Raw genomic sequence first — 57,671 nt, 5'->3', positions numbered from 1 at the left:
AAGCTGCCACTCAAAGGGCGGAGTTGAGCCCGGACACTCTCCTTTCGTAGGAATTACGGCTAGATTTCCTCAATATAACTCAAGAGCCGATCAGGTCGTAACTCTTCAAGACCGCATAAACGGCTGCTTCCAACGCTCAATGTCGGGCAAGCCGATCCCTGCAAACTCAAAAGAGATGCGCGCGATGGTAACTTACATGCACTGGCTATCGACAGGATATGAAGTGGGCGCAAAGGTTAAAGGTCAAGGACTCGTTAAGGCCGAGTATATAGACCGCGCGGCAGATCCTAAAAAAGGTAAAGAAATTTATGCCGCCAAATGCGCATCATGCCACGGCGAAAACGGCGAAGGCATGGTAAATCCCGACTTTGCAAACGGCGGAGATTACTATGTATTCCCGGCTCTTTGGGGCAATGATAGCTACAACACAGGTGCCGGCATGTACCGCCTCATAAAAGGCGCTCAATACGTCAAATCAACAATGCCTCAAGGCGATGCGACCTTAACTTGGGAAGAGGCTTACGACGTGACAGCCTATATGAACTCGCACGAAAGACCGATCAAACAAGGCCGCGAGAAAGACTTCCCTGATCTTGACGTTAAGCCTATGGATATGGACGTGGGGCCTTACAACGACGGATTTGACGAGAATGCTCATAGATTTGGACCTTACAAACCTATGCTTAAAAAATAAATTTTTCTTTGAATAGCAGTATTAATACTAATTTTGTCTTTAAATTTAGTATTAATACGCTAAAATCCCCCTCAAATTTAAATAATTAGGCTAAATTTTATGGATTTTGAGTTTATCAAAGAATTTTCGCCGATGTTCGTAAAAGCAGCGTTTTTAACGCTAAATTTGGCTTTTTGGGGGATTTTACTCTCCATCATCATTGGCATCATCTGCATGGCTATAAAATTTTACAAGATCAAGCTCTTAATCCCTATCGTAAACGGCTATATCGAGCTTTCGCGCAACACTCCGCTTCTTATACAGCTATTTTTCTTGTATTACGGTTTGCCAAAGCTGGGCATAAATATAAGCTCGTTTTCATGCGCGGTGATAGGGCTAGCGTTTCTTGGAGGAAGCTACATGGCTGAAAGCTTTAGGCTTGGGCACGAGTCGGTAAAAACCTCTCAGATCGAAGCGGGTCTTAGCATAGGACTAAGTCAAAATCAACTTCTTGCCTATGTAATCACTCCGCAAGCCTTTAGCGTGGCACTTCCTAGCATAAGCGCAAACATAATCTTTCTACTTAAAGAGACATCAATAGTTAGCATAGTAGCACTTGCTGACCTTGTATATGTAGCAAAAGATATCATAGGACTATACTATATGACTGATGAGGCGCTATTTATGCTAGTTATTAGCTATCTTATAATTATTTTGCCAACTTCACTTCTTTTAACTTGGCTTGAAAAAAGGATGAAACGTGCAAGGAGCTAGCATCTTATTTGATGTCCAAAATTTAATGCGCCTTGGCGAAGGACTTATAGTAAGCCTTGAAATCTCTATAATATCGATAGTTATTTCGGTATTTGGCGGTTTATTTATGGGCGTTTTAATGAGCTCAAAAAATAAATTTATATATTGGATTTGCAAATTTTGCCTTGAAATAGTCCGTATCATGCCTACTATAGTATGGTTATTTATATTTTACTTCGGAGTAAGCAGAGCTTTAGGGCTTCATATCAGTGCGTTTGCGGCTTCGCTTTTAGTATTTAGCGTTTGGGGCATATTTGAGATGATGGATATAGTAAGAGGAGCTATTGCTTCAATACCTAAACACCAATTTGAAAGCGCATCATCATTAGGACTAAATAAGGCTCAAATTTACATATATGTCATCATCCCTCTTGCCATGCGCCGTTTGGTTCCGGGTGCCGTAAATTTACTAAGCAGGATGATAAAAACAACCTCAATAGTCGTATTAATAGGAGTGGTTGAAGTCGTCAAAGTCGGTCAGCAAATAATAGAAAACCACGTCTTTACAAACAACATGGCGCCGTTTTGGATATACGGCTTTATATTTTTTCTATATTTTATCATCTGCTATCCGATCTCAAAGCTCTCAAAGAAGCTTGAAGATAGATGGAATTAGGAGAATTCGTGAATAAATACATACTTCAACTTAAAAATTTACAAAAATACTATGGCGATACGCACGCTCTTAAAAATATAAATTTAAACGTAAAAAGTGGCGAAGTTGTCGTTATATTAGGACCTTCAGGTTGTGGTAAAAGCACTACACTTAGATGTATAAACGGTTTAGAGCATATTGCAAGTGGCGAGATAATAATCCACGATCAAGTTATCACAAAGGATTTTAAAGAGTGGATCAAAATCCGCCAATATGTAGGAATGGTCTTTCAAAGCTATGAACTTTTTGATCATATGAACGTAATAGATAATATCCTATTAGGGCCTGTAAAAGCGCAAAAAAGAGATAAAAAAGAGGTAGAAAAAGAAGCTGACATCTGGCTAGCAAAAGTTGGTTTAAGCGGTAAAAAATACTCATATCCAAAAGAGTTAAGCGGTGGTCAGAAACAAAGAATAGCAATAGTAAGAGCACTTTGTATGAATCCAGACCTAATGCTATTTGACGAGGTTACGGCAGCCCTTGATCCTGAAATTGTGCGAGAAGTGCTTGATGTGATAATAAATTTAGCCAAAGATGGCATGACAATGCTAATTGTAACGCATGAAATGGAATTTGCTCGTGCGGTTGCAGACCGCATAATATTTATGGATGCCGGTGAAATAGTAGAAGAAAATACACCTAACGAATTTTTTACAAGTCCGAAAACGGAACGCGCAAAGAAATTTCTAAATCTATTTTCATTTTAATTAAGTATTTGTTAGTCAAATTTATTGCATAATTTACCTTATTTCAATCAAAGGAAAAAGAATGAGAAATTTTATGCTTTCATTTTTGGCAATCTTCGCCACTGTATTTTTAACAGCTCAGGTAGCTGAAGCAAACGACGCTTTGGCCAAAATAAAAGAGCGTGGATATGTGCGCATAGGAGTTTTTAGCGATAAACCCCCATTTGGATACGTCGATAAAAACGGCAAAAATCAAGGATATGATATTTACTTTGCAAAACGAATAGCAAAAGATCTGCTTGGCGACGAAAGTAAGATAAAATTTGAGCTTGTAGAGGCCGCTAGCAGGGTTGAATTTTTAGTTGCTGACAAAGTTGATATTATTCTAGCCAATTTTACACATACAAAAGAGCGCACTAGAGTCGTTGATTTCGCGCTTCCTTATATGAAAGTATCGCTTGGCATAGTTAGCCCTGAAGGCAAAGTAATAAAAAATATAAACGAGCTAAAAGGCAAAAAATTAATCGTAAATAAAGGCACTACAGCTGATGCATACTTCACAAAAAAACATCCCGATATTGAACTTTTAAAATATGATCAAAACACAGAGACATTTGGCGCACTGTTAGATAAAAGAGGTGCGGCTCTAGCTCATGATAATGCCCTACTTTTCGCATGGGCTAAAGAAAATCCTGGCTTTATAGTAGGTATAGAGTCGCTTGGTGATGTAGATGCAATAGCACCTGCAGTCAAAAAAGGCAACAAAGCTCTACTTGAGTGGATAAATAATGAAATAATCGAACTTGGTAAGGAAAAATTCTTTCACAAAGCATACGATGCTACACTTAAACCAATATATGGCGACAGTGTAAATCCGGAATCTCTTGTAGTAGAGGGTGGAAAATTATAGATTTTTAAGAAAAGAATACATAAATTGATTCCCCTTTGTTTGTTTACAAAGAGGAATTTTATTACTGGCAGCCTACATCATTCCACCCATGCCACCCATTCCGCCCATATCAGGCATTGCCGGCATTGCAGGTTTATCCTCTTTTAACTCGCTTATAGTAGCCTCAGTTGTAAGAAGAAGGCTTGAAACGCTAACCGCATTTTGAAGTGCTACACGCTCGACCTTAACAGGGTCGATAATGCCCGCTTCAAACATATTTACATACTCGCCAGTAGCTGCATTAAACCCGAAATTTGCATCTTTGCTTGCGCTGACCGCATTTGCAACCACGCCAGCATCAAAGCCTGCGTTTTCAGCTATTTGGCGAAGTGGTGCAGTTAAAGCGCGTCTTACGATAGCAGCACCTATCGCCTCATCACCGCTTAGATCAAGCTTCACTCTAGAGCTTGCTTGTATAAACGCAGCGCCACCGCCGATTACTATACCCTCTTCAACAGCGGCTTTTGTAGCGCTTAGTGCGTCATCTACGCGGTCTTTTTTCTCTTTCATCTCAGTTTCGGTTGCGGCACCCACTTTGATAACAGCCACGCCGCCACTTAGTTTTGCAAGGCGCTCTTGAAGTTTTTCTTTATCATAATCACTTGTAGTTTCTGCTATTTGAGCTTTGATCTGAGTGATTCTAGCATCGATTCCAGCCTTGTCACCTGCACCGTTTACGATCGTAGTATTGTCTTTATCTATAACAACAGTTGAAGCCTGTCCTAGGTCGTTAAGCGTAGCTCCGTCAAGAGTTCTACCAAGCTCTTCGCTTATCACTTCACCGCCTGTTAAGATAGCGATATCTTCAAGCATCGCCTTTCTTCTATCTCCAAATCCCGGAGCCTTAACGGCAGAGATATTTAGCACGCCTCTAAGTTTATTTACAACCAAAGTCGCAAGAGCCTCTCCCTCGATATCTTCAGCTATGATTAAAAGCGGCTTGCCGGTCTTTTGAATTTGCTCTAAAATAGGCAATAAATCTTTTAAATTTGTAATCTTCTTATCAAATAACAATATATAAGGATTGCTTAGCTCTACTTGCATTTTTTCAGCGTTTGTGATGAAGTATGGGCTTAGATATCCACGGTCAAACTGCATACCCTCAACCACATTTAGCTCATCATGGATTGATTTTGCTTCTTCAACGGTTATAACGCCGTCTTTGCCTACTTTTTCCATCGCATCGGCTATCAATTCACCTATCGTAGCGTCTGAATTTGCCGATATTGTAGCGACTTGAGCTATCTCTTTTTTATCCGTTACTTTTCTAGACATAGCTTTTAGCTCGGCTATGATAGCAGCCGCCTCTTTATCCATTCCGCGTTTTACTTCGATTGGATTTGCGCCCGCAGTGATGTTTCTAAGACCCTCTTTAAATATAGCGTTAGCTAAAACCGTAGCAGTTGTAGTTCCATCACCAGCTTCATCAGCTGTTTTACTTGCTACTTCTCTTACAAGCCCTGCGCCCATATTTTCAAGTGCGTCTTTTAGCTCAACCTCTTTAGCTACGCTAACGCCGTCTTTTGTGATGGCAGGAGCGCCGAAACTCTTTTGGATAAGTACGTTTCTACCGCGTGGTCCCATAGTTACTTTTACGGCGTCGTTAAGTTTTCTAACACCTTCGTATAGTCTATTTCTAGCTTCATCTGAAAAAAATATCTCTTTTGCCATTTTCTTTTCCTTAAGTATTAATTTTTAAAATCAAATTTTATTTAATAACGCCCAAAACGTCATCTAAATTTAACACAAGATAAGTTTTACCTTCAAGTGTTATCTCCGTTCCGGCATATTTGCCAAACACCACGTCATCGCCTGTTTTTACGTTTTCTATTTCGCTTGATACCGCTAAAACTTTACCGCTTAAAGGTTTTTCTTTTGCATTATCGGGTATAATAATACCTGTTGCTGTTGTCTTAACGTCTTCAAGGCGTTCAACTAAGATACGCTTGCCTAATGGTTGAAAATTCATAATTCATCCTTTGGTATAATATTAATTTTTAGCACTCTTGTTTTTTGAGTGATGAAATTATATGATAGTTTTTTAAATTTGTCAATGATTTCAGCTAAATTTATAATAAACTCTTAGTTAGTTAAACTCAACTTATGTGAATTTATAAATTAAATTTAAAGGATAGTTATGAAAAAATTTTTAGTAGTTTTGCTCGGGCTAATAGTCATTTTGATTATCGGCGCCTATACTGTTTTATTTACTGACTTTGGAAACGGTATAGTAAAGCCTTATGTTGAAAATATTATTAAAGAAAAAAGCGGATTTAACGTCAAATTTGATAAATTTCAGATAAGACCTACAACTATTGATATAGCAACAAATATAAATAGCGAAATAAACGCTAAAGTAGAGGGGGAATTATCCTTATTTAGCCAATCTCTTGATCTTAAGTATAGCGTAGTGGTGGACAACTTAGTCTCTCTTGGCGTTGAACTTAAAGAAAAAATGCTATTTTCTGGAACAGTTAAAGGTAAATTTAGCGATTTTAACGCAAATGGAGCTGGAAATTTACTAGGTTCCAATCTTAAATTTGCAGCAAACTTAAAGGATTATAAACCGCTTGCACTTATTTTAGATGCAAAAAACATAGAGCTTGATAAGGCTCTGGCTTTAGCAAATCAGCCGATATACGCTAACGGAAAAATAGATATCACAGCAAATATAGCGAATGAGAGCGGCAAGCCAAACGGAACGGCAAACATCGATATTTTAAACATTAAAACAAATAATGCTTTAATCGCAAAAGACTTTAATGTCACGCTGCCTTCAAATTTTGGTGTAAACGGAGCGATAAAAGCAAATATAAAAGATTGGCTAGTAAATGCTAAAACAGCCTTTGTTGCGCCTATAGCTGTGGCGGGAAGTGAAAATACCATATATGATATCAACTCACAAACACTAAGCAGTGATTTTAGAGTAATGATAGATGATTTGACCAAATTTGAACCTATAATCAAACAAAAAGTCGCAGGCGCATTAAATATCAAAGGCAATACAATCGTTACTAAAAACCAGCTAAAAAATTTTGAAGCCGATATAAACGGCTTTGGAGGCAGTGTCAAAGCCGTATTAAATAACGATAAGCTAACAGCTAAAATAAACTCTTTAAAGCTTGAAGAGCTTATCAAAGTAGCTGCGATGCCGGCCTTTGCAAGCGCGGTTATAAGTGGCGATGCTATACTAAACGATATAAAAAATACAAAAAATATCTCGGGCGGTATTAAACTGACAGCCAGCAACGGCAAATTAAATCCAAGCGAGTTTAAAAAGCTTACAAATTTAGATATTGCTAGCGGGGTAAATTTCAACCTTAATGCAAATGCAGATGTTAAAAACGGAGAAGCGAAATTTGACGCAAACTTTCTTTCTAATTTGCTCAATTTAAAAGACCTAAAAGGCACCTATGATATTGATAAAAAAGCCCTTGCAAGCAAATTTAGTCTAAACGTAGAAGACCTTGCAAAACTTGAGAGCATAGTTGGGCAAAAGCTATCCGGAAAAGTCGATATAAACGGTGATGTAAGCACGATTAACAATCAATTAAAAAGCCTAAATATTGACGGAAACGCGCTTGGCGGAAATATTAAGGCGAATTTAAAAGATGAAAAACTAACCGCAAATCTAAATTCGCTTTTACTTAAAGATATCTTTATCTTGATAGGCTCTAAGCCTTTAGCAAATGCTACAATAAATGCGGATGTGAATCTAAATGGGTTTGATATGAAAAATCTAAACGGAACAGCAAAAGTAAATATTAAAGATGGCCTGATATACGAAGCTGAAATGAGCAAAATGCTAGAAAAAAAGCTTCCGGCAGGGCTTAAATTTAGCGCCAACACAGATGTAAATATCCAAAAAAGCATAGCAAATTTTGACGTGACAGCAAATTTATTGGCAAATGACAGCAAAAATCTTCTTGAAGTAAAAAATACAAAAGGAAGCTTTGATATTAACCAAAATAGACTCAAAAGCATATTTGAGCTTGATATACCAGAACTTAAAAATATAAGCTTTTTAACAGATCGCGTTCTATACGGACCGATAAATTTAAAAGGAGATGCTCAAAAACAGGGCGAAAACATAACGGCAAACGTGACATCAAAGCTATTTAACGGCGATCTTAAAGGAAATCTACAAGATAATAAACTTGTAATAAATTTAACTAAATTTACAGCCAAAGGGCTAACAGATATGTTAGGTTTTGCCAATATATATGATGGGGTTGGCGATATGACTGCTGATTATAACCTTGCCACACAAAGCGGTAAATTTAATGTTTTAGTAGATGAGGGAAGGCTTGTCAAAAATAATTTTACTCAGACTATAGCGACATTTACCGGCAGGGATATTACAGGCGAAATTTATAGAAACAGCAAAATTTATGGAACTATAGAGAAAAACTTGATAGATTTTAATGCCGATATGAACGCTACTAGAAGTCAAATTAATGTCACAAACGGCAAATTTGATACAGCAACCAAGGCTGTAAATATTCCGGTAAAGATGAATTACGAAAAGACAGATATAGCTATTAATGTAACAGGAACAAGTGATAATCCTAAATACAATGTTAGCTCGGATTACATAAAAGGCAAGGCATTAAAAGAGCTGGATAGATTTTTAGATAAAAAGCTTGGCGGGTCAAAGAGTGATAGTAACGAAACAAACTCTACCGGTGGCGCAAACAAAAACGATGTGATAAAAGGACTTATAAAAGGTCTATTTTAATAAATTAGAAATTCGAGTGAATTGAACTCACTCGAATTTTGATTTGTATGTTATTTTAGTGTATTAACTGTATTGCAAGCCTGCTCATTACCGTATTTGCAGCCTTTTGATAAAAGATCCTTGGCTTTTTGCAAATCTTTGGCTACCTTATCTACACCTTTGCTATAGATAAGACCACCTTTTAAGCAAGATACATCATCTCCATGCTCACAACCCTTCTCATAAGCCTCAACCGCTATTTTCACATCTTTTTTGATAGACTTAGTGCCGTTTTCATAGATTCTACCTACGGCGCCACATCCAAAGCCTAGCTTGTTTTCACAGCTCTTTTTATAAATTTGTAGAGCTTTTTTCTCATCCTTTAGCACCCCTCTGCCATTTTCATAGAAGTTAGCTAGATTATAACAGTTAAACATATGTCCTTTTTCGCAAGATTGCTCAAAAGCTTTGGCTGATTTTTCATACTCTCCGGACAAAACAGCCTCATCCAATACAGGCCCCACATGACTATCAGAACCCATAGAAAAGGCAAACGAACAGGCTGCCGCCAAACAAAATATAGTTTTTTTCATCTACTCTCCTTGTAATTTATTAAATCTTATTCTAAATCTATATTTTAATCATACAGGCTTGATTTTAGCAGAGATTTGATAAATTTAAAAGCAAATTTATAAGTTTTGTCTAGAAATATTAATTACATTAATGATTTAAGATTAATGCCTATCTTTTAAATCTGTCAAAAAACCACATAAAGGCAAAGAGTAGTCCGGCAGCTTTGACTCTATTTTGATCATACATAAAATCTCTAGCCTTATTTACATCTATATAGACAAGCTCGATATTTTCGCCATCTATGCCACCACCTTCACCTATTCTCATACTATCATTTATGGTTGCATAAAACATGGTTTGAGAATTTCCGCCAAATCCAAGGGCTCCATGGGTTACAACTATCTTTTCGGCATCCTCTATCTTAAACCCAACCTCTTCCATAACCTCTTCTATTATTGTCTCTTTTTCGCTAAGCCCTTTATCCATAAGTCCTGCGCAAAGCTCGTATGTATAGCCCATTTCATCATAGCTCTTGCTATCTTTATGTAAGTTGTACCACACAGCCGGACGAAACTGCTTAACTAACAAAAACGCATCCTTTTCCTCGTGATACAGCAATATAGACACACTATTATGAACCTTTACACAATCCCAGTATTTTCGAGTTCCGTTTACGGAGTATCCTAAGCGATAAGGCTTTATGAAGTTGGATTCTTCTAAATTTAAAATTTCAATATCTTTTATAACAGTATCCATTTAGCAAGTCCTAAAAAGCTGAAAAATCCTACAACGTCGGTGACAGTAGTAAGCAAAACGCTTGAGCCAACGGCTGGATCTATATTAAATCTCTTTAAAGTTAAAGGTATGACAGTTCCAAAAAAGCCGGCAAAAAAGAAATTCATAAGCATGGCAGCACCTATAACCACGCCAAGCATCGGTCTATCAAACCAAAACGAAGCCACAATACCTATCAAAACAGCAAATATTACACCATTTGTAAAGGCTATGCCAAGCTCGCGCTTTAAAGCATTCTTGGCATTTTTAAACTCAATTTCGCCAAGAGTTAAACGCCTAACAGTAACAGTAAGTGCTTGAGTACCTGTATTTCCACCCATTGATGCAACTATAGGCATCAAAATGGCTAGTGCAACATAGCTTGCAATAGTGTCATCAAAAAGACCTATTATACTGGATGAAACAATGGCTGTAACTAGATTTATAAGTAGCCAAATACCTCGAGATCTGGTAGCTTTTAATAGGCTATCATCTTCTTCTTCATCAGCATCACCAACGTTTGCAAGATTATAAATTTGCTCCGTTGCGCTATCTTCTATAAAGTCGTGCACGTCATCTGTCGTAATACGTCCTAAAAGCACACCCTTGCTATCAACGACAGGTATAGAGTTTAAGTCGTAGTTTTGTACTCTGTCTACGACATCTTCTATAGGCTCACTATCCATAGCTACGTGTGGCTTATACTTATCCTCTTTGTTTTTTTGAATGATCTCTTCAAGAGTTTTGTTAAAGTCAAAAAGGATCAAGTCTTCAAGAGGAATGGCAAATTTTAAAACCTGATCATCGTCTATTATAAAAAGCTGAGAAACATTTTCTAATTCACCGTTTTCTTTCTGTTCTCTTAGTCTATTAACGGCTGTTTGCAGCTTCTCATTTAAATTTGCGCTAAAAAGCTCGGTCTGCATATATGCACCGGCTTCATTTTCATCATAGCTTCTAATCCTTAAAATTTCCTCTTGATCATCCCTGTCAAGACTGTCAAAAACCTCTTTCGCCTTTTTCTCGTCAATATCTTCTATGTATTCTAAAAGCTCGGCAGCATCGTCACTCTCTAATTCTTCTATAGCCTCTATAATCTTATCCGTAGGCAGAGTCTCGATAACATCTTTAAGCATATGATCAGGAAGCTCTATGGCCACATCACCTAAAATTTCAGGTTCAAGCTTCTCTATATACTCGGCAAAAAGTTCCTCGTCATGCTGCCTTACAATCTTTAGATGCTGGGCTATATCAGCGGGACTCAGCTCCTCTTCGATAGTATCGTTTAAATGCGAATCTATGAGCTCTTTGGCTTCGGCTAATCGATCATTTTCATTCATTTCAATCCTTAAAATTCCACAAAGTTATCAAACGACTCTTCTTTTTCCGATACTACTTCTTTATCTAAATATTTTTTTATTTTAGAGTCATTTTCAGCCATAATCTTTTTAAATTCAGCGCTTACAGAGCTCTCTACACTACTCTTTTTTACTTTTAGCATATTTTCCGGATTTATGGCCTTTTGATTTTTATACAATCCAAAATGCAGATGTGGTCCGGTACTCATTCCGGTATTTCCTACGTAGGCTACAAGTTGATTTTGCTTGACTTTTACACCTGATTTTATGCCCTTGGCAAAGCCGTTTAGATGCGCATAAAGAGTTTCATATCCACCGCTATGTCTTATTATAAGGACTTTTCCGTAGCCGCCTTTTCTACCTACAAATTTTACAGTCCCGTCACCGGCGGATTTTATAGGAGTTCCCTTGGGTGCGCCATAATCAACTCCAAGGTGGGCTTTATATCTTTTTAATACCGGATGATACCTCTTAAGTGTAAAAGGCGATGTTATGCGAGCATTTGCAATAGGTCTGATAAGAAAAAATTTATCATTTTGCCTGCCGCTTTTATCATAAAATTTATTCTCAACTCTATATACGTCATACTTTTTTTTATTCACCTCAATCATTGAAGAGTGAATTTCAGGCACACCAAAAACTCTACCAAGCCTTCTTTTTTGAGTGTAAACGATGATAAGCCTATCGCCTTTTTTAATCTTTCTAAAATCCACCTGACCGCTCATAGCAACGCTAAAAGCATTTGCAAGTGCTACATTACCGGTATGATCTAAAATATCTTGATATGGAGAAATATTTATCTTGATGCTTAAAACTAGATCTTCTATCTGATATGATATTGGAGTTAACTGCACTTTAAATTTATCATTCACATCTTTATATATTTGAATTTGAAGCTCTTCGTTTATAGGGATTAAAACCTGTCTAATGCCGCCCTCGTCATCCCTTAAAATTTGATATTTTACGCCTGCCATTATCTCGCTTACAGCTTCTTTATCCTCTCTATCCAAATTGTAATAGATAGATAAAGGTATAAAGTTGCTTTCAAGGAAGGTTAAAAATGTAGCGCCATTTGGCCATATAAGCTCTTCTACACTAGGTTTTGCGGCAAACAGCTGTAAAAAAAATGTCATAAATAATATTATTTTTTTTACCATAAGCTCCCTTGGATAAAGAATGGATTTAATTATACTTTGAACTTACTTATATTTTGCAAAACTAAAGCGGTTTTAGGCTATAATCCTTTAAAATCTTAAAAATTTAGGAGAAAATTTGAAAAATATAGTAGCCTTTTTAGTTATTTTTATATCATCTTGTTTTGCGGCACAATTTAGCATGAATGAGTATAATACTCCGCTAATAGAAGCAAAAGACGGATACGGCACAATAATAGACAGCCCTGATATAGTTGTCGGCTCAAGTGGTATAGTAATGCATAATTTTGGTCCGTCAAAAAGATCAATAATAGCTCGTGCGAGCGTAACAGAAAAAAGTGGTGGGTTTGCCAAAGTTCGCTTTGAAGTATTTGACTCTTTGGAGCAAAAGGCTATGCCAATACCCGGAATTCTTCCTGCAAGAGGTGATACTATCATACTAAACTACTTATATAACCGTTCTTTAATAGTAGTTCCAAATAAGGAAATTTATGATGAAGTAGTAAACTCTTTTAAAAGCATGGAGTTTATACATCCTGATATTGTAGGCTCATATTTAAGCTACGAATATAAGCCAAATCCTAGTCGCAACGACTTTCGCAAAATGTGCTCTCAAAGTGCGGCCGGACTAATATTTATAGCGATGAACAACGAAGCCTTGTTTGCAGATTGTCAAAGCTTTGAAGTTTTAAAGAGATTTAAAAGCGGTTCGGTAAGCTACTATCAACTACCGTTTTATACTCGCGTTAAAGACATAGATACCGTATTTTGGAAATTTGGCTCAAGTAAAATAAGCGACTTTGATCGCCACTACAAATCACTTTTGAAAGAGAAATAATGGAAAAAAGACATATAGATTTTTTTACTAGACTACTAAATCAAGACAATGCATATTTTGATAAGGCGCACCTGCTTGCTTACAGCTATGACGCAACAAGAAAGCGCCATCTACCGGACGGAGTGCTTTTCCCAAGGGATGAGAGCGATGTGAGTGCTATTTTAAAATATTGTAACGAAAATAAAATTCCTATAATCGCACGCGGAGCTGGAAGTGGCTTTACTGGAGGCTCTTTGGCTATAGAAGGCGGTATAATTTTAGCCTTTGAAAAGCATATGAATAAAATTCTTGAAATAGATATGCAAAATATGGTTGCAGTAGTGCAGCCAGGCTGTATAAATATGGATTTGCAGCGAGCTGTAGAGGCTAAAGGGCTTTTTTATCCACCAGATCCTGCCAGTCAAGACTACTCTACCATAGGTGGAAACGTAAGCGAAAACGCTGGAGGTATGAGAGCCGCGAAATACGGAATTACCAAGGATTACGTAATGGCACTTAGAGCAGTGCTTCCAAACGGAGAGGTCGTAAGAGCTGGTAAGCGTACTATAAAAGATGTCGCAGGATACAATATAGCTGGCATTTTAATAGCTTCAGAGGGCACTCTTGCCGTCATAACCGAAATCACTCTAAAGCTAATCGCTAAGCCTAAATTTAGAAAAACCGCTATGGGTGTATTTGATAGTGTAAATTCAGCAATGAACGCCGTATATAAGACCATGGCTGCTGGAGTAACACCTGTGGCGATGGAGTTTTTGGACAACTTAAGCATACGCGCGGTCGAGGAGAAATTTAATAAAGGCTTGCCTACAAATGCTGGCGCGATTTTAATAAGCGATGTTGACGGCGATATCGAGGCCGGCTTAGTGCAAGATCTAGAGATAATACAAAAAGTATTTAAGGAAAACGGGGCTAGCGATTTTAAAATTGCACGAGATGAGGCCGAGAGAAATGATATATGGTTTGCGCGCAGAAACTGCTCTCAAGCGATAAACATATATGGAACCTTGAAGCTAAACGAAGATATTACAGTGCCTAGATCAAAGCTTCCTGAACTGTTGGAAAAAATTAGCGAAGTAGCTGCCAATTACGGAGTGCAAGTACCTTGCTTTGGGCATACCGGAGACGGAAACGTACATACAAACGTAATGGTGGTAGACAAAACCGATCCTGCGCAGGTAGAAAACGGACACAAGGCGATAGAGGAAATTTTTAAAATCACCGTTGATCTTGGAGGCACACTTAGCGGCGAACATGGCATAGGTATAAGCAAGGCCGAATTTATGCCGCTTGCATTTACAGATGTGGAGATGGCTCTATTTAAAGAGATAAAAAAAGCCTTCGATCCGAATAATATTTTAAATCCGAATAAGATGGGGCTATAGGAAAATTGAAATTTACGAAAGACGACTTAAAAGCATATATTAAAATCGCATTTAGCATCAAAGACAAGCAGCTGCTTCACTACGCTTCAAGCCTTAGCTTTCATACTATGCTTTCGATTATCCCTGTGCTTTTAATCTCGTTTTCGATATTTACTCAAATGCCCAGCTTTAGCGTATATTACGGCAAGATAAAAGAATTTATATTTTCATCTTTACTACCTTCAAATCAAGAAATGATAACAGAACATATAGAGACCTTTTTACAAAACAGCTCGGCCTTAGGAGTGCTTGGTCTTGGCGCTATTATCTTTACTTCGATAATGTTTTTTATGGATTACGAATATGTGATAAATAAAATCATGAAGAGCGAAGGAAGAAATTTTTGGAGCTCTCTAAGTGTATATTGGACGCTTATTACACTAGCTCCCATAGGGCTTGGGCTTAGTTTTTATCTATCAAATATGCTTCAAAACCTACTAAACTCAAACTCATACACGAATTGGATAAATTTTTTAAGCATATTTCCATATCTAATAATTTGGGCGATTTTTTGCATCACATATCTCATCTCAGTAAGCCGTCCAATAGCTATAAGAAACGCTCTTTCTAGTTCATTTGTAGCCTCACTTATCTGGTATTTTGGCAAAAATATATTTGTATTTTACGCAGTTAATAACAAAACCTATCTTAGCATCTACGGCTCTTTTTCTGTCGTTCTTTTGTTCTTTTTGTGGGTTTATGTCTCTTGGATAATATTTTTATACGGAGTCAAGCTTTGTAGCTTTTTAGAGCAAAGAGATAAAGCAAAAGAGATTGGAAAAAACGAGCAAGAGGGCTAAATTTCTATTTTTTATACTAATTAGGCTTAAAATATTATAGATTAAAAAGAGATATAAACTTATATCTAAATTCGCACTATCCATTCTTAGCTCTAAGAACCAAATTAAATTTTCATCAAAAATCCCACCTAAATTTAAAAGATGAAGCACTAAACTAAGAGGGTAAAATATCAAAAAAATTAAACTCAGAGGCAGCACGGCAAATTGCTGAAAGCTAATCAGAGGGAAAAAGTATAAAACAGGGATCATCATAGCTAAATACACCCATAAATTTAACACAATAAGATGAGTGAAGTTTGAAAATTTATCCCCAAAATGATGCAAATAAAGATAGATATAAAATACGCCTGCACAAGAGAGATAAAAGCCCACGCTAAAAAGTAACGATGGCATAAAACTAACCGCAAGGGCTATCAAGATAAAAAGGGCTTCAAAGCTTATAATCCGCAAATTTCTACTAAGCATATAAAAAATAAGCAAGCTCATTAAAAATGCGCGCAAAAAAGATGGCACGAAGCCAATCAATATAAGATAGCCAAATAAAAATATAAAAATAACTACACTTAGATCAAATTTCTCGCTTCTAAAAGGAAAAAATCTGGCTTGAAAATAGCGGTAAATCGGACGAAATACAAAATATAAAAATCCAAAAATAATCCCCAAATGATAGCCACTTATGGCTATTAGGTGAGCTATCGCGAAGTGATTTACATCGCTTCTTAGCTCCTTGGATATAGTAGTGGCCAAAAAAAGCGCGGTATATAGCTCTTTTGCCTTTGATATTTCGTGTTGATTGGATATAAAATCATAAATTTTATCTCTAAATTTATCCAAATACCCGCCATTTTCATTATATCTTATCTCTAAAACTCCAAAATTTGGCAGATAAAAACTACGGCTTAAATATTTAGTGAAATCAAGTTTATTTTTGATAGGACTAAGCAAGATATAAGAATTTATCTCGGGCTCAAAATCCACTTTGGCGGTCGTATACAGCGTAAAATTTCTTGTTTTTAGCCTTAAAACTCGGTAGGTTTTACTTCTATCATTTGTCTTTAGATAGCTTTGAAGCACCTTGGCTTGCAAAATTTCATACCTGTCTGCCTTAAAGCCTTTAAATTCATAAAATTTGATAGCTAAATTAAAGGCTAAAACAAAAAGACAAAAAAGGCAAAACAGCCCTATTTCACGCTTGCTTTCAAAAACTTTATTACTATACATAAAGTGTTAAATTGCAAATTTAGCAAACGACCAAAACCCCATCAGCCGGTAAATTCCGCCATATGAATTGCACCAAAACTCTTATCCACAAAGCGGGTAAATTCCTTCTGAAATATTACATCAACCGTGCCTACGGGTCCGTTTCTATTCTTACCGATTATTATCTCTGCATCCTCTTCGATCTTGTTTGGTATAAATTTAGGCACATACTCTTTACCTTCGGCCTTGGCTCGCTTCTCGCGCTCCTTCTCCTCCTGCTCCAAATAGACCTCGTCACGATACACAAAAAGTATCATATCGGCATCTTGCTCTATGGCTCCAGACTCCCTTAGATCGCTTAGCATAGGACGCTTATTTGCACGCGCTTCAAGGCTACGATTAAGCTGAGATAGCGCTATAATAGGCATATCAAGCTCACGTGCAAGAAGCTTTAAACCACGTGAAATTTCAGCGATTTGTAAATGCCTATCTGAGTAATTTGAAGTGGCCATCATAAGCCCTATATAATCGATCACACAAAGCGAAATTTCAGGATGACTCGTCTTTAGCTTGCGCATCTGGGTTCTGATCTGATGGATATTGACATATCCGCTATCATAAACGAAAAACTTCTTATGAGACATATCTTCGCAGGCATCGCTTAGCCTACTCCACTCCTCGTCATCCATCTTGGCGGTCATGATATTTTGAAGAGGTATGGAAGTCTTAGCGCTTAACATTCTTAGCATAATCTGCTCGGCAGGCATCTCAAGAGAGAAAAACACTACCCCGTTGCCACCCTGCAAAACATTACTCATTAAATTTAAGCATATTGTAGTCTTTCCCATACCCGGACGAGCGGCGATTATTATAAGATCGCCATTTTTAAAACCCTTTGTCATCTCGTTTAGCTGCTTAAAGCCTGTATCAATACCAACTATATCCTTATCTTCAAGAGTCTTTTGCTTCTCAAGATGAGCCAAAACATCAGATATAATCTCCTCGCTATCTTTTATCACGCCGGATCCAGAACCCTCAACAAGCGAATAAAAGCTCTGACTTAGCTCATCTACCATATCGCGACTAGGTCTATCCTCGCTTACCTTATTTGGGATCTGGTGAGCTATCTGCACCAGAGATCGCTTTATCGATTTTTCCCTAAGTTCTGTTGCATATTTTTTAATATCTAGAATAGAGTTTGTGCCGATAATATTTGCAAAAATTTCCTCATCAAATTTATTTCCTAGCTTTGTCTTTAAAAATGTCGTCTCTATCGGCAAATCCGCATTCATACACTCGACCATAGCCCAATATACGTCCGCATGTCCTTTTAGATAAAAATCCCCGGCAGAAATAGTGTCAAAAATTTCAGCTAAATTATCTCCGCTATAGATGATAGAGCTTAAAATCGACCTCTCCATATCGAGGTCATAAAGATTATGCATATTTATCTCGTTCTTAGCCACGGCTCTTTATCTCCTCGTCAAGCTCTAGTAAAAACCTATCCACAAGCTCGCTCTCTTTTAGCCTGGCTACCACTTCGCCGCGGCGCATTATAAGCCCACTTTCTTTGCCAAAAGCTATCGCCACGTCAGCACCCTTAGCCTCGCCTATCGCATTTACCACGCAGCCCATAACAGAGACGTTAAGCGGCTCTTTGATATGCTTTGTCTTTTCCTCAACTATCTTAATCGCCGCCATTAGATCGCTTTGAAGCCTCCCGCAAGTAGGGCAAGATATGATATTTAGCCCCTCTTTTTGTCTTCCGCTATCTTTTAAAATAGCCTTTGCGACCTTTATCTCCTCTTCAAGCTCGCCCGTGATGCTCACTCTCATCGTATCGCCGATTCCTTCAAGCAAAAGCCCCCCAAGCGCAATAGACGATTTTATAGTCGCGTGAAAAGTGGTTCCAGCCTCGGTTACTCCTAAATGAAATGGATATATAACCTTTGGGCGAAGTTCACGGTAAGCCTGCATGGTGCGCTCTACATCGCTTGATTTAAGAGAAATTTTAATATCGGTAAAATCAAAATCCTCAAGCAAATTTATGTTATAAATCGCAGAAGCCACCATAGCCTCAACCGTTCTACCATATTTATTCTCAAACTGCTCCTCTAGCGAGCCTGAATTTACACCGATTCGTATAGGCAAATTTCGCTGCTTACACGCTTCAACTACAGCCTTTATACGATCTTTTGAGCCGATATTGCCCGGATTTATCCGTACGGCATCTACAAATTCACTGACTATGAGCGCATATCGGTAGTTGAAGTGTATATCAGCTACCACAGGAAGCGGACTTTGCCTTACTATCTCGCGCAGAGCTGCAGCGTCCTCTTTATCAAGTACCGCACAACGCACTATATCGCATCCTGCAAAATATAGCCTGCTTATCTGCTCTAAGGTGCCTTTTATATCCCTTGTCTTAGAAAATGTCATCGACTGCACCGAGATGGGAGCATCACCCCCTATTAAAACATCACGAATTTTTATCTGTTTAGTTGGATATCTTTGCAAAATTTGCCTTTTAATTTTTTGGGTAATTATAAGAAATTTTCACTTTCAAAAGGCTCAAATTTAAATTATAAACCAAATTAAATTTAAACTGACACAAAACATCTAAGCATATAAGCATACATGCAATTTAATACTTATTAAGCTTAAAGTATATAAAATTAACAGCTGTTTTACTATTTATAAAACTTGATCAGGAGCTTAATATGAACTCGAAATTAGCAAGAAGCGTTACGGTTTTAATCTCATTTCTACTTGTAATAGCGCTAAGTATTTTTTCTTTTGTATCTTTTAACATAACAAAACAAGAGACAAAAACACTTATATCATCATCTCAGTATAGCATAGTAAAAGATGCCATAGAGTATATGCAAAACTACATGGATTCAAAGCTAAGCATAGTAAAATCAGTAGCTTCTTATATAGAGAGTTCGGAGTATAACGAAGATAATTTTGAGCAGATATTAAAGGTAGGTAGCCAATCTGGTAAATTTGTCTCTTTGTATGCGGGTTTTGAAAAAGACGGCAGGATGCTAAGGTCAAACGGCAACCACCAATACCCAAGCCTAAATGGATACGACCCAAGAGCAAGAGGATGGTATAAACAAGTCATATCGGCTAAAGATGCCGTTATCACAGATCCTTATATCTCGACCAAAGATCAAAAACTAACTATATCATTCGCAGCCCCTATTAAAAAAGGCGGCAAACTATCAGGTGTTGTATCATCAGATATTACTCTTGAGAAATTAAGCGAAGTAATATCAAATATGAAACACTACCAGGATGATTATATTCTTCTTATAGATAAAAATGCAAAAAGCATCATAAATCCTAATAAAGAGCTTTTGATGAAAGAGTCTGAGGTAAATAAAAATTTACTCAACTTCTTTAAGGATAGTTCTACAAAATCAACAACATACGCATTTAACGATAATAACAATGATATGGTTGCAGCGTGCCTAAAAGATGATATTACTGGTTGGTTACTATGCTCAGTAACCACAGCAAAAACATACAATCAAAGCATAGACAATCTATTCATATATCAACTCATCCTATCCATATGCTCTATACTGCTTATAGTGACCACTTTGGCTGTTGTATTAAATTTAAAACTAAAACCTCTATCCAAGATTAAAGAGGGGCTGTTTGAATTTTTTGCATATCTAAACGATAGCTCTAGGGAGTGCAAGCAAATAACAGTAAAATCAGACGATGAATTCAAACAAATGGCGGATCTTATCAACGAGAATATTAAAAATATAGCAGACGGTCTAAAAAAAGACACTAAAATGATAAATGATGCTAAGATGGTCTTTAAATCAGCATCTACAGGCAATCTAGGGCAAAATATTAACCAAACTCCTAATAATAGAAATTTAGAAGAGTTAAAAGACCTTATTAACAATTTTGTAAATACGCTAAAAACCGATATTCACGGCGTTGTTGAAATTTTAGGACTTTATACGAATAATGACTTTACAGCCAGAATCGATCTTGGAGATTCTAAAAGCGAAAAAAGAAAGCTTGGGGAGGGCATAAATTTCTTAGGTGAAGAGATGAGCAATATCCTTAGAAATTCACTTGAACAAAACAAAATGCTAGAAGAGAAATCTCAGGTGCTAAATTCATTTGTTCACAACCTATCCGAAGGCACAAACAAGCAAGCGGAATCTGTTCAAGAGAGCGTGCTAGCGATAGAAGAGATAAATAACTCAATGCACTCGATAAACGACAAAGCAAATCAAATCATAAACCAAAGCAACGACATAAAAAATATCGTCAGCATCATAAGAGATATAGCCGATCAGACAAATTTACTAGCTCTTAATGCGGCGATCGAGGCGGCACGAGCAGGAGAGCACGGACGCGGATTTGCCGTAGTAGCGGACGAGGTAAGAAATCTAGCCGAAAGAACGCAAAAATCACTATCAGAGATCGAGGCAAATATCAATATGCTATCTCAAGGCATAAACGATATGAGCCATAGCATATTTGAGCAGACCAAAGGCATAGATCAGATCAATCAGGCCATAGTCGAGATAGATAATGTAACAAGAGAAAATATTAAGATAGCAAAAAATACTAACGAAATTGCCTCACAGGTAAACGAAGCGGCAAAAATCGCTACGCAGGATGTGCGTAAAAAGAAATTTTAATTTTATTTGCAGGATCCGATTAGGAGAAATTCATCGGATCCATATCCACATCAAAGCCGAAATTTGAGCAAATTTTACCCGCTTTAATAAGAGCTATATGAGAATTTGACCTTAGTAGTATCTCGTATCTATACTTGCCGGAAATCATCTCTATAGCGCATTTTCCATGCCCTACTATCTGCAAATTTGACTCTTTGCCAGCTAGATTATTTAGCTCTTTCAGGCACTCGCCTAGTCTATCTTTAGCTAAATTTTCATTTTTATCACTTATTACCGCTCGCAAAAGCCTAGTAAAAGGTGGATATAGGCTTTCTCTATATGACATCTCGTCAGTCAAAAACTCGTCATAGTTATCTATATAGCTTTTAAAAAACTCTTTTTGCAAGCTTTGTATCACGACTCTACCACGCCCTACTCGTCCCGCCCTACCCGCAACCTGCATAGCCAGAGCCAAAGTCCTCTCGCGCGCTCTAAAATCAGGGAAATTTAAAAGCTCATCTACACCCATTATTACGGCTAAATCCACATTGTGATAATCATGCCCCTTACTTAGCATCTGAGTTCCGACTAAAATTTGCACTTCGCCGTCATTAAAGGCTTTTAGACTCTTTTCTAGCTTATTTTGTGTGTTTATCTCATCTCTATCAAATTTAGCTATTTTGGTATCTTTAAAAGCCTCCTGAAGCTTAGTTGCAAGCTCATCCGTGCCGATCTTTTTAGCTTCTATCATCTCGCTTTCACAATTTTCGCAAGTTTTTAAAACAGGCATTGTAAAACCGCAGTATTGACACTTTAACATATTATGCCTCTTATAAAAGCTCATTCCAACGCTACAGAACGGACACTTTATCGTGTGACCGCAATCCCTGCAGACAAGATAGCGAAAATTTGCCCTTGTAGGTACAAAGACCACAGCTTGCTTGCCTATACTTATACTTCTTTCAAGCTCTGATAAAATTATTTGGCTTAAGCCGGTTTCGCTCTCATCGTATATAAACTCTTTTTCACTCTTATAAAATGTGCCCTTTAGTCTAAAATTTGCTTGCTTAGAGTAAGTTACAAGACTTGGAGTTGCAGAGCCTAAAAGCACCTTTATATCAAATTTACTAGCTAAAAATAGAGCCAAATCCCTAGCGTTATATCGCGGATTTTGAGCAGATTTATAACTCTCATCGTGCTCTTCGTCAACTACTATCAAGCCTAAATTTGTAAATGGCAAAAATAGAGCCGAGCGTGCACCAGCTATCAGCCTTATCTCTCCACTTAAAAATTTAGTCAAAATTTCATTTCGTTTTTTTTGTGTAATTTTAGAGTGCCAAAGACCGAATTTATCACCAAAATAGCTCTTAAGCCGCTTTTGCATCTGAGGAGTTAGTGAAATTTCAGGCATGAGAAACAAAACCTGATTTCCTTTATTTAAATACTCTTTGATTAAAGATATGTATACTTCGCTCTTACCGCTTCCGGTATCGCCAAAAAGCAGGCTAGTCTTATGCTCTTTAGCAAATTTAAGAGCTTCTTTTTGATCATCACTTAAATTTGGCTCTTTGTTAAATTTACTATCCTCTAAAATAGGCTTTATACTATTGTCAAAAGGAGTAAAAAGTCCTGCGCTAACACATAAATTTGAGATATAGTAATATGAGATGAAGCTTAGAAGCGAAATTTGAATATCGGTTAGTTTAGTAGGTAAAACTTCTAAAATTTCAAGAGTTTTAAACTCGGGCTTTGGTATTTTTTTAAACACATAGCCAAGAGTTTTTTTGTTTTTTATGTTTATGAGAACTTGCGTATAAGGAGAGATTTCATAGCCACTATGATAGGTAAGCGGCTTATAGTTTAAGCCGCTTGGTATTATCTCGTAATAGTTCATTACTCCGTTAACTGTTTGCAAAGATCTTTGTTGGTATCGTCAGAGCAACCAAAAGAGCCGTTTGTTTTATCGTATTTAAATGTTACAGTTTTTCCGGCTACAGTAAAAGTATAGTCATCTCCGCTCTTTTTCCAGCCTGAAGTGCCGCCATCACCTTTAGGCTTTATTCCGTCTCGTAAAACATTATCGAAAAGATTAGTGCTGGTAGCGCTTTTTTCAAGATCGGGATATGTAAAAGTTCCAGATAGCATATTTGTATTTCGTATATTTACTATAGCACTTCTAATAGACGAGATATCGGCTCTAGCCCTAGTAATAATAGCATCATCTCTAGTAACAAAAAATCTAGGAACCGCAATAGCAGATAAAATACCTATAATAACTATAACCAATACAAGTTCAACCATTGTAAAAGCATGTTTCATAAATAATCCTTTGTAGTTTCAAAGATTATATCTTATATAAACTTAATAATTTTAGTAGTTTTAAGAGTTAAAAATAAAAGAGCTAAATTGAAAAAACCCAAGACTTAGTTTTTAAGCCTTGGGTTTAATATCAACTAATTTTAATAATTAGAACTTAATTGTTGTAGTGCTTCCTATAGCGATACCATCTGTTTCAGAACCACCTTCAGGTGTAAATTTTGCCTCAAGCATAGATTTAACAGTTGACATGGCCACAACTCTAGGGCATATAGTACCAGGCGTGTCAGCCTCATCTCCTTTTGCAAAAGTTATATATGCAGGAGTAGTAGCAGTAGCAGCAGTGACAGTTACTTTAACACATTTTTTACCAGCAGAATCTATAATACCAGTCAAATCTGTTGGTGTTGTTATAAATTTAACATTTGTCATATCGCCTAACTTTGCAGCTAATGCGGCTTGAGAAACATAATATGAACTAACATCACTAACTAAAACACTCATAGTTCTAGCAGTTTTAACGGCTTCAGCATCATCTCTAGAAGCAGCAAGTCTTGGAATAGCTATAGCAGCCAAAATACCTAAAATAACGATCACGAAGATCAACTCAATCATTGTAAAACCTTTTCTCATAAGAGACTCCTTAAATGAATTCTACATACATTTATGTAGTTAAACGAATTATATGTTTTTAATACTTAAATAGATATAAATTTATACTAAATTTTTATAAAATCTTATATAAACAGAAAGAAATATTAAATTTTTAGCTATTTAAAGCCATATTGGCAGCCTTGGTCAAAAAGGCGGAGCAAATTAAGATGACTCTATCCATGACTTCAATATCGCTTTTTATTTATATCTAAGCGTATTTAATAACAGAGTAGGATACTACGAATAGAGCTATGACTATACACAGAGTCAAAAATATAGTCGCCATTTTATTTCCTTTCTTTTAAATCGGTTAGTTCTTTAATCTTTTTATTTATCTTCTTAAAAAGTACAGATATTATGATCGATAATATAACTACGGCTATACCGACTAAGATTATATCTAAATTTTCCGCTTTTTGTCTGATGGTTACTATCCAACCTATAACAGCAAATAGAGCGGTAAGGAAAAATATAATTAATGATTTTAAAAAATCTATATCAGCTTTTAATCCCTCATTCTTACTCATAAATACCCTTAAATTTTATTTGGATTATAACATATTAAAATTTACTACAATATGGATTTTATAATATAAGTAATGATGTTATTGTGGGTTTGATACTAAATTTCAGCTTATCTCTTGGCTGAGTTTTTTAGCAAGATTTTCCAAATCACGTTCTTGCTGGTAGTTTTCGTAGCATTTTTGCACAAAGGCGCTTAACAGCTCTTTCACATCAAGATATTTCTTACCTCCCAAAAACACCTCCCAGTCGCGTTCAAAGCTCCTAGCAAAGTCATCTTCAAGGCTTATAGTATAATCTCTTGATGCGATTGTAACTGTTATTTTTTTCATTATTTACCTAAAACGGCTTCGATTTTGCGGACTATATCGTCAGATTCTATATTTTTATTTTTGAGTTCATCTTCAAGGCGTAAAATCTGATTTGTTTTGGCTTCGTTTTGAGCTTTAAGCGCTATAAGCTCATTACGTAGCGCTTCGTTCTCATCGCAAATTTCATTATATTTGACAAGCAGGTCGTTTACTTTATCCGTAAGAGTATTTAATACTTTTTCGTTTTCAAACATAAGATCCCTTTATTTGGTATAATTTCCTCGAATTGTAACATAAAATAAGCTGTTTTTTAAAGAGGACAAATGAAAAATTTTGAAATTTCATCCAAATTTAGCCCAAGTCCTGATCAGACAAACGCCATAGATGGAATAGTAGAGTCTATAAGATCAGGCTCTAGCTATCAGACCCTGCTTGGGGTTACGGGTTCGGGCAAGACCTTTACTATGGCAAATGTAATAGCAAAGCTAAATATGCCGACTCTCGTAATGACACATAATAAATCTCTTGCAGCGCAGCTTTATAGCGAATTTAAGGGCTTTTTCCCAAATAATCACGTGGAGTATTTTATAAGCTACTATGATTACTATCAGCCTGAGGCATACATACCAAGAAGCGACCTGTATATAGAGAAAGATAGTTCAGTAAATGAGGAGCTTGAGCGGCTTAGGCTCTCTGCTACGGCAAGCCTATTAAGCTTTGACGATGTGATCACGATAGCTTCGGTATCGGCAAACTACGGCTTAGGAAATCCTAGCGAATATCAGGGTATGGTGCTATATCTAAAAGTCGGAGAAGCTCTAAATCAACGCAAACTGCTTAGTAAACTCGTAGATATGGGCTATAAAAGAAACGATGCTTATTTTGACAGAGGAGATTTTAGAGTAAATGGCGATGTAGTCGATATATATCCTGCATATTATAACGACGAGGCACTTAGGATAGAGTTTTTCGGAGATGAGATAGATGAGATGTATCATTTTGACGTTCTAGACAATAAAAGGCTTAAAAGCATAGGCAAATTCACGCTTTACGCCACGAGTCAATTTATAGTCGGGGAGGATAGGCTAAAAATCGCCATTAAGCAGATTGAAGCGGAGTTAGATGAGAGACTAAAGGAATTTAACGAGCAAGGCAAGCTCGTAGAGGCTCAGAGGCTAAAACAAAGGGTTGAATTTGATCTGGAGATGCTAAATTCTACCGGAATGTGCAAAGGTGTAGAAAACTATGCTAGACATTTAACGGGACAAGCTCCCGGAGAGACGCCATACAGCCTATTTGACTACTACGAAATAAGCGGCAAGGACTATCTAGTAATAGTCGATGAGAGTCACGTGAGCCTGCCGCAGTTTCGCGGAATGTATGCGGGCGATAAAAGTCGTAAAGAAGTGCTCGTAGAGTATGGGTTTCGTCTGCCGTCCGCACTTGATAACCGTCCTTTGAAATTTGATGAATTTATCAATAAAAGAGCTAAATTTTTATTTGTATCGGCTACTCCAAACGAGCTTGAGCTTGAGCTCTCAAAAGGACATGTGTATGAGCAAATTTTGCGCCCTACTGGACTTCTTGATCCGCAAATAGAAATAAAAGATAGCGATAATCAAGTGGAAATTTTATTCGACGAAGCAAAGCGAGTAATAGAGAGAAACGAAAGAGTTTTAGTAACGGTGCTAACTAAAAAGATGGCGGAGGAGCTAAGCAGATATTACACGGAACTTGGCATAAAAGTAAAGTACATGCACTCCGATATCGATGCAATAGAGCGAAACGAGATAATAAGAGGGCTTAGAGGCGGTGACTTTGATATGCTAATAGGCATAAACTTGCTTCGCGAGGGGCTTGATCTGCCGGAAGTTAGCCTAATAGCTATCATGGATGCCGATAAAGAGGGCTTTTTACGCTCTACTACAAGCTTAATACAAACAATGGGGCGAGCTGCCAGAAACGTAAACGGCAAGGTAATGATGTTTGCCAAAAAGATCACCAAATCCATGCAAGAGGCGATGGATACTACAAATTCTCGTCGCAAACTACAAGAAGAGTACAATAAGGCTCATAATATCACTCCAAAGAGCGCAAGTAGAAATATCGAAGAGAGCCTTCACATAGAGGACGAGGGCGAACTATATAGAAAAAATAAGAATTTAGAAAAGATGCCGGCTGCAGAGTGCGCTAAAATCGTAAAAGAGCTAAGAAAACAGATGCTAGAAGCTGCTAGTAAACTTGAGTTTGAAAAGGCCGCTGCTTTGCGCGACGAGATAGCCAAGATAAGAAAGATATAAATTTAAGGAATTTGGGCCAAATTTAGCCCAAATTTTAGCTCTCTTTGAGCAGTTTTGAAGCTATATGCTCTCTTTTTGCATTGTCATTGTCTTTTTTAGTGGTTTTATAAATTTTACTTACATACTCCTCAAAGATCTCTTGAGAATTTATGATATTTTCGCCCTCTTTTACCTTTGTTTTATAATACTCTCCGTCTTTATGAAGCTCGAAAGCAAGCTCGTTATCGCTTAGTTGGATTCGTAAAAACTCTAGCAATCTATCTTGTAAATTTTGCTCGTAAATAGGTGTCATAAGCTCTAATCTACGCTCTAAATTTCTAGGCATCCAGTCCGCACTAGAGATATAAAGCTGCGGTGTAGCGTGCTTAAAGTATAAAATTCTAGCATGCTCTAAGTATTTGCCAATGATTGAGCGCACGCGGATATTTTCGCTAACACCCTTTATGCCCGGTCTTATGCAGCAAATTCCTCTGACGATAAGATCTATACTAACCCCTGCAGCGCTAGCCTCGCTTAAAGCATTTATGATATCGCTATCTACAAGCGCATTCATCTTGGCTATTATCTGGCCCTCTTTGCCCTTTTTGGTCTCATTTTTTATCATCTCCAAGACTCGCTCTTTAATTTGCATCGGAGACATCGAGAGGGTATTTAGTCTGCGATTTTTAGAAAATCCCGACAGGATATGAAAAAATGTGGTACTATCGTGAGCAAACTCGCTTTTGCTAGTAAAATAGCTCACATCGGTATAAATTTTAGCCGAACCGCCATTATAATTACCTGTGCCAAAGTGCATATAAAACTTAAGCTTGTCTCCTACTTGACGGATTACTTGGCTAACTTTGGCATGAACCTTAAAGCCTGCGATTCCGTATATCACGTGAGCGCCGGCATCCTCAAGAGCCTTAGCCCAGTGAAGGTTATTTTCTTCATCAAATCTAGCCTTAAGCTCTACCATCACAGTTACTTGCTTGCCGTCACTTGCGGCATCTATTAAAGACTGAATTATAGGTGAGTTTTTATCCACTCTGTAAAGAGTCATTCGTATCGAAATTACCTTAGGGTCTTTGCTCGCCTCTTTTATAAATTTGACAACAGGATCAAAGCTCTCGTAAGGGTGCAAAACAAGCACATCTTCCTTATCTATCGCATCAAAAATAGGCATATGTTCGCTAAACGGCAATAGGGTTCTAGGCGTATATGGCGGAAGTGCAAGATGAGAAAATTCCTTATTACTTACGATCTGCCAGAGCGAATTTAACGTGAGTGGAACCGTGTACTCATAGATATCTTTGTAAAAAATCTTCATGTGAGTGTTTAGAAACTCGACTATATCGTTATCAGCATCTTTTTGAATCTGCATACGAACAAAGGCGCCTTTTCTGCGAAGTTTAAGCCCCTGCTCCAATATCATCATAAAGTCATCAGCCTCTTCTTCCTCTATGATTATATCGGCATTTCTAGTTACTCTAAACGCCGCAGAGCTAATGAGTCTATACCCCGGGAAAATTTCTTCGGCATGCTCGTGGACTATAGTTTCAATAGGCACATAGACATTGTCCTGCGCTTGATAAAATCTTGGCAACACTCTAGAAATTCTTATCATTCCGTATTTTAAAACCTCAGGATGTTCGCTGTCTGAAAGCTTAACAGCCAGCGAAAAGCTAAGATTATTTAAGTGAGGGAACGGATGGGTCGCATCTACTGCGATTGGAACTATTACGGGAAGAATATTTGAGAAGAAATAGTCATCGCATTTTTTTCTAAGTGGTTCTGAAATTTCACTATAGTTTTTTATAAATAAATTTTGCTCTCCAAGCTCCTTTAAAGCATCTTTATAGTGTTTTTCTACCAGATTAAGCTCGTCTTTTATATATTTTCTAATCTCCCTTAACTGCTCTAATGGAGTCATCTCATCACTTCCACTGGCAACTATACCTGCGGCAAAAAGCTGCTTAAGACCAGCTATCCTTATCATATAAAACTCATCTAAATTTGTCATATAAATGGCTATAAATTTAAGCTTTTCAAGCGGCGGGATCGGCTTTTCGCACTGAGCTAAAACACGAGAGTTAAAACGTAGCCAGCTAAGCTCTCTATTGATAAAAATACTTTCCTTATCACTCATCATTTAATCCTTTTGAATAATATTAATTTTATACAAATTTAATTTTATTAAAGCTTTAATCTCAATATTTTTAATAATTTTATTTTTTATTGTGTATAATTATTTTGAGTGAAGTTTATCAAAAGGAATAAGATGAACGAATATGTTCTAGCAATCGGACTTTTAATAGCTGTTATGATAGTTTTTTTTATTCTTAAGAAGATATCGATAGATTAAAATTTAAAAACCCTGCCTCAAATTTAAACAATTAAGGCAGGGTTTGGTAGATTAGAGTCCTTTTTCTTTTTTATACTCCAAAATCATAGCATAGGCTTCATCTTTTAGTCTTAGTTTTTCGCGTTTCATCTCTTCAATGCGAATGTGATCCAAGTGACTTCTGCCCTCTTCGGCATCTATGATTTTTTGATCCAAATCATTATGCTTATCAAAAATCGAAGCAAATCTCGCATTTGAGACTTTTAGCTCAGTGATTATATCCCTGTATTCGTGTAACATCTACCCTCCTTGAAATATTTATATAATTTTAGCAACTTAACTCTAATAAATGGTTTAAGAGCGATAGTCTGCGTTAATACTTACGTATTTATGACCCAGATCGCAACCGTAAGCACTAAATTGTGCATCTCCGACATTTAGATTGCAACTTATCGTATAGCTTTGTTTTTTCATTACCTGATGAGCTGCGGCTTCTCTTTTTTCATCAAGCTCTTTATGAAATTTATCATAAACCAAGACATCATCGTAATAAATTTCAAGCCTATCTTCATCGCACTCTACTCCGCTTGCGCCTATGGTGGATGCGATTCTACCCCAGTTTGGATCCTCACCAAAAATAGCGGTTTTAACCAAAAGTGAATTTGAAAGAGCCTTTGCGGCATGCTCCGCCTCTTTTAAATTAAGTGCACCGCTTATATTAAATTCGACCACCTTAGTAGCTCCTTCTCCATCTTTAACAAGCATTAAAGCCAGCTCTTTAGTAATTAGTTTTAAAGCCTCTTTAAAAGCCTCTTTATCATAGACCCTGCTCTTTCTTGAGGTTAAAAGCATAACGGTATCATTAGTGGATGTATCGCCATCTACGCTTACGGCATTAAAACTACTCTCGCAAGCCTCTTTTAACAGCTCATCCATATCGGGTTTTGAGATATTGGCATCCGTTAAAATAAAACATAGCATAGTAGCAAGAGACGGATTTATCATACCTGCACCCTTACAGATAGCGGCGATTTTAAACTCTTTTTTATCATCAAATTTCACGCTTACGGCTATCTCTTTTTTAAAGCTGTCTGTCGTCATTATGGCACCGACAACTCCATTGGAATCTCTTGAATCAAAATCGAATTTATCAAACGAGGATATAATTTTTTCTTTTTTAAGGCGATATCCTATGACTCCCGTAGAGCTCATAACGGGATTTACTAAATTTATATTTTTACTCAAATTTTTAAAAATTTCATCTATATCGTTTATGCCCGCTTCTCCTGTCATTGCATTTGCGTTTTTAGAGTTTAGCAAGATGAAATTTGTTCTAAAATTCTGCCCCTTTTTTAAAAAATGCCTGATTGGGGCGGCTTGAAATTTATTGCTTGTAAAAACGGCACTTATATCAACAGGCTCACTTGATCTTATAAATCCAAGATCATTACCCTCTTTTTTAAAGCCCGAATTTGCCCCGCCAAAATAAAATCCATCTATATTCTCAAGTCCATTTTCAAGACGCTTTATCTCATACATATTTACACTCCTCAGGCTTATGCTTGCTTTTTACTACTTTTTTGGTCATTCGTATAGATTCTGCGGTGCCTATGACAAGCAGCTTCGTACCTGTACCTATCAAGGTGTCTCCTCTTGGCATAGGAATAAATTTATTATTCATATCCCTTATGCCGACAACATCCGCATTTGTAATATTTCTTAAATTGGTCTCCTTAAGACGCTTAAATCTTATCCAAGAGTAATCAGGCACACTGATCTCTTCGATATCTATAGGGGAGTCCTTTTTGTATAAAAATTGCTCCAATAAATTTTCCATATCCGGGCGCACACTCATCGCACTTAAACGTTGCGCTACTAGTTTGGAAGGGCTTACGACATTATCTGCACCCAATTTTTTAAGGCGCTCTGTATCATCATCATTATCAGAATTTGTCATTATAAAATATGGTTTTTTTCTACCTATCTCTTTTTCATACAGTCTAACAGTGGCGATGAGAGCGATATTATCAGCGATATTTGGACTAAGAGTAATAAGCCCTTTGGCGCTTGAAAGATGAGTTTTTAAAAGTGCGATTTGAGTATGAGGCTGAGACATTATATAATAAGGATATTTATATTTTTCGGCTATCTCGTGCATATCTTCGCGCGGATCAACGACAACAAAAGGGATATGATTATCTCTAAACTGCTTACTAAGTTCTATCGTATATAGACTATGATAGCAAATTACAAAGTGATTTTTGAGTCTAGCGATCTTATAGAGCATTCGCCTCTCCTTTAAAATATTTATCAAAGAGCCTTTTTTTAAAACTTCCACTAGAATACCGATAGAAAATGTAAAAACGCAAAATCCAAGCAGAATAAAAGTGATAGTAAAAAGGCGACCGGCGGGTGAAATTGGAGCAACTTCAGTAAAACCTACCGTAGTAAAGGTCATTCCGGCCTGATATATAGCATCAATAAGACTGAAATTATCTATAGCAACATAGCCCAAAGCACCGACCATCATCATTAAAACGACTAGGATAAGCGGTAGGCGAAATGGGCGAAGTTGTTCGTATAATTCTGTATTTAAATTTATTTCCGGTTTAGAGAAGCTAGACCAGTTGAGGAATTTTTGGATCTTTTTTATAAAAGACATAATCCCTCTTTATTTATAAAGCTTGCAAATTATGAACGCGATTGCTTTCTCATGGTTCTAAGCGTAGAAGCGGCTACCTTAATTCTTCTCGTTGTTCCATCTTCGAGCATTACTCTAATAGTTCTAAGATTTGGCAAAAATCTTCTCTTGGTTCTATTTTTAGCGTGGCTTACATTGTTTCCAACCATAGGGCCTTTGCCTGTGATATCGCATATTTTTGACATATTTTTCCTTCAAAACAAAAATTTCTGCTGATTTTATCCAAAAAAAGCAAAATATTAACTTAAATAAATTTTAGAATATAGGTTATCTTAAAATTATTATATGCAATATTTAAACTCATTTTATGAATATAAAGGATAGAATATTAAAAGATTATTTTTACAAAATTGGCAGATAGATACGATAATGATAAAACAAGAAAGTATAGATGAGTTAATCGCTCAAATACCTGCGATTCCGGCTATTTTAAAATCATGTGAAAATACTCTTGCTTCCGGAGATTTAGCCAAAGCAGCTGCTATTGCCAAAAACGATTTGGCATTAGTAGAATATATGCGCTCTATCATCAACAAGCCGATTTTTGGATTCAAAAAAGAGATCAAAGATATATCTCAAATCTTTTCCGCTCTTGGCGCAGATAGAACTACCGATATTTTATACTCTTATTACGTATTACTAACAACACCTAAAAAATGGAAAATTTTCAATCTAGACACACAAAAATTTGCAAATTTGCAAGCCAATTTTATGATCGATTGGGGAAAGATATTAAAAGAAATAAAGGTAGATAATAAGGATATTTTTAAATCCATAACAATAATACCATCAAGCATATCCGTATGTGAAAAAATATTCTCGGAAAACGCAGAAAATTTAAAACACGTATTAAGAACTAGCGGACTTAGCTACAATACGATTTTAAAGAGAGAAATAGGTTTTGATATATTTGAAATATGTTGCAAGATAGCTGAAAAATGGCAGCTAAGCAACATTGTAGTAGATATTTTTCAAAATTTATCCAAACAAGAGGAGCAAACAACAATAACCAAATATATACATTTGCTAATATCATACGAGCTATCAAAGCCGGAATTTGCAAATTCCGGCTTTGGAGAGATGTTTGAGTTTAATTGTAACGCCTCACCTAAAGAGTTTGAGACTTTTATAAAAGCGATAGGGTATGAAACCAAAAATTAAAGATAATGTAGTCATATTCTATCCTCACGGCTTTTTAGACGGAGATGCCTCAAAATATGAGATAGACTTGGCAACCAAAGAGTTAATCTTTTCAAAAAAAATAGAATGCATACTAATATCACTTAAAAAAGTTGTCTATTTTAACAAAATAGGCATTAACTCTATCTCGTTGACAATGTATGAAATGGCAAAAAAAGTTGATGCCAATGTGGCATTTTGCGACTATGACGAGACAAAATTTAAAGCGTTAAGAGAGATGTCTCCTCAAAGCCTAAATCTATCATTCTTTGATAGTGAAGAGATAGCCATGCTATTTTTTGGAAATACCGAAAAATCAACCAAAGAAAAAAAGATAATCCTATTTCACGAAAATCAAGAGCAAAAAAATCAAATTTCACTAAAGCTTGTCGGAAGAGGCTACATAGTCTATACAGCAAAAGATGCAAACGAGTTTAAAAACTCGGCTAAAAACTACAATATAAAAATTCATTTAACACATATCAATATAAATGAAAAAACCATAGCCGTACAAGTAAGAGATAATGTCGTTATTTATAAGCTTACAGGCTTTATAGACTCAAATTTTGCCGAAAATTTCGACATGTCGGCTCACAACAACTCTCTTAAAATAGGGTTTAAATTTTTCGTATTCGATGCAACAAAAGCAAGATCGGCCAATATTCACGGTGTAAGCTTTTTAGCCAAACTATCTATATCGAGTGCCGAATACGGTGCCACTATTGCGATTTGCGGACTTAGCGGCTCAAATACATCTGAAGCGCTTAGAAACGACTTGGAAGATTCGGGAATTTTACTATATAATAACATCGAAGATTTTTTCAATGATGACGGAAGTATAAACGGCGGTCCCGGAATGAAAGAGTCGATGCCACATAACATCACTAGAAATTTGGTTCAATTATTGCCTATCATTTTAGAAACAGCTATAAACACCTTATCCTCTATGGCAAAAATTAAAGTAGAGCGCGGTGAAATTTTTGTTAAAACATTTGACTTCGATCAAAAAGCGCTAACAGGATGCATAGGCTTTTACGGCGATATTGACGCTAAAATTTTACTCTCCCTTGATAAAAGTATAGTACAAAAAGCTTGCGCTATACTTTTGCAAGATGACAAAGAGGCATCATTAAACAGTGCTTTTGGTAATTTTATGATAATAATAGGAAATAAAATTCTATCCTTATTAGAGTCAAAAAAGATAAAGGTAGATATTACGATGCCAAATGTTTTTGAAAACTATATTCAAGACGGCGATACCGTTAGCAAAGGCGCTTTTATTGAGCTTGTTAGTGATGGAACAAAGGGCGCTTTATTTTTAAGTAGATAACAAAGGATTTATATGTACGTTGCTCCGAGTATTTTATCGGCTGATTTTGGAAATTTAAGAGCGGAGATAGAAGCGATCTGCGAAGCGGGTTGCGATCTTGTGCACGTTGATGTGATGGATGGGCATTTTGTGCCGAATTTAACCATCGGACCGCTTGTGGTAAGTGCAGTTGCAAAGGCTTCCACAAAGCCTCTTGATATACACCTGATGGTGCAAAACAACACATTTTTTGCCGATCTTTTCTTGCCACTTAAGCCTAAATTTTTAAGCTTTCATATAGAGGAAGAAAAGCACCCGCTAAGGCTCATAGATCATATCAGAAAAAACGGCGTAAGCCCTGCTATCACGCTAAATCCGCACACGCCTATTGAAACTCTTGAATACATCATAAACGAGATTGATATGGTGCTTTTAATGAGTGTAAATCCCGGCTTTGGCGGACAGAAATTTATCCCTTCAGTGCTTGAAAAAGCTCGCAAGCTACGCGAAATGATAGAGTGCAAAAATGCAAAATGCCTCATAGAAGTTGACGGAGGAGTAACGGGACTAAACGTAGCCGAACTCGATGAAGCTGGCGTTGATATAGTCGTTGCGGGCAATTATATATTTTCATCAAACTCTTACGCGGAGGCGATAAGAGCGCTAAAGCTTGAGTTTTGAACCAAAAGCTAGAAAATCTCATAAATTTACTCTGCAAGCAAAATTTAAGCTACTACGAATTCATAGCAAAAGCAACCCAGATAGAAGAATTAAGCTCGATATTTGACGTAAGAGACCTTGTTATGTGGCAAATTTTAGGGCTTGACATTAAGCGAAACGGCTCAAACGAGATAGAGTTAAACACAAGAAAAAGAAATATAGACGATCAAACTTTTTGCGTCGTAGATATAGAAACGAGCGGCGGTATAAACAGCGGACAGATCATAGAAATCGGCGCGATCAAAATAAAAGACGGAATTGAGCTTGATAGATTTGAAACTCTCGTGTATGCAAGCAATATACCTGAAAACATCTCCGCGCTTACGGGCATACGAGTAGAGGATCTCAAAGGCGCTCCAAGCCTTGCAAGCGTGCTTGAAAAATTTAGACTTTTTTTAGCCGAGTGCGTTTTCGTAGCGCACAACGTGAAATTTGACTACGGATTTATCAGCACCAGCTTTGAGAAATTTGGACTTGGCACCATGCTAAATCGCAAAATTTGCACCATAGATCTAGCCCGAAGAACAATCCCTTCGCTTAAATACGGACTTGGCGCACTAAAAGAGGTTTTAGGCATACAAAACACCCATCATAGAGCGATGAACGACGCTATAGCCGCAGCTGAAATTTTTAAAGCCGCAGTTAAAAATACTCCAAGTGTAGTAAGATACACGGAAGATCTTATAGAGTTTAGCAAAACCGCAAATACGCTCAAAAGACCGACAGTTAGCGCTCAAACCGTGATAAAATTTGAAGAGTGATTTTTAAGCTCTACCTGCTCAGAATTAACCTAAATATTATAAAAGCTTAAATTTTATAGTTTGTGGGCTTTAGCTCTCGATTTTCTCGCCGTTTAACCTAACTACTCTAGCCGGTATACCGACCACCGTTGCATTATCGGGCACATCTTTAAGCACGACGGAATTTGCACCTATTTTTGAATTTTCGCCTATTGTTATAGCTCCAAGCACCTTTGCGCCTGCTGCTATGACAACACCGTTTTTAATAGTCGGATGACGCTTGCCTACTTCTTTACCTGTTCCGCCAAGAGTTACTTGATGATACATCGTAACATCATCTCCGATCTCGGCGGTTTCTCCGATAACTACCCCCATTCCGTGATCGATAAAGAGCCTTGAGCCGATCTTTGCGCCCGGATGTATCTCAATGCCCGTTATAAATCTTGAAATTTGAGAGATAAATCGAGCAATAAAAAAGAATTTCTTCACGTATAAAAAATGCGAAAATCTATGAAAAACCACCGCATGAATGCCCGGGGTATTTATAAGCACCGCCCAAAAGCAGCATCCGTTTGCGGCGGGATCTTTCTCTCCGACAGTGGAAACGAGCTCTTTTATCTCTTCAATTATCTTCAAATTTTAAGCCTCGTATAACGCCGTGCTTAGGTATCTCTCACCGTTATCAGGTGCGATAAACAGCACTTTTTTGCCCTCGCCCAGCCTTTTTGCCGTGCGGATAGCTACTGCAAGAGCGGCACCTCCGGAGATCCCAAGCAAAATTCCCTCGCTTTTTGCCAAGGCCCTAGCCGCCTCAAAAGCCTCTTCATTACTAACTAGCTCTATTGTGTCGATTAAAGAAGTATCAAGTGTATCAGGGATAAATCCAGCTCCTATACCTTGAATTTTATGCGCACCTGCCGGATTTCCGGAAATCACGGCGGAATCCTTTGGCTCAACTGCGATTATCTGCATATCATAGCCATTTTCTTTAAGCACTTTAGCAACACCGCTTAGCGTCCCGCCCGTACCGACACCGGCTACAAAAGCGTCAAGCTGCTTAAAATCACTCATTATCTCAAGTGCTGTAGTTTTTACGTGAGCTTGCGGATTATAGGCGTTTTCAAACTGGCTTAGCATCACGTATCCTGGCTGTTTTGTAAGCTCATTTGCCTTTTCTATCGCGCCTTTCATGCCTTTTGCACCCTCGGTTAGCACAAGTTTGGCTCCATAAGCGGCTAAAATTTTGCGCCTTTCGATACTCATCGTCTCAGGCATAGTTAGCACCACCTCATATCCAAGCGCGCTTGCCGTCATGGCTATGCCGATGCCTGTATTTCCGCTTGTGGGCTCTACTATGATATCACCCTTTTTTAAAGCGCCGTCTTTTTGCATCTCAAGAATCATATTTGCAGCGATCCTATCTTTTACCGAGCCGCCCGGGTTAAAAAACTCAAGCTTAGCGTAAATTTCTGCCATGCCTGCTTGCTTTAAACTATTTAATTTTACTATAGGCGTCTTTCCTATCGTTTGAATTATATTCTCATATATCATTTTATTCCTTGATTAAATTTTCCAGTTATTTTAACACATCAAGCAAAGCAACCCCTGCTTCGTCAATCTTCTTTCCCTTGAAGTGAGCTTTGCCAAATTCCACTATCTTGCCGTGATAGCGCGCAAAAATTTGATTTAGACTAAGCTCTTTTCCGTAAGCTTTGCAAACCGCGCTTGTATCGATATCCTCAAACCACTCGCGCGCCTCTTCGTAGCTTTCAAATTCATATCCGAAATGAGCCAAAATCCTAAGTGCGTAGCTATCCACGCACATCACCTCGCGCTCGCAAGCATAGCAAAGTATCGCGTCACAAGTCTCGGCACCTATGCCTCTAATGCCAAGAAGCCACTCTCTACTCACGTTTTGCTTAAAGCTCTCAAAGCTGCCAAATTCCTCGTATATCGCCTTGCAAAGCGCACTTAACCTCTTTGCTTTGGTGTTATAAAATCCGCTTGGCTTAATCATAATCGCAATCGTTGCCACATCTAAATTCGCCAAGCGTTCAAGAGTTAAATTTCCGCTATTTTTTAGATTATCAAGCGCCTTTTGAGCGTTTTTCCATGCAGTATTTTGCACTAAAATTGCACCGACAACCACTTCAAAACTGCGAGAATTTGGCCACCAAAGCTCATCTTGCAAATCCGCTTTAATTCCCGCATTTAAAAGCGTTATTAATAGTTCTTCGCTTCTCAAATTTCAACCTATCTATCAAATTTAAGTGCCTTTTGCAGCTGCATATCATCTATGCCGTCTATCACTCTAACCTTAAAAGCATCCACACACCTGCCCTCTTCGCACTCAAAAACTATCATCTGAAAGATCCGCCTGCACTTTTCATTTACCTTAAAAGAGTGCTTAAAGCCCGTTAAAAAGGTCTTTATGGGAGCTTCTTTATCCATGCCGATAACTCCGTCAAAAGCTCCGCTTAAGCCAACATCGCTTGCATAAGCGGTGTAGTTTAAAATTTGCAAATCATCAGTGCCGACATGAGTATGCGTGCCAAATATCGCGCTAACTTGTCCGTTTAGATAGCCAAATATAGCGTTTTTCTCGCTCGTGGCTTCAGCGTGAAAATCAATAAGTATGTTTTGGCTCTCACACCCCTTTAGCGCGTTTTGCACCTCTAAAAAGGCGTTATTTGTGTGAGGCATAGCGTAATGTCCCATCAAATTTATGACACTCAGGCTTGCTTCTCCTCTTTTTAAATTTATCACGCCTTTGCCCGCAGTGCCTGCGAAGTGGTTATACGGACGAATGATCGGCAAGCTGTCCATAAGCGAGGCGATCTCTTTTTTATCAAAGCTGTGATTGCCACCAGTTATCGCGTCTATCCCGCACTCTAGCAGTTCGGCTGCGTTTTGAGCGCTTAGTCCAAAGCCGCCGCTTGCATTTTCGCAGTTTGCGATGACAAAATCAAGCTCAAATTTATCCCGCATCTTTTTAACGTTTTCAGCCACAATCTTACGACCCGCTCGCCCGACGATATCGCCTATAAATCCCGCTCTCACAAAAGCTTCTCTTTATAAGATAGATAAAACTGCTTTGCGGTTCGCCCCGATCTACTAGCCCTAAGCGCGGAGTAGTTTTTAGCAAGCTCGTGAAGCATCTGCCTGTCGCCCGTGTAGTCTTTAAAATAAAAATCCACGATCTTAAGATACTCGGCAAAGCTTCCCTGATAGAAACTTATCCAAAGACCGAAGCGATCAGATAGCGAAATTTTTTCATCCACGCTTTCTGCGTAGTGGATCTCGTCACTAGTTACGCTTGTGCCTTCATTGTCGCTTTTTAGCTCGCTGATTAGATGACGGCGGTTTGAAGTGGCGTAGATGAGCACGTTTTTAGGGGCTTTTTCTATCGAGCCTTCTAAAATCGGCTTTAAAAATTTATAGTTCGTATCTCCCGCTTCAAAGCTTAGATCATCGCAGTAAATAATAAATTTATAATTGCTTCTGCGAACCTCATCGATGATATCAACGATAAATTGAAGTTCATCGCTTCTAAGCTCTATGAGTCTTAAGCCCTCGTTATGAAATTTAGTAAAAACAGCCTTTACCAAGCTACTTTTGCCACACCCTCTTGCACCCCACAAAATGGCGTTGTTAGCCTCTTTGCCGTCTATGAAATTTTGAGTGTTGGCTATTAACTGCTCTTTTTGTTTTTCCATGCCGACAAGGTTATCAAGCTCAACAAAATCAATCTCATGCACAGCCCTTAAAGCCCCTATCCTACGCCTAAAAACAGCAGCGTGACTCAAGCTCCAATCAATCATCTTGACGCCTTTCTTAGATGGATTAAAATTTCATCTATTATATCGTCATCATCTTTGCTTTTTGATTTTAAAACCGTTTTCTCGTCGTTTAAATTTGTAAGAACGATGTTTTGACCGCTGTTTGAGATAAGCTTAAAGCCAGCTTTTGCGGCTAAAATTTTAATTATTATAAGCGATAAAAACTGCTTGGTATAAATGTCAATCTTTCCGAATCTATCCTCAAGCTCACCCTCTATGGCATGCACTTCGCTTACCTCTTCACACTTGCTAAGACGGCGGTAAAGCTCGAGACGAAGCCTGTCTTCACGGATAAAATCTTGATTTAAAAATGCGTTTATACTGAGCTTGAGATCAACTTTTTTACTCTTGAAATTCTCTTTATTTAAAAGCTTATTTATCTCGTCTTCAAGCATTTTAATATAAAGCGAATATCCGATAGCCTCGATATGCCCGCTTTGAGCCTCTCCGATTAAATTTCCTCCGCCCCTAATCTCTAAATCATGATAAGCAAGCACGGAGCCCGAGCCTAAAAACGAATTGCTCTCAAGTGCGACAAGCCGCTTTAATGCCTCGGGCGTAAGCTCACTTCTATCCTCAACCAAGAAATAACAATACGCCTGCTTATCACTTCTACCCACGCGGCCTCTTAGCTGATGAAGATCCGCCATACCGAATTTGTTTGCATTTTCTATGATTATCGTATTTACGTTTGGCAGGTGAATTCCGCTTTCAACAATGCTTGTGCAAAGCAAGATGTCGTATTCGCCCGCTTTAAATTTCATCATCTCGTCTTCTGTGGTATTTGCATCTATCTTTGAATGAAGTATGAGGATGCGCAAATTTGGCAAAATTTTCTTAATCTGCCTTTTTGCCTGATCCATAGTGGCGATGTGATTGTGGATATAAAAAATTTGCCCGCCTCTTCTTAGCTCCCGCAAAATCGCCTCTTTAATCACCTTTTCGTCCCACTCCCTTACGCTCGTTCTCACGTCTAAACGAGAGCTTGGCGGAGTTTGAAGCACGCTATAGCTTTTTACGTTGCTAAGCGCCATATTTAGGCTTCTTGGGATAGGTGTCGCGCTCATTGAAAGGATATGCGAGTTGCTTGAAATTTCTTTTAACTTCTCTTTTTGCTTAACGCCGAATTTATGCTCTTCGTCAATTATAATAATGCCTAAATTACGAGCCTTTAACCCCAAAAGCGAATGAGTTCCCACGCAAACGCAAGCAAGCCCCTCCTCAAGCGCTCTTTTAACGGCTGATTTTTCTTTTGCCGAGCTAAATCTATCAAGTCTAAAAACTGGAATTTCAAATTTGTCAAACCTGTCTTTTAAGCTCTTAAAATGCTGAGCCGAAAGCAACGTCGTAGGCACGAAAAATAGCGCCTGAAATCCTGATTTAACACATTTAAATATCGCATTCATCGCGATTTCAGTCTTGCCAAAGCCGACATCTCCGCTTAAAAGCCTATCCATAACCTTACCGCTTGCAAGATCTTTTGAAATTTCGCTTGCAGCCTTTTCTTGATCTATAGTATAATCAAAGCCCGCATTTTGCAAGAAATTTAAGTATTCGGCATCATCTTTTTGTATAATTTCGGCGCGAATTAGCTCTCTTTTAGCGGCAAGTTCGATGATCTTGGAAGCGATTATAAATAGTTTTTGGCGAACTTTTTCTTTTATCTTGGCAAAGCTAGCCTTACCAAGCCTATCAAGTGCCGCTATAGAGCCGCTTTGAGCTATGTAGCGATCGATTAAATTTATATTTTCGACAGGCAAAAGAAGTTTGTCGTCGTTTTGATAAACGATAACTACGAATTCGCGCATGCTTCCTAGCACGGTTATCTTCTCAAGTCCCGCAAATCGACCTATACCATACTCTTCATGCACGACGTAGTCATTTATCTTAAGCTCATCGATTACTAAGCTCGCTCGCTTTGCACGCTTTTTCTTCTCAAATTTATTAAGAGAGATGATTATCTCGCTAGCGGAAGTTAGATTTACAACAACGTCACTTTTAATAAGCTCTATATTTTTGTATTCGCTCAAATTTAGCGAGTTAAAAAGTCCGTCATTTCTCGAGATAACCTTGATATGCCTGTTTGCATTAAGCTCGAAAAAATCTCTGCTCGGTGTTACGGACAGATCTTTATAAATTTTTGCTTCAGGGATTACGGCAAGATCATGAAGCGCGCTTGTATCTCTTTCAAAATCCTCAAATTTAAACTCTTTTGCAAGGACGGTCTTAAACTCCTTGCTATAGTCTATAAAACCATCAATCGCCCAAAAACCAAGCGAGTTAAGGTCATTTATCAGAGCCTCGCTTTTTAGCTGTTGCGCTTTTTGGCTTGCTTTTTCAAATTCATCCTTGCTAAGCGCTGCGATAAATGGTGAAATTTCAACGCTTTCAAGTTCGGTTTTGTTTGAAATTTGAGTGCTGGTTGAGTAGTTTCTGATACTTTCTATCTCGTCGTCAAAAAGCAAAATTCTATGAGGTTCATCGCTTCCTATGCAAAATATATCAATGATATCTCCGCGCAAGCAAAACTCGCCCTCGCCCTCAACGATATCCACAGGCTCGTAACCAAAGCGCATAAGCTCGTCAGCTAGCTCGTTTAAATTTAACTTATCGCCAAATTTCAGAGTAATTTTTTGTAGATGTTTTTTGCCGGGAAGTTTGTTTAAGATGGTTGAGATGGGGGCTATAAGAAGCTTTTTGCCCTCAAATTCGTAAAATTTATAAAGTTTAGCCGAAAGCTCGTAAAGCTCGGCACTAAAAGAGCGCAGATCATCGCCGAAACGAGCCCTAAAATCAGGCAAGCAAAACGGCTCAATACCTGCAAATTTAACCGCATTTTCGATAAGCAAAGCCTCTTTATCATCCTCGCAAACGATGATCTCCGCTTCGTTTGGCTTTAAAAGATACTCATATATCCTAGCTTGCATCAAACTGCCTTAAAAAGGCCTCAACTAAGAAAAATGAACCAAAGGCTAAGTATTTTTCTTTACTCTTTTGCGAATCAGTGAATTTTAACCCCTTAAAATCGCTATAAGCAACACCCATATCATCAAGCACCTGCTTTATCTCATTTGTAGCAAGCGCCCTTTCTAGGCTTTCGTATTCATAGATAAGCACATCTTTTATGATAGGCTTTAATGCTTTTAAGACAGCCTTAAAATCCTTATCGGCAAAAGAGTTATAAATAAGCGTTAGCTTCTTTCCTCTAAATTTCTTGGCTATCGCAAGCGCGGCAAGCTCGTTGTGTCCCACATCAATCCAGACGTTTGATGCGACCTTTTCGCATCTTCCTTGCAAATTTAGCTCTTCTAGATCATCTATCTCAAATTTGCCTAAAAGCGCCTTGCTAGCAGCTCCTGCTAAGGTCAAATTTGATGCTAAAAACTCAGGCAAGCTAAATTTCAAAGCGTATTCGGCTATGGCTTCTTTATCCGATTCATTTAAAATTTCGCTTGCAAATTTTACTCTCGCCCTTTTTTCTTTGGCGATCTGCCTTACTATCTCAACGCTTCTTTTGTCCATATTATCGCTTAAAAGTGCTTGAGCTTCATATCCTAAAGCCTTAAATTTAGTAGTTGAAATCTCCTCTATATTGTTTCCAAGCACGCCAAGATGATCAAGTCCGATCGGAGTAAAGACGTTAAAGAGTTTGTCATATACATTTGTCGCGTCAAGCTCACCGCCCATACCAGCTTCGCAGATGAAAAAATCACACTTGTGAAAAAGCACCGCCGCAAGCAAAGTAGCATACTCAAAATAGCTGGTTTTAACTTTAAACTCATCACTTAGCATAGCTTGCAAACTCTCGTGAGCAGACTCTAAAATCTCGCTTGAAACCACATCTCCGTTTAGCCAAAATCTCTCACGAAATTCAAATATATGAGGGCTTGTATAGTGTCCTACGCTCTTTCCTTGAAGGTGCAGAATTTGAGCTAGAAACCTTCCCGTTGAGCCCTTGCCGTTTGTGCCTATGATGTGAATAATCTTAAACGGCTTTAAATTCGCCTTTATGCTACCCCATGCACGCGGCATACGAATATAATCTATCTCTTTGTAAAAAAGCGGTTTGTGGCTTAAAAATTCATCCAACTTCATATAATACTTGGCATAACCTGATTTCTACCGTTTTGTTTAGCGGTATAAAGCATCTTATCGGCAGATTCAAGTGTTGATGATGAAGTTTTATTGGAGCTTCTTAAAGCTACTCCGCAACTAATAGTAACATCTATTCGTTCGTCTTTATACATAAATTTTGAATTTTCTATAATATCACGAATTTTATTTGCGAAATTTACACTATCTACTAAAGAAATTTGAGGAAGCAGCATAACAAACTCTTCACCGCCATATCTAGCCACAAAATCAATCTTTCTTGAGTATTTTCTAAGCATCTTCCCAACGCTTGCTATGATGACATCGCCTGCATCGTGGCCGTAAGTATCGTTAATCTTTTTAAAATAATCTATATCAAAAAAGCAAATAGAGTAGTCCGCATCATAGCGTCTATATTTATCTTCCATGCGATCAAGCTCTTCTATTAATGCTCTTTTTGTGGCGGTTTTGGTTAAGAAATCCTCTTTGCTCTCGGCTTTAACCATAGCCAGCTCACCCTCAAGGCTACTAATTCTATCCTGAAGCTCTTTTATTTTTTTTTGATCACTGCTAACCTGCAATGAAAACCGTTGTGTTTCGTTGCCTAAAGATTCAGCTATGATAATAAGCTTATCTCTAATAAATTCAAAACTATCTTCTTTTAAATTTATTGAGTTTAGATCCCTTTTGATATCTTGCATCTTGGCTCTGCTGGTAGAGGAGCTACTCATCATATTTAAAAGCCTGGTATTTATCCCTTCAAGCACATCGTTTAAAACTGAAACTTTGGTTGAAATTTCAGCCCTATCAAGCTCTATACGCCTTTTAATCATTTGTTGTATATTATCTTGAGTTTCATCTAATTCTAATAGTTTAGGATCACTCTTTAAACTAAGCTCAAATCCTGAAATTTCAGCATTCATGCTTTCAGATATAGAAGGCGTAAGAGCACATACCAGAAGAGGAATCATCTTTTGGCATAGATAAGCGGTATCACCTGATCTTATAGAGGCATTATCAAGCTCTGTAATTGCTGTTTGCAAATCATCAAAACTCTTAACACCATAAAAACCAAGTCTTCTAATAAATAGATCATCATAATCTGTTAAAAACTCAAACCACTTGTCTCTAATCAGGTCGATAGACGATATGTCAAGTTTTTTATTAAGAGTATCTATGCTTAATTCTGCTAGTTTTTTAGCCTCTTTGTTATGAAGCATAGTCACTGCTTGAAATACTCTCTTACTCATAAAAACAAGCGAGTGTATAAGCTTTGCCGATTCATTAATATTTGACGAGTTTAATTTAGCCGCCATAAATGCAAATAACTCATCTATATTTTTAACTCTTTTTTGTTTAAGTTGCTCTACAAGATCGGCATTGAGTCTAGAAAGATACTTTTCAAGCTTTTGACAATCAGGGCTTATGTATCCATTTTTTTTCGCTATCTCACAAAAAACTTCTGTGTAGTTATCGGGAGTAAGTATTAAATTCCTCTCCTTAATAGTGCTAATGGTATCTCTTATAATCTTAGTGATTGTTGCTGACATTTTTAAACCCTTTAACCGCAAGAGCTGCTAAATATTCATCAAAAGCCTCTTTTGAAGCCTCTTTTATCGCATTATATCTATCTGTTTCACTGATTACGCTATCTGCATAGCGAATATCTTTTATTTTTTGAGAAATAGTAAAATCATATTCACCGGTAGTTACACTCTTATATATCTTTCCGTTTTCAAATTTAGTATCAAACTCCATTTTTAAAATAGCTTTATATAACGATACATATCCATCTTCATCATATAAAAGTGCTTGTAAACTTACAGATTTTACAGACGCTATTATCTTTGTTTTTGCATTTTTATCACTACTAAGTTTTCTGTTAAGCCTTGATACTATGCCCTCTTTTATACTATCGGCTATCCAAACACTGCTTTTTGGATCGGCTCTATCTATAGTCACATGCACGTAGATATCATCCCCAATCATATCTTTTGTGATCTTTGAAACAGGCTTATACCCGCACCCGACTAAAAAAACAGCGATAAAAACCGCAGCTATAAATCTCATATCTAACCTTTTACAACCAAATTTACAAGCTTTCCTTGCACGTAAATTTCTTTTATAAGCTCCTTGCCTTCAATCCATTTAGCGACATTTTCTTTGGCTGCTTTTAAAATTTCAGCTTCACTAGCGTCGCTTGGCACTTCAACTTCGCCTCTTCTTTTTCCATTTACGGTAATGGCTAAATTTAGGCTATCTTTTTCAAAGACCTCTTCTTTGATATCAATATGCGTGAAATTTGTTCTGCCAAATAAATTCTCGCTTAGCTCATTTGCTATATGCGGCACGATCGGCTCAAGCAAATTTAGTATTATAAAAAACGCTTCAGTGGTTACATCTTCGTTATTTTGCGCATTTACCGCGTTTAAAGCCTCCATACACGCAGCTATTAAGGTATTAAAAGTAAAGCTTTGCGTATAGACCTCTTGAGATTTTTTAAGAGCCTCATAGACTTTAGCTCGGGCGTATTTTTCATCCTTAGTAAGCTTTGTGTGATCTATATCATGGATTTTAGAACATTTTTTAACGCCCACAGCCTTATCGTAAAGTCTATTTAAAAATCTAAACGCACCCTCAACTGCGCTATCGTTCCACTCAAGCTCTTTTTGAGGAGGCGCAGCAAAGAGTATAAACAGCCTTGCAGTATCAGCTCCATAGTTTTTAATGATATCATCAGGATCTACGACGTTTCCTTTACTCTTACTCATCTTTTTACCGTCTTTTAGCACCATTCCTTGAGTTAAAAGCCTCTCAAAAGGCTCATCATCGCGCAAATAACCAAGATCTCTAAGCGCTTTTTGGAAAAATCTCGCATATAAAAGATGTAGTATCGCATGCTCTATTCCGCCGATATACTGATCGACGTTCATCCAGTAATTTACGCTCTTTTCATCAAAGGCTTTTTCATTCCAAGTCTTATGATCGCTTGCATATCTAGCGAAATACCAGCTACTTTGGAAAAATGTATCCATAGTATCGGTCTCTCGAACTGCGTCAGCGCCGCATTTTGGACACTTAGTATGCTTCCAGCTTGGATGTTTATCAAGCGGATTTCCTTCGCCCGTTATCTCAACATCATCAGGCAGAGTAACAGGCAGATTTTTTATATCTTCGCAAACTACACCACATTTATCACAATGAATCATTGGAATAGGCGCACCCCAATATCTCTGGCGAGAAATTCCCCAGTCGCGAATTTTAAAATTCACAACTCTTTTTCCGATCTTTTTGCTTTCAAATTTCTCTATAATCTTAAGCTTTGCATCTTCGTTATTTAACCCATCTATAAGCGGAGATTTTATACAAATTCCACTTTCCGTAAATGCTTTTGAGTCATCAATTTCACCGTCAATAGGTCTAATCACTTGCTTAATAGGCAAATTAAATTTGCTAGCGAATTCAAAATCTCTCTCATCATGTGCAGGAACAGCCATAACAGCACCGCTTCCATAATCAGCCAAAACAAAATTCGCAACCCAAACAGGTACTTTTTCGCCGCTTAATGGGTGGATAACATAAATTCCTAAAAATACGCCGTCTTTTTCTTTAGCTTGACGCTCTCTTGGGCTTTGATTTAGCATAGCTTTTACTTTTTGGCTTGCCTCATCACTTAAATTTCCGCCATCAAGTAGCTTTTTAACTATCTTATGCTCAGGCGCAAGTGCGGTATAACTAACTCCATAAATCGTATCGGGGCGAGTGGTAAAGACTTCAAAGCCGTCCGCTTCGCTGCCTAAAAGTGCTTTAGAAGCCTCATCAAGACTAAATTTAAACTCTAAACCAAAGCTCTTGCCGATCCAGTTTTCCTGCATTGTGATTACTTGATTTGGCCACTTGTCTTTTAACTTTTCAAGATCAGCCAAAAGCTCCTCGGCATAATCGGTTATCTTTAGATAATACCCAGGCAACTCGCGCTGAATTACGCTATTTCCACATCTCCAGCAACAACCATCCTCAACCTGCTCGTTTGCAAGAACGGTTTGATCGTGCTCACACCAGTTTACTATGGCATTTTTGCGATACACAAGCCCTTTTTCATACATTTTGATGAAAAATTCCTGCTCGTATTTAGTGTAAAGCGGATCAGATGTGGCAAATTCTCTATTTTTAGAAAACGAAAAACCAAGCGATAAAAGCTCAGCTCTCATATAATCGATATTTTCATAAGTCCATTTTTTAGGATGAATTTTATGCTGTATAGCCGCATTTTCAGCAGGCATACCAAAGCTATCAAAGCCGATAGGATGAAGCACGTTATAGCCTTGCTTGCGGTAATATCTTGCCAGCACGTCACCGATTGAGTAGTTTCTAACATGACCCATGTGGATACGTCCGCTTGGGTATGGAAACATGCTTAAGATATATTTTTTAGGCAGGTTATAATCATCTTTTGGTTCAAATTCTTCGTTTTTTAACCAAATTTCTTGCCATTTTTTCTCAATTTTTAAGGCATCATACTTCAAATTTTCAGCCATTTTATCTCCTAAAATTCTTCTTGGGTCTTACTTGCTTCAACTAAAACAAGCGAAAGTGAAAAAAAGTTTGCAATAGCAGCACCGATTGCAAGTGAGTAAACAACAGTCATGTTTCCCGTTGTTTGAAGCACTACAAACGCAGGTATAAGGTGTAAATCAGCTACAAGCGAGCTAGCAAAAAGCTCAGCCGATAAAATATTTTTAACACCGATTTTAAGTAGCGTAGAGACTAAATTTATGCTAGCTGCTACAAATAGCGCTATCTCATTTTTATCATACAAAAAACCCGCTGTAGTCGTTAGACTCATCAGCGCAAAAAAGATATAAACAACCTTACCCCAGTTCATAAACCCTCCTTACACCACGCCTTTTTCAAACATAGCTCTTTGTCTTTCGCGCTCTTTTTTCGCTTTCATCTTTTCAGCCTCTTTTGCTCTATATTTCTCCACGCTAAATTTAAACCAAAGAAGCATCAGAGAAGCTATGTAGATAGAGCTTAAAGTTCCTCCGACTATACCCACTAAAAGCACCAAAGAAAAGCCGTGTATCATATCTCCACCATATAAAAATAGTGTTAAAACAACCATTAAAGTAGTTACAGATGTAAGAATAGTTCTTGAAAGTGTCGCGGAGACAGATTCGTTTATAATCATATCAAGAGCCGAATTCTTACTTGTGTTTATGCTCTCTCTAATCCTATCAAAGATAATAATCTTATCATTTAAAGAATAGCCTATGATCGTTAAAACCGCAGCCAAAATATCCAAATTTACATCAATCCTAAATAAGCATATAGTACCTAAGGCTATCACTACATCATACGCTTCGGCAAATATAGCAGCCATCGCAAATCTCCACTCGAACCTAAAGGCAACATAAAGCAAGATACCCAAAAGAGACATGGCTATAGCCATCATTCCTTTTTGTCTAAGCTCGCTTCCTACCTTTGGTCCCACGACATCCACACGGCGAACTTCAAAGCTGCCAGTATCTTTGAGTAATTGAGATACGCTAGAGCCGATATCACTACCCAAATTTGAGCTTGAGCCCGAAAAACGTATAGTAATCTCCTCCTCTGAACCAAATTCGGTCACAGAGGCATTTTTTAAAGTCTCATCTTTATACAAAGCCTCTCTAATCTTATCAAGAGGTGCTTTTTTATCATACTTTATCTGGATCAGCGTTCCACCAGAAAAATCAATACCGTAATTTAGCCCTTTGGTAAAAAGCAGAAAGATTGAGCCAAAAAATAAAATAGCAGCTACGGCAAGGGCGATATGACGCTTACCCATAAAATCATAAACATGTGCTTTTGAAAAAATTTGCATTATTACCCTCTCTTGTATCCAAACCAAATTTTGGTATTTCCGCTCTTCTCTATCTTATCCATTATAGTATCAAACATGCCTCGAGTACCTAAAATAGCAGTTAGCATAGAAGCCACTATACCTATACTCATGGTTACGGCAAAGCCCTTGACAGGACCCGTGCCGTATGCATACAAAACAACAGAGGTTATAATCGAAGTTAAATTCGCATCTACAATAGCACTCATGGCATTTTCATAGCCCTTTCTCACACTTAAGGCTACACCCTGCCCATCTCTTAAAAACTCCCTTATACGCTCATTTATAATTACATTCGCATCGACAGCCATGCCTACCGTAAGCACTATACCAGCCATTCCAGGCAGAGTCAAGGTAGCTCCAAACATAGCCATAACCGCAACCAAAATAAGGATGTTCGCGACTAAGGCTAAATTTGCCAAAATTCCTGCAAACCCATAATAAGCTATCATGAATAGCACCACAAGAACACCTGCACCTGCGAGAGCCATCATACTTTGATTGATACTATCAGCACCTAGGCTTGGTCCGATACTTCTCTTTTCAAGCATCTTTACCGGAGCTAAAAGTGCACCGCTTCTAAGCGCAATAGCAAGATCATGAGCCTCTTCTACACTAAAGCCTCCGCTTATCTGGCCACTTCCACCGCCTATACGCTCATTTATCACAGGTGCTGAATACACTCTACCATCAAGCACTATAGCAAGTCTTTTTCCTACATTTGCACCCGTAAAATCTCCAAATATCCTAGCTCCTTCGGCATTTAACGTAAAATTTATAATTGGGGCGTTAGTTCGCTGATCAAAAGCCACTCTAGCATCCGTTAGCATTGAGCCATCAAGCACGGGAATATTTTTTACGGTATATTTCATTTGATCGCTTTTAACATCCGGATAAACGATTACACCATAGCTTTCAGCCTCTGCTGCGCTTAGAATGTTTGCCCGCAACTGTCTTTTTTCATCAAGCGCCATCAGCTGCAAATGCGCAGCCTTAGCGATCAGCTCTCTTGCACGTTGCTCGTCAGCCTGAGTTTTCACGCCCGGAAGCTCGACTAAGATATTTTCTTTACCCTGCCTCGCGACCGTTGGCTCGGCCAAACCAAACTGATCAAGCCTATTTCTAATAGTCTCAACGGCTTGATTTATCGCATACTCAATCGTATGAGACTGCTCAGTCTCAGTTAGTCTAATAGTGTATTTGAGTCCTTCTTTTTGGACATCAAGCCCCTCAATCTCTTTCAGCATCCCATCTATCTTATTTTGATCATCGTTATCTAAAAGTTCAAAGCTTACATGCTCCTCTTTTATTTTAAAGTTATCTATCAAAATATCTTCTTTGCCCGCATAGTAATTTATACCAGAGGCCACGGATTTGACTTTGGAGTGTATGGCCTCTTGTGTTTCTACGCCAAGAAGCATATATAGACCTCCTTGAAGGTCAAGTCCTAAATTTATCTTAGATCCACCATCTGTCTGTAAAAACGAAGGAGCTGAAAAACCTATGCCAAAAATTAGAGCTATTAGAAAGATAACGAGTCTATATGTTACCTTGGCGCTACGCATTTACTTTAGTCTCGATTTTTCTAGCGACAAACTCGCGTCCGATACGCACTATTACATCGTCATTAAGTTTAACTTTGATAAAATCATCTTCAGGTTTGATAACTTCGCAGTAAAGTCCGCCCGAAGTAATAATCTTATCGCCTTTTTGTAGGGCTGCAAGCATCTTTTGATGCTCTTTTTGCTGTTTTTGCTGCGGTCTGATAACCAAAAAGTAAAAAATCGCGAAAAGCACGATCAGAGGTAGTAATGAAGCTAAAAAATTGCCTTCTTGCATTGTATTCCTTAGTGAAAAATTTTTTAATCAAATATTTTAGCACTAAAATTATAAGAAAAGCCTTTTTTAGTGCTTTTTTGATATCAAATTTTATATTTGTCTCGATTTTTGAATTAGCAATATTAAATTTCATATCCCCTTTTCTTGCCATTTACGGATTTTATACGCTTCTTAAATTTAGCAAATATGAATTTTTTACGACAGGATTTTTTGTAGGAATTTTATGGTTTTATTGGATTAGCTTTAGCCTTGCGTATTATGGATTTGGCTATCTTATTCCGCTTGAAATTTTATTTATAGGCATTGTGTATGGATTTATGTTTTTTATCGCGGCAATTCCTGCTCAAATTTGGCTTAGAGCTATTTTGCTGATTTTAATTTCAAATTTGCACCCGTTTAATTTCAACTGGCTAAATTTTGAGGCGATATTTATAGTTGGAATTTTTAAACCGAATTTATACGGGCTTATCTTTATATTTGCTGCGATTTTATCACTATTTTATATAAAAAAAAAGCTTAAATTTTTAGCTTTTATCGCGCTTTTACTTTTTGCGGTTCAGTATAACGATAACAAGGCTAAAATTTTGCCTTTTGAAGTTGCTCTTACAAATACAAACGTACCTCAAGCTTTAAAGTGGGAAAAGTCGCTTAAAAATGAGTTCATAAACCAAAATTTAAAGATGATAGATGAAGCAATAAACGAAGGCAAAAGAGCTATAATCATGCCTGAGAGCGTATTTCCGACATTTATGACGCACGAGCGAAATTTAGTAGCTGAGCTTAAAGAAAAATCCCAAAAGATCGCTATCGTTGCAGGAGCACTTGCCTATGAAAACGGGCAAAGTTACAACTCGACTTTTTTATTTGATAAAGGTGAGATGAAGCGATTTGATAAATTTGTGCTAGTACCATTCGGCGAGGAAATTCCGCTTCCAAATTTTATGAAAAATTTGATAAACGAGCTATTTTTTGACGGCAGCAAAGATTTCAAAACTGCAAATTCGGTTAGCGACTACGAGATAGAGGGAATTAAAATTCGCAATGCAATCTGTTATGAAGCTACGCGAGATGAACTGTTTAAAGGCGAATTTGACGTGATGATAGCTATTACAAACAACGGTTGGTTCGTGCCCTCAACCGAGCCAAATTTACAACGCCTTTTGATTAAATATTACACCACTAAATACAATAAAACAATTTATCACAGCGTAAACGGCTCAAAAAGCGAGATCATAACTCCAAAAGAGAGTTTGATAAAGAAAATTTTAGATAGTAGATCTTAATAAGTATGACTTGTATATGGATGCGAAAAATAAATTTATTCAAAACATAATCAGCGTAGTTTAAAAGAAATTTTCTTGCCTACAAAGGAGCATACAAAGTAGTATATGACTAAAGTAGGCTAAGAAAATTTATTCTAAATCTATTATTTATGTGGAATTAAAGCTTTAAATGTATCTATGGCGTCTAGCTTCTCCCACGGATACTTCGCATTTCCAACCTGCCCTTTTGCTGCAACTTTTGCGTATAAAAACGTATCTTTGCCGGGTTTATCAAGTCCAAATTTTTGAGTTATCCATTTTGGAGTTAAAGGGAAATTTTGCATAACGAAATTTGATAAAATATCATCATTCAATCCGCTTATCTGAGTTCCCATTGTATCTACGCTAATAGATGTTGGCTTAGCAAGTCCGATAGCGTAGCTTAGCTGAACGATACATTTTTTAGCAAGTCCTGCCGCAACGATATTTTTAGCTATCCATCTGGCAGCATATAGTCCGCTTCGATCAACCTTCGTATAGTCTTTTGAACTCTGTGCGCCGCCACCTATAGGAGCGTATCCGCCAAAGCTATCTACGATAAGCTTTCTGCCCGTTAGTCCGCTATCGTGAAGCGAGCTGTGATTTACATATCTGCCTGTTGGGTTTATATAAATTATTGTCTTATCTTTATTATATAGCTCTTTTGGAAGACCGGTATCGTCTATAAGCTCCCCAATAAGAGATCTAAGCTCTTCTATCTTCATACTCTCTACGCAAGGAGCTGAGACAACGATAGTGTGTATGCTTTGCGGTTTGCAGTTTTCAAAGTTATCCTTACTATTATAATCAATTGTAACCTGAGTCTTTATATCAACACCCAGCTTATCTGGATTTGCTTTAGCAAATTTATATACTTTATCACAAAGCATTCTTGCATAAGTAATGGCTGCCGGCATATATTCTTTCGCTTCGCAACTTGCAAAGCCAAACATTATACCTTGATCGCCTGCGCCTATCTCGCCGCTAGCTTGATCTACGCCTTGATTTATATCGCTACTTTGCTGATTTATACAAACCTTAACCTCGATATCATCAGGATGCAAGCACTGCTCTTTAGTAAAATTTGACTTACCATCATATCCGATTTTGGCCAGAGCGTTTTTGACTATACTTTCATAATCTTTAAAACTGAGCTTAACTTTTGAGTTTATCTCACCACCGATTACTATGTTTTTACCGGCTACAAATACCTCGCTTGCAACCCTACCGTTTGGATCCTGCATTAAAATACTATCTACTATACTATCAGCGATAATATCTGCGCATTTGTCAGGATGCCCCGGACTTACTACTTCAGATGTAAATAAATACATATCTTTCCTTAAATTTTATATTAAATTGTAAAATTGTAGCATTTCATAATAAAATTTATATTAATTTTTTGTTAAATTTTAAAAAATTTCAGAATCTTTTAGTTATACTTAAATCCAAATTTTAAATTTATAAAGGTGTAAAAATGAGTGGATTTAGCAATATCGCTAAGCGTTTTGCCGATGGAAATTTGATTGTTCAAATACTAATCGGTATCATTGTCGGTGCTATTTTTGGCTTTTGGGGGAATGCAAGCGGAAGTGAATTCGCCGACAAAATTCTAAACGGCATTTCCGTTCTTGGAAATTTATTCGTAGGTGCCTTAAAGGCTGTCGCTCCTATTTTGGTCTTTGTATTGGTTGCTACATCAATTATTACTAAAGAGTTTGGCGAAGCAAAAGGCATGTCAAAGATTGTCGCATTGTATCTAATTGGAACTTTTTTGGCAGCTGTAGTCGCAGTTGCAGCTAGCTTTATGTTTCCGGTTGAACTCGTTTTAAAAGGTGTAGAAACAGCAACTATGAGTGCGCCTCAAAACGTAATAGACGTATTAAAAGACCTCATTTTTAAAATGGTTCAAAATCCAGTACAGGCCCTAAGTACAGGCAATTATATAGGTATCATTACTTGGGCTGTGGGTGGCGGTATAGCCATGAGAGGCTGCTCAAGTGAGACCAAAAAAGTATTTATGGATGTAAGTGATGGCGTGACAAGAATTGTTAGATTCGTAATCCGCTTAGCTCCATTTGGAATTTTTGGTCTTGTTGCTATTAGTATCCACGAGACAGGATTTGCGGCTCTAGCGGGATATATGAAATTAATTGCGGTTTTAGTTGGTGCAATGCTATTTGTGGCATTTGTTGTAAACCCTATTATTGTATTTGTGGTAACCAAAAAAAATCCATATCCGCTTATAATGACTTGCGTAAGAGAGAGCGCCGTAACTGCGTTTTTCACAAGAAGCTCGGCTGCAAACATACCTGTAAATATGGCGCTTTGTAAAAAGTTAGGACTTAGAGAGGAGCTTTACTCTATATCCATACCTTTAGGGGCCACTATAAATATGGCAGGAGCTGCGGTAACCATCAGCGTTTTAGCCCTTGCTGCAGTAAATTCCATAGATCATATAACTGTTAGTTTTGCAGACGCCTTGCTTCTTAGCTTTATTTCTGCGATAGGCGCTTGCGGAGCTTCTGGAGTTGCTGGCGGATCGTTACTTTTGGTTCCTCTTGCTTGCGCACTTTTTGGAATAAATAACGATATAGCGATGCAGGTTGTTGCCGTAGGCTTTATAATAGGAGTTATTCAAGACTCTGTAGAAACTGCGGTAAATAGCTCTTCAGACGTTGTATTTACAGCTATAGCTTCAGAAACAATAAAATAAAAAATCAATTTAGTGTCCATTTTTTTGGACACTAAATTTGATAATCTCTCTCTAAAAATTTTAAATTTCATTAGATTTTGTGTAAAATATCCTAAAAATTTTAAGGATAAAAATGACAACATGGGATTTAACTCCACTTTTTAAAAACGAAAAAGAGCTTGAAAAGAGCGCACTAAGCCTAAAAGATGAGTGCAAAAAATTTGAAAAAAAATATTTGGAAACCTTTTTAGATTTAAGCACAGATCAGTTTTTGCAAGCGTTTGATGAGTATGAGAAATTACTATCGAAGCTATCAAAGGTAACAACTTATGCATTTTTAGTATTTGCAAAAGATACAAGTAAGGGTGCTTTTTATGCTAAATTTGAAGAGATTGCAACAAAGGCTCATGAAAATTTACTATTTTTTGAGCTTAAATTTAATGAATTTGACGACAAAAAGCAGCAAGCTATAATCAAGGCATCAAAAAATAACGGATATTATCTAAGCAATGTAGCCAAAACCAAGACACACCAACTAAGCCTAAAAGAGGAGCAGGTTTTACTTCGCACAGCTAGCACTGGAGCAGATGGATTTGCAAGGCTATTTGACGAGACTATGAGTAATATGAAGTTTAAATTTCAAGGCAAACTTTTAAGCGAAGAGGAAATTTTAAGCAAGCTTCACGACAAAGACAGAAATGTAAGAAAAGCGGCCGCCAAAAGCCTGAGTAGCGAACTATCTCGTCACCAGCATCTGCTTGGCTATATATACAATATGATAAAAACTAATCTAAAAACAAGTTGCGAATTAAGAAATTTTAGCTCTCCTGAAGAGCCTAGACACGAAAGCAACCAGATAAGTAAGAAAAGCGTGGACGCACTTATAAAAACAACCGAGGCGAATTTCTCTTTGGTCAGTAAATTTTATGATAAAAAACGCAAAATTTTAGGCTTTAAAAAACTATATGACTATGATAGGTATGCACCGCTCGATGAGGGTAGAAAATATGAATTTAACGAATGCAAAGAGATAGTCTTAAAGGCGTTTAACGACTTTAGCCCGAAATTTGGCAAAATTGCTCAAAAAGCTTTTGATGAGGGCTGGATAGATGCTTATCCTACGACAAATAAAAGAGGTGGGGCATTTTCACACTCAGGCTCATTAGATGCTCATCCTTACGTGCTTTTAAATCATACGGACGGAAGAAGAGATCTATTTACTCTAGCTCACGAGCTGGGTCATGCCATACATCAAAATTTATCTTACAAAGTTGGTTATCTAAACTCGGATACGCCGCTTACTACGGCTGAAACCGCTTCGGTATTTTGTGAAATGCTAGTGTTTGATTACGTTAAAAAAGAGCTAAGCGACAAAGATAAAATTTCGCTTCTTGCAGGCAAGATAGAAGACATTTTTGCCACGCTTTATCGCCAGATAAATTTTACCACCTTTGAGCGCAGAGTCCATTCTCACGAAGGCGAAATTTCGCTTGATGAGCTAAATAAAATTTGGCTTGAAGAGAGCAAAAAGATGTTTGGCAAAAGCGTTACTCTAAATGATTATTATAAAATTTGGTGGAGTTATATCCCGCACTTCATACACACGCCGTTTTACTGCTATGCCTACTCTTATGCGCAGCTTTTGGTCCTTGCTATCTTTGGGCTTTACAAGAGCGGCAA

General features: G+C 37.5%; 53 protein-coding genes and 1 pseudogene (2 of these 54 only partly in view). 19 read left to right on the top strand and 35 right to left on the bottom strand.

Annotation, left to right across the window (positions count from 1 at the left end; translation table 11 throughout):
• The 5 genes from CDOM16189_RS01475 to CDOM16189_RS01455 form a co-directional block, all read left to right on the top strand.
• Positions 1-694, top strand: partial view of a c-type cytochrome gene (locus CDOM16189_RS01475; protein ID WP_169973763.1) — the 3' portion only. 296 nt of this gene lie to the left of the window's left edge; only the last 694 of its 990 coding nucleotides appear in the window; its start codon lies beyond the left edge, outside the window; its stop codon occupies positions 692-694.
• Positions 695-793: 99 nt separating this feature from the next.
• Entirely contained in the window at positions 794-1,447 is a 654-nt protein-coding gene (locus CDOM16189_RS01470) for an amino acid ABC transporter permease (RefSeq protein ID WP_169973761.1), read from the top strand.
• A gap of 25 nt (positions 1,448-1,472) precedes the next feature.
• Positions 1,473-2,102: an amino acid ABC transporter permease gene (locus CDOM16189_RS01465; RefSeq protein WP_169974035.1), complete on the top strand. Its 630-nt coding sequence runs from the start codon at positions 1,473-1,475 to the stop codon at positions 2,100-2,102.
• Positions 2,103-2,122: 20 nt separating this feature from the next.
• Positions 2,123-2,848: an amino acid ABC transporter ATP-binding protein gene (locus tag CDOM16189_RS01460; protein ID WP_502707247.1), complete on the top strand. Its 726-nt coding sequence runs from the start codon at positions 2,123-2,125 to the stop codon at positions 2,846-2,848.
• 61 nt (positions 2,849-2,909) lie between these two features.
• Entirely contained in the window at positions 2,910-3,737 is an 828-nt protein-coding gene (locus CDOM16189_RS01455) for a cysteine ABC transporter substrate-binding protein (RefSeq protein WP_169973757.1), read from the top strand.
• A 72-nt stretch (positions 3,738-3,809) separates the two neighbouring features.
• Here the strand turns inward: CDOM16189_RS01455 and groL are convergent, their stop codons facing one another.
• Together groL and groES are read right to left on the bottom strand one after the other, a co-directional pair.
• Positions 3,810-5,447, bottom strand: coding sequence for a chaperonin GroEL (groL, locus tag CDOM16189_RS01450; protein ID WP_170000702.1), 1,638 nt, complete (start codon positions 5,445-5,447; stop codon positions 3,810-3,812).
• A gap of 37 nt (positions 5,448-5,484) precedes the next feature.
• Positions 5,485-5,745 carry a co-chaperone GroES gene (groES, locus tag CDOM16189_RS01445; RefSeq protein WP_169973753.1) on the bottom strand — a complete coding sequence of 87 codons (261 nt, stop codon included), beginning with the start codon at positions 5,743-5,745 and terminating at the stop codon, positions 5,485-5,487.
• A 168-nt stretch (positions 5,746-5,913) separates the two neighbouring features.
• Here groES and CDOM16189_RS01440 point away from each other — a divergent pair, with 168 nt between their 5' ends.
• Positions 5,914-8,514, top strand: a complete 2,601-nt coding sequence (locus CDOM16189_RS01440; RefSeq protein WP_169973751.1) for a translocation/assembly module TamB domain-containing protein — start codon at positions 5,914-5,916, stop codon at positions 8,512-8,514.
• A 50-nt stretch (positions 8,515-8,564) separates the two neighbouring features.
• Here the strand turns inward: CDOM16189_RS01440 and CDOM16189_RS01435 are convergent, their stop codons facing one another.
• The 4 genes from CDOM16189_RS01435 to CDOM16189_RS01420 form a co-directional block, all read right to left on the bottom strand.
• On the bottom strand, positions 8,565-9,086 hold the full coding sequence (locus CDOM16189_RS01435; protein ID WP_169973749.1) for a tetratricopeptide repeat protein: 522 nt from the start codon (positions 9,084-9,086) through the stop codon (positions 8,565-8,567).
• Positions 9,087-9,234: 148 nt separating this feature from the next.
• Entirely contained in the window at positions 9,235-9,822 is a 588-nt protein-coding gene (locus tag CDOM16189_RS01430; protein WP_169973747.1) for an NUDIX hydrolase, read from the bottom strand.
• Positions 9,807-11,180 (bottom strand): magnesium transporter, encoded by a 1,374-nt coding sequence (gene mgtE / locus CDOM16189_RS01425; RefSeq protein WP_170000701.1) that lies wholly within the window; start codon positions 11,178-11,180, stop codon positions 9,807-9,809. Before mgtE ends, CDOM16189_RS01430 begins: the two co-directional genes overlap by 16 nt.
• 8 nt (positions 11,181-11,188) lie before the next feature.
• Positions 11,189-12,355, bottom strand: coding sequence for a peptidoglycan DD-metalloendopeptidase family protein (locus CDOM16189_RS01420; protein WP_169973743.1), 1,167 nt, complete (start codon positions 12,353-12,355; stop codon positions 11,189-11,191).
• A gap of 178 nt (positions 12,356-12,533) precedes the next feature.
• Between CDOM16189_RS01420 and CDOM16189_RS01415 the strand changes: the two genes are divergently transcribed.
• Genes CDOM16189_RS01415 through CDOM16189_RS01405 form a run of 3 tightly spaced genes read left to right on the top strand, consistent with a single transcriptional unit; the run spans position 12,534 to position 15,411 of the window.
• A complete protein-coding gene (locus CDOM16189_RS01415; protein ID WP_169974033.1) occupies positions 12,534-13,190 on the top strand; it encodes a plasminogen-binding N-terminal domain-containing protein in 657 nt (218 codons plus the stop codon).
• Positions 13,190-14,572 (top strand): FAD-linked oxidase C-terminal domain-containing protein, encoded by a 1,383-nt coding sequence (locus CDOM16189_RS01410; protein ID WP_169973741.1) that lies wholly within the window; start codon positions 13,190-13,192, stop codon positions 14,570-14,572. The genes CDOM16189_RS01415 and CDOM16189_RS01410 overlap by 1 nt, the downstream gene beginning before the upstream one ends.
• Complete coding sequence (locus CDOM16189_RS01405) at positions 14,569-15,411, top strand: YihY family inner membrane protein (RefSeq protein ID WP_169974031.1); 843 nt, start codon at positions 14,569-14,571, stop codon at positions 15,409-15,411. Before CDOM16189_RS01410 ends, CDOM16189_RS01405 begins: the two co-directional genes overlap by 4 nt.
• Here the strand turns inward: CDOM16189_RS01405 and CDOM16189_RS01400 are convergent.
• The 3 genes from CDOM16189_RS01400 to ispG are packed head-to-tail and all read right to left on the bottom strand — an operon-like array spanning position 15,358 to position 19,131.
• A complete protein-coding gene (locus CDOM16189_RS01400; RefSeq protein ID WP_170000700.1) occupies positions 15,358-16,632 on the bottom strand; it encodes a ComEC/Rec2 family competence protein in 1,275 nt (424 codons plus the stop codon). The two genes, CDOM16189_RS01405 and CDOM16189_RS01400, sit on opposite strands and share 54 nt — an antisense overlap.
• Positions 16,633-16,673: 41 nt before the next feature.
• Positions 16,674-18,056, bottom strand: a complete 1,383-nt coding sequence (locus CDOM16189_RS01395; protein ID WP_211436555.1) for a replicative DNA helicase — start codon at positions 18,054-18,056, stop codon at positions 16,674-16,676.
• A gap of 13 nt (positions 18,057-18,069) precedes the next feature.
• Positions 18,070-19,131: a flavodoxin-dependent (E)-4-hydroxy-3-methylbut-2-enyl-diphosphate synthase gene (gene ispG / locus CDOM16189_RS01390; RefSeq protein WP_349304317.1), complete on the bottom strand. Its 1,062-nt coding sequence runs from the start codon at positions 19,129-19,131 to the stop codon at positions 18,070-18,072.
• 200 nt (positions 19,132-19,331) lie between these two features.
• Between ispG and CDOM16189_RS10050 the strand changes: the two are divergent.
• Together CDOM16189_RS10050 and CDOM16189_RS10045 are read left to right on the top strand one after the other, a co-directional pair.
• Positions 19,332-20,123, top strand: a pseudogene (locus CDOM16189_RS10050) (PDC sensor domain-containing protein); the annotation flags it as partial.
• Between the two features lie 234 nt (positions 20,124-20,357).
• Positions 20,358-21,287 carry a methyl-accepting chemotaxis protein gene (locus CDOM16189_RS10045; protein ID WP_502707246.1) on the top strand — a complete coding sequence of 310 codons (930 nt, stop codon included), beginning with the start codon at positions 20,358-20,360 and terminating at the stop codon, positions 21,285-21,287.
• 19 nt (positions 21,288-21,306) lie between these two features.
• On the opposite strand, the gene CDOM16189_RS01380 is transcribed toward CDOM16189_RS10045, so the two are convergent.
• From CDOM16189_RS01380 to CDOM16189_RS01355, 6 genes are all read right to left on the bottom strand, one after another.
• Positions 21,307-23,160 (bottom strand): primosomal protein N', encoded by a 1,854-nt coding sequence (locus CDOM16189_RS01380; protein WP_170000697.1) that lies wholly within the window; start codon positions 23,158-23,160, stop codon positions 21,307-21,309.
• Positions 23,160-23,585 (bottom strand): prepilin-type N-terminal cleavage/methylation domain-containing protein, encoded by a 426-nt coding sequence (locus CDOM16189_RS01375; RefSeq protein ID WP_170000696.1) that lies wholly within the window; start codon positions 23,583-23,585, stop codon positions 23,160-23,162. Before CDOM16189_RS01375 ends, CDOM16189_RS01380 begins: the two co-directional genes overlap by 1 nt.
• Before the next feature lie 147 nt (positions 23,586-23,732).
• Entirely contained in the window at positions 23,733-24,215 is a 483-nt protein-coding gene (locus CDOM16189_RS01370) for a type II secretion system protein (protein WP_170000695.1), read from the bottom strand.
• Between the two features lie 308 nt (positions 24,216-24,523).
• Positions 24,524-24,763: a hypothetical protein gene (locus CDOM16189_RS01365; protein ID WP_170000694.1), complete on the bottom strand. Its 240-nt coding sequence runs from the start codon at positions 24,761-24,763 to the stop codon at positions 24,524-24,526.
• 102 nt (positions 24,764-24,865) lie between these two features.
• Positions 24,866-25,090, bottom strand: a complete 225-nt coding sequence (locus tag CDOM16189_RS01360) for a hypothetical protein (protein ID WP_169973723.1) — start codon at positions 25,088-25,090, stop codon at positions 24,866-24,868.
• The gene (locus CDOM16189_RS01355) at positions 25,090-25,323 is read right to left on the bottom strand and encodes a hypothetical protein (RefSeq protein WP_169973721.1); all 234 of its coding nucleotides are present in this window, start codon (positions 25,321-25,323) and stop codon (positions 25,090-25,092) included. The genes CDOM16189_RS01360 and CDOM16189_RS01355 overlap by 1 nt, the downstream gene beginning before the upstream one ends.
• 69 nt (positions 25,324-25,392) lie before the next feature.
• Here CDOM16189_RS01355 and uvrB point away from each other — a divergent pair, with 69 nt between their 5' ends.
• The gene (gene uvrB / locus CDOM16189_RS01350; protein ID WP_170000693.1) at positions 25,393-27,369 is read left to right on the top strand and encodes an excinuclease ABC subunit UvrB; all 1,977 of its coding nucleotides are present in this window, start codon (positions 25,393-25,395) and stop codon (positions 27,367-27,369) included.
• 34 nt (positions 27,370-27,403) lie between these two features.
• On the opposite strand, the gene CDOM16189_RS01345 is transcribed toward uvrB, so the two are convergent.
• From CDOM16189_RS01345 to rpmB, 5 genes are all read right to left on the bottom strand, one after another.
• On the bottom strand, positions 27,404-29,497 hold the full coding sequence (locus tag CDOM16189_RS01345) for an RNA degradosome polyphosphate kinase (protein ID WP_170000692.1): 2,094 nt from the start codon (positions 29,495-29,497) through the stop codon (positions 27,404-27,406).
• 267 nt (positions 29,498-29,764) lie between these two features.
• Positions 29,765-29,992: an HP1242/YdcH family protein gene (locus tag CDOM16189_RS01340; RefSeq protein ID WP_169973716.1), complete on the bottom strand. Its 228-nt coding sequence runs from the start codon at positions 29,990-29,992 to the stop codon at positions 29,765-29,767.
• A 54-nt stretch (positions 29,993-30,046) separates the two neighbouring features.
• Complete coding sequence (argJ, locus tag CDOM16189_RS01335; RefSeq protein WP_169973714.1) at positions 30,047-31,231, bottom strand: bifunctional glutamate N-acetyltransferase/amino-acid acetyltransferase ArgJ; 1,185 nt, start codon at positions 31,229-31,231, stop codon at positions 30,047-30,049.
• Positions 31,224-32,354: a potassium channel family protein gene (locus tag CDOM16189_RS01330; protein WP_169973712.1), complete on the bottom strand. Its 1,131-nt coding sequence runs from the start codon at positions 32,352-32,354 to the stop codon at positions 31,224-31,226. The genes argJ and CDOM16189_RS01330 overlap by 8 nt, the downstream gene beginning before the upstream one ends.
• A gap of 29 nt (positions 32,355-32,383) precedes the next feature.
• Positions 32,384-32,578: a 50S ribosomal protein L28 gene (gene rpmB, locus CDOM16189_RS01325; protein WP_169973710.1), complete on the bottom strand. Its 195-nt coding sequence runs from the start codon at positions 32,576-32,578 to the stop codon at positions 32,384-32,386.
• A gap of 184 nt (positions 32,579-32,762) precedes the next feature.
• Here rpmB and CDOM16189_RS01320 point away from each other — a divergent pair, with 184 nt between their 5' ends.
• Genes CDOM16189_RS01320 through CDOM16189_RS01305 form a run of 4 tightly spaced genes read left to right on the top strand, consistent with a single transcriptional unit; the run spans position 32,763 to position 36,362 of the window.
• The gene (locus tag CDOM16189_RS01320) at positions 32,763-33,554 is read left to right on the top strand and encodes an HDOD domain-containing protein (RefSeq protein ID WP_169973708.1); all 792 of its coding nucleotides are present in this window, start codon (positions 32,763-32,765) and stop codon (positions 33,552-33,554) included.
• Complete coding sequence (locus CDOM16189_RS01315; protein WP_170000691.1) at positions 33,538-34,902, top strand: sulfate transporter; 1,365 nt, start codon at positions 33,538-33,540, stop codon at positions 34,900-34,902. Before CDOM16189_RS01320 ends, CDOM16189_RS01315 begins: the two co-directional genes overlap by 17 nt.
• 12 nt (positions 34,903-34,914) lie before the next feature.
• Positions 34,915-35,562, top strand: coding sequence for a ribulose-phosphate 3-epimerase (rpe, locus tag CDOM16189_RS01310; protein WP_169973704.1), 648 nt, complete (start codon positions 34,915-34,917; stop codon positions 35,560-35,562).
• On the top strand, positions 35,559-36,362 hold the full coding sequence (locus tag CDOM16189_RS01305; protein WP_169973703.1) for a 3'-5' exonuclease: 804 nt from the start codon (positions 35,559-35,561) through the stop codon (positions 36,360-36,362). Before rpe ends, CDOM16189_RS01305 begins: the two co-directional genes overlap by 4 nt.
• Before the next feature lie 69 nt (positions 36,363-36,431).
• Here CDOM16189_RS01305 and epsC read toward each other — a convergent pair whose 3' ends face one another.
• Genes epsC through yajC form a run of 14 tightly spaced genes read right to left on the bottom strand, consistent with a single transcriptional unit; the run spans position 36,432 to position 51,995 of the window.
• The gene (epsC, locus tag CDOM16189_RS01300) at positions 36,432-36,971 is read right to left on the bottom strand and encodes a serine O-acetyltransferase EpsC (RefSeq protein WP_169974029.1); all 540 of its coding nucleotides are present in this window, start codon (positions 36,969-36,971) and stop codon (positions 36,432-36,434) included.
• Positions 36,972-36,980: 9 nt separating this feature from the next.
• On the bottom strand, positions 36,981-37,892 hold the full coding sequence (cysK, locus tag CDOM16189_RS01295) for a cysteine synthase A (protein WP_169973701.1): 912 nt from the start codon (positions 37,890-37,892) through the stop codon (positions 36,981-36,983).
• Positions 37,893-37,917: 25 nt separating this feature from the next.
• A complete protein-coding gene (locus tag CDOM16189_RS01290) occupies positions 37,918-38,586 on the bottom strand; it encodes a 3-methyladenine DNA glycosylase (RefSeq protein WP_169973699.1) in 669 nt (222 codons plus the stop codon).
• Positions 38,587-38,594: 8 nt separating this feature from the next.
• A complete protein-coding gene (locus tag CDOM16189_RS01285; RefSeq protein ID WP_170000690.1) occupies positions 38,595-39,401 on the bottom strand; it encodes a YmdB family metallophosphoesterase in 807 nt (268 codons plus the stop codon).
• Positions 39,398-40,162, bottom strand: a complete 765-nt coding sequence (locus tag CDOM16189_RS01280) for an ATP-binding protein (protein WP_169973695.1) — start codon at positions 40,160-40,162, stop codon at positions 39,398-39,400. Before CDOM16189_RS01280 ends, CDOM16189_RS01285 begins: the two co-directional genes overlap by 4 nt.
• Entirely contained in the window at positions 40,159-43,107 is a 2,949-nt protein-coding gene (mfd, locus tag CDOM16189_RS01275) for a transcription-repair coupling factor (RefSeq protein ID WP_169973694.1), read from the bottom strand. Before mfd ends, CDOM16189_RS01280 begins: the two co-directional genes overlap by 4 nt.
• Positions 43,097-44,275: a Mur ligase family protein gene (locus CDOM16189_RS01270; protein WP_169973692.1), complete on the bottom strand. Its 1,179-nt coding sequence runs from the start codon at positions 44,273-44,275 to the stop codon at positions 43,097-43,099. Before CDOM16189_RS01270 ends, mfd begins: the two co-directional genes overlap by 11 nt.
• On the bottom strand, positions 44,272-45,822 hold the full coding sequence (locus CDOM16189_RS01265) for a GGDEF domain-containing protein (protein ID WP_170000689.1): 1,551 nt from the start codon (positions 45,820-45,822) through the stop codon (positions 44,272-44,274). The genes CDOM16189_RS01270 and CDOM16189_RS01265 overlap by 4 nt, the downstream gene beginning before the upstream one ends.
• Positions 45,803-46,342 (bottom strand): LPS assembly lipoprotein LptE, encoded by a 540-nt coding sequence (gene lptE, locus CDOM16189_RS01260; protein ID WP_169973689.1) that lies wholly within the window; start codon positions 46,340-46,342, stop codon positions 45,803-45,805. The genes CDOM16189_RS01265 and lptE overlap by 20 nt, the downstream gene beginning before the upstream one ends.
• 2 nt (positions 46,343-46,344) lie before the next feature.
• Positions 46,345-48,810, bottom strand: a complete 2,466-nt coding sequence (gene leuS, locus CDOM16189_RS01255) for a leucine--tRNA ligase (protein ID WP_169973687.1) — start codon at positions 48,808-48,810, stop codon at positions 46,345-46,347.
• Positions 48,811-48,818: 8 nt separating this feature from the next.
• Positions 48,819-49,157 carry a DUF6394 family protein gene (locus CDOM16189_RS01250; protein WP_169973686.1) on the bottom strand — a complete coding sequence of 113 codons (339 nt, stop codon included), beginning with the start codon at positions 49,155-49,157 and terminating at the stop codon, positions 48,819-48,821.
• A 9-nt stretch (positions 49,158-49,166) separates the two neighbouring features.
• Positions 49,167-50,138, bottom strand: coding sequence for a protein translocase subunit SecF (gene secF / locus CDOM16189_RS01245; RefSeq protein ID WP_169973684.1), 972 nt, complete (start codon positions 50,136-50,138; stop codon positions 49,167-49,169).
• A gap of 2 nt (positions 50,139-50,140) precedes the next feature.
• The gene (gene secD / locus CDOM16189_RS01240; protein WP_169973682.1) at positions 50,141-51,721 is read right to left on the bottom strand and encodes a protein translocase subunit SecD; all 1,581 of its coding nucleotides are present in this window, start codon (positions 51,719-51,721) and stop codon (positions 50,141-50,143) included.
• Positions 51,714-51,995: a preprotein translocase subunit YajC gene (gene yajC / locus CDOM16189_RS01235; protein ID WP_169973680.1), complete on the bottom strand. Its 282-nt coding sequence runs from the start codon at positions 51,993-51,995 to the stop codon at positions 51,714-51,716. Before yajC ends, secD begins: the two co-directional genes overlap by 8 nt.
• On the opposite strand from yajC, the gene CDOM16189_RS01230 reads away from it, so the two are divergent.
• Entirely contained in the window at positions 51,968-53,278 is a 1,311-nt protein-coding gene (locus tag CDOM16189_RS01230) for an apolipoprotein N-acyltransferase (protein ID WP_169973679.1), read from the top strand. The two genes, yajC and CDOM16189_RS01230, sit on opposite strands and share 28 nt — an antisense overlap.
• A gap of 143 nt (positions 53,279-53,421) precedes the next feature.
• On the opposite strand, the gene metK is transcribed toward CDOM16189_RS01230, so the two are convergent.
• Positions 53,422-54,630 carry a methionine adenosyltransferase gene (gene metK, locus CDOM16189_RS01225; RefSeq protein ID WP_169973677.1) on the bottom strand — a complete coding sequence of 403 codons (1,209 nt, stop codon included), beginning with the start codon at positions 54,628-54,630 and terminating at the stop codon, positions 53,422-53,424.
• Between the two features lie 143 nt (positions 54,631-54,773).
• Here metK and sstT point away from each other — a divergent pair, with 143 nt between their 5' ends.
• Both sstT and CDOM16189_RS01215 read left to right on the top strand, forming a co-directional pair.
• Positions 54,774-56,012, top strand: coding sequence for a serine/threonine transporter SstT (sstT, locus tag CDOM16189_RS01220; RefSeq protein ID WP_169973676.1), 1,239 nt, complete (start codon positions 54,774-54,776; stop codon positions 56,010-56,012).
• A gap of 112 nt (positions 56,013-56,124) precedes the next feature.
• Positions 56,125-57,671, top strand: the 5' portion of a protein-coding gene (locus CDOM16189_RS01215; protein WP_169973674.1) for a M3 family oligoendopeptidase. 166 nt of this gene lie beyond the right edge of the window; only the first 1,547 of its 1,713 coding nucleotides appear in the window; it begins with the start codon at positions 56,125-56,127; its stop codon lies beyond the right edge, outside the window.

The sequence above is a fragment of the Campylobacter sp. RM16189 genome (assembly GCF_012978815.1).
In the GTDB taxonomy this organism is placed as follows: Bacteria; Campylobacterota; Campylobacteria; order Campylobacterales; family Campylobacteraceae; genus Campylobacter_A.
This window is presented reverse-complemented; position numbering and strand designations above follow the sequence as displayed.

Coding starts and splice junctions, on each gene's coding strand:
- CDOM16189_RS01360 (WP_169973723.1), bottom strand. CDS start 25,090: ATGAAAAAAATAACAGTTACAATCGCATCAAGAGATTATACTATAAGC.
- CDOM16189_RS01265 (WP_170000689.1), bottom strand. CDS start 45,822: ATGTCAGCAACAATCACTAAGATTATAAGAGATACCATTAGCACTATT.
- groES (WP_169973753.1), bottom strand. CDS start 5,745: ATGAATTTTCAACCATTAGGCAAGCGTATCTTAGTTGAACGCCTTGAA.
- secF (WP_169973684.1), bottom strand. CDS start 50,138: ATGCAAATTTTTTCAAAAGCACATGTTTATGATTTTATGGGTAAGCGT.
- metK (WP_169973677.1), bottom strand. CDS start 54,630: ATGTATTTATTTACATCTGAAGTAGTAAGTCCGGGGCATCCTGACAAA.
- CDOM16189_RS01455 (WP_169973757.1), top strand. CDS start 2,910: ATGAGAAATTTTATGCTTTCATTTTTGGCAATCTTCGCCACTGTATTT.
- CDOM16189_RS01420 (WP_169973743.1), bottom strand. CDS start 12,355: ATGGTAAAAAAAATAATATTATTTATGACATTTTTTTTACAGCTGTTT.
- CDOM16189_RS01330 (WP_169973712.1), bottom strand. CDS start 32,354: ATGTCTTTTATAAAAAAGATCCAAAAATTCCTCAACTGGTCTAGCTTC.
- CDOM16189_RS01370 (WP_170000695.1), bottom strand. CDS start 24,215: ATGAGAAAAGGTTTTACAATGATTGAGTTGATCTTCGTGATCGTTATT.
- CDOM16189_RS01355 (WP_169973721.1), bottom strand. CDS start 25,323: ATGTTTGAAAACGAAAAAGTATTAAATACTCTTACGGATAAAGTAAAC.
- CDOM16189_RS01375 (WP_170000696.1), bottom strand. CDS start 23,585: ATGAAACATGCTTTTACAATGGTTGAACTTGTATTGGTTATAGTTATT.
- sstT (WP_169973676.1), top strand. CDS start 54,774: ATGAGTGGATTTAGCAATATCGCTAAGCGTTTTGCCGATGGAAATTTG.
- CDOM16189_RS01410 (WP_169973741.1), top strand. CDS start 13,190: ATGGAAAAAAGACATATAGATTTTTTTACTAGACTACTAAATCAAGAC.
- CDOM16189_RS01270 (WP_169973692.1), bottom strand. CDS start 44,275: ATGAAGTTGGATGAATTTTTAAGCCACAAACCGCTTTTTTACAAAGAG.
- CDOM16189_RS01395 (WP_211436555.1), bottom strand. CDS start 18,056: ATGCATAATCTTTATGACCTCGATATGGAGAGGTCGATTTTAAGCTCT.
- yajC (WP_169973680.1), bottom strand. CDS start 51,995: ATGCAAGAAGGCAATTTTTTAGCTTCATTACTACCTCTGATCGTGCTT.
- CDOM16189_RS01345 (WP_170000692.1), bottom strand. CDS start 29,497: ATGAGTGATAAGGAAAGTATTTTTATCAATAGAGAGCTTAGCTGGCTA.
- CDOM16189_RS01230 (WP_169973679.1), top strand. CDS start 51,968: ATGAAGCTAAAAAATTGCCTTCTTGCATTGTATTCCTTAGTGAAAAAT.
- rpe (WP_169973704.1), top strand. CDS start 34,915: ATGTACGTTGCTCCGAGTATTTTATCGGCTGATTTTGGAAATTTAAGA.
- CDOM16189_RS01465 (WP_169974035.1), top strand. CDS start 1,473: ATGCGCCTTGGCGAAGGACTTATAGTAAGCCTTGAAATCTCTATAATA.
- CDOM16189_RS01470 (WP_169973761.1), top strand. CDS start 794: ATGGATTTTGAGTTTATCAAAGAATTTTCGCCGATGTTCGTAAAAGCA.
- mfd (WP_169973694.1), bottom strand. CDS start 43,107: ATGCAAGCTAGGATATATGAGTATCTTTTAAAGCCAAACGAAGCGGAG.
- leuS (WP_169973687.1), bottom strand. CDS start 48,810: ATGGCTGAAAATTTGAAGTATGATGCCTTAAAAATTGAGAAAAAATGG.
- CDOM16189_RS01315 (WP_170000691.1), top strand. CDS start 33,538: ATGAAACCAAAAATTAAAGATAATGTAGTCATATTCTATCCTCACGGC.
- uvrB (WP_170000693.1), top strand. CDS start 25,393: ATGAAAAATTTTGAAATTTCATCCAAATTTAGCCCAAGTCCTGATCAG.
- CDOM16189_RS01365 (WP_170000694.1), bottom strand. CDS start 24,763: ATGAGTAAGAATGAGGGATTAAAAGCTGATATAGATTTTTTAAAATCA.
- CDOM16189_RS01415 (WP_169974033.1), top strand. CDS start 12,534: ATGAATGAGTATAATACTCCGCTAATAGAAGCAAAAGACGGATACGGC.
- rpmB (WP_169973710.1), bottom strand. CDS start 32,578: ATGTCAAAAATATGCGATATCACAGGCAAAGGCCCTATGGTTGGAAAC.
- lptE (WP_169973689.1), bottom strand. CDS start 46,342: ATGAGATTTATAGCTGCGGTTTTTATCGCTGTTTTTTTAGTCGGGTGC.
- CDOM16189_RS01430 (WP_169973747.1), bottom strand. CDS start 9,822: ATGGATACTGTTATAAAAGATATTGAAATTTTAAATTTAGAAGAATCC.
- CDOM16189_RS01280 (WP_169973695.1), bottom strand. CDS start 40,162: ATGATTGATTGGAGCTTGAGTCACGCTGCTGTTTTTAGGCGTAGGATA.
- secD (WP_169973682.1), bottom strand. CDS start 51,721: ATGCGTAGCGCCAAGGTAACATATAGACTCGTTATCTTTCTAATAGCT.
- mgtE (WP_170000701.1), bottom strand. CDS start 11,180: ATGAATGAAAATGATCGATTAGCCGAAGCCAAAGAGCTCATAGATTCG.
- cysK (WP_169973701.1), bottom strand. CDS start 37,892: ATGATATATGAGAATATAATTCAAACGATAGGAAAGACGCCTATAGTA.
- CDOM16189_RS01435 (WP_169973749.1), bottom strand. CDS start 9,086: ATGAAAAAAACTATATTTTGTTTGGCGGCAGCCTGTTCGTTTGCCTTT.
- CDOM16189_RS10045 (WP_502707246.1), top strand. CDS start 20,358: ATGGCGGATCTTATCAACGAGAATATTAAAAATATAGCAGACGGTCTA.
- CDOM16189_RS01250 (WP_169973686.1), bottom strand. CDS start 49,157: ATGAACTGGGGTAAGGTTGTTTATATCTTTTTTGCGCTGATGAGTCTA.
- groL (WP_170000702.1), bottom strand. CDS start 5,447: ATGGCAAAAGAGATATTTTTTTCAGATGAAGCTAGAAATAGACTATAC.
- CDOM16189_RS01440 (WP_169973751.1), top strand. CDS start 5,914: ATGAAAAAATTTTTAGTAGTTTTGCTCGGGCTAATAGTCATTTTGATT.
- CDOM16189_RS01320 (WP_169973708.1), top strand. CDS start 32,763: ATGATAAAACAAGAAAGTATAGATGAGTTAATCGCTCAAATACCTGCG.
- argJ (WP_169973714.1), bottom strand. CDS start 31,231: ATGTATGAGATAAAGCGTCTTGAAAATGGACTTGAGAATATAGATGGA.
- CDOM16189_RS01400 (WP_170000700.1), bottom strand. CDS start 16,632: ATGTATAGTAATAAAGTTTTTGAAAGCAAGCGTGAAATAGGGCTGTTT.
- CDOM16189_RS01380 (WP_170000697.1), bottom strand. CDS start 23,160: ATGAACTATTACGAGATAATACCAAGCGGCTTAAACTATAAGCCGCTT.
- CDOM16189_RS01340 (WP_169973716.1), bottom strand. CDS start 29,992: ATGTTACACGAATACAGGGATATAATCACTGAGCTAAAAGTCTCAAAT.